The sequence below is a fragment of the Micromonospora sp. CPCC 205561 genome (assembly GCF_036906775.1).
Lineage (GTDB): Bacteria > Actinomycetota > Actinomycetes > Mycobacteriales > Micromonosporaceae > Micromonospora.
Genome location: NZ_JBAKHV010000016.1, coordinates 56,546 through 97,494, shown reverse-complemented (window position 1 = coordinate 97,494; position 40,949 = coordinate 56,546). Strand labels below are relative to the sequence as shown.

General features: G+C 74.2%; 34 protein-coding genes (1 of these 34 cut by a window edge). 21 read left to right on the top strand and 13 right to left on the bottom strand.

Annotated features, from left to right (window positions below; genetic code table 11):
* On the bottom strand, positions 1 to 1,214 hold a 1,214-nt coding region (locus V6V16_RS11705; protein ID WP_334562007.1), incomplete at its 3' end, for a hypothetical protein.
* Positions 1,215 to 1,512: 298 nt separating this feature from the next.
* Here V6V16_RS11705 and uvrB point away from each other — a divergent pair.
* Together uvrB and V6V16_RS11695 are read left to right on the top strand one after the other, a co-directional pair.
* Complete coding sequence (uvrB, locus tag V6V16_RS11700; RefSeq protein WP_334562006.1) at positions 1,513 to 3,621, top strand: excinuclease ABC subunit UvrB; 2,109 nt, start codon at positions 1,513 to 1,515, stop codon at positions 3,619 to 3,621.
* Positions 3,622 to 3,762: 141 nt separating this feature from the next.
* Entirely contained in the window at positions 3,763 to 4,623 is an 861-nt protein-coding gene (locus tag V6V16_RS11695; protein ID WP_334562005.1) for a helix-turn-helix domain-containing protein, read from the top strand.
* Positions 4,624 to 4,764: 141 nt separating this feature from the next.
* Here V6V16_RS11695 and V6V16_RS11690 read toward each other — a convergent pair whose 3' ends face one another.
* The gene (locus V6V16_RS11690; protein ID WP_334562004.1) at positions 4,765 to 5,058 is read right to left on the bottom strand and encodes an antibiotic biosynthesis monooxygenase family protein; all 294 of its coding nucleotides are present in this window, start codon (positions 5,056 to 5,058) and stop codon (positions 4,765 to 4,767) included.
* 100 nt (positions 5,059 to 5,158) lie between these two features.
* Between V6V16_RS11690 and pnuC the strand changes: the two genes are divergently transcribed.
* The 3 genes from pnuC to V6V16_RS11675 all read left to right on the top strand — a co-directional run bounded on the left by pnuC (position 5,159) and on the right by V6V16_RS11675 (position 8,358).
* Positions 5,159 to 5,812, top strand: a complete 654-nt coding sequence (gene pnuC, locus V6V16_RS11685) for a nicotinamide riboside transporter PnuC (protein WP_334562003.1) — start codon at positions 5,159 to 5,161, stop codon at positions 5,810 to 5,812.
* Positions 5,809 to 6,957 (top strand): AAA family ATPase, encoded by a 1,149-nt coding sequence (locus tag V6V16_RS11680; protein ID WP_334562002.1) that lies wholly within the window; start codon positions 5,809 to 5,811, stop codon positions 6,955 to 6,957. Before pnuC ends, V6V16_RS11680 begins: the two co-directional genes overlap by 4 nt.
* Positions 6,958 to 7,356: 399 nt before the next feature.
* On the top strand, positions 7,357 to 8,358 hold the full coding sequence (locus V6V16_RS11675) for a TerC family protein (protein ID WP_334562001.1): 1,002 nt from the start codon (positions 7,357 to 7,359) through the stop codon (positions 8,356 to 8,358).
* Between the two features lie 65 nt (positions 8,359 to 8,423).
* Here V6V16_RS11675 and V6V16_RS11670 read toward each other — a convergent pair whose 3' ends face one another.
* Positions 8,424 to 9,365, bottom strand: coding sequence for a C40 family peptidase (locus V6V16_RS11670; RefSeq protein WP_334562000.1), 942 nt, complete (start codon positions 9,363 to 9,365; stop codon positions 8,424 to 8,426).
* Between the two features lie 40 nt (positions 9,366 to 9,405).
* Positions 9,406 to 10,503, bottom strand: a complete 1,098-nt coding sequence (locus tag V6V16_RS11665; protein WP_334561999.1) for a mandelate racemase/muconate lactonizing enzyme family protein — start codon at positions 10,501 to 10,503, stop codon at positions 9,406 to 9,408.
* 123 nt (positions 10,504 to 10,626) lie between these two features.
* On the opposite strand from V6V16_RS11665, the gene V6V16_RS11660 reads away from it, so the two are divergent.
* Positions 10,627 to 11,424: a tyrosine-protein phosphatase gene (locus tag V6V16_RS11660; RefSeq protein ID WP_334561998.1), complete on the top strand. Its 798-nt coding sequence runs from the start codon at positions 10,627 to 10,629 to the stop codon at positions 11,422 to 11,424.
* 40 nt (positions 11,425 to 11,464) lie between these two features.
* On the opposite strand, the gene V6V16_RS11655 is transcribed toward V6V16_RS11660, so the two are convergent.
* On the bottom strand, positions 11,465 to 12,322 hold the full coding sequence (locus V6V16_RS11655; protein WP_334561997.1) for a serine hydrolase: 858 nt from the start codon (positions 12,320 to 12,322) through the stop codon (positions 11,465 to 11,467).
* Between the two features lie 65 nt (positions 12,323 to 12,387).
* Here V6V16_RS11655 and V6V16_RS11650 point away from each other — a divergent pair, with 65 nt between their 5' ends.
* Positions 12,388 to 13,053, top strand: coding sequence for a class I SAM-dependent methyltransferase (locus tag V6V16_RS11650; protein ID WP_334561996.1), 666 nt, complete (start codon positions 12,388 to 12,390; stop codon positions 13,051 to 13,053).
* 79 nt (positions 13,054 to 13,132) lie between these two features.
* Here V6V16_RS11650 and typA read toward each other — a convergent pair whose 3' ends face one another.
* Positions 13,133 to 15,001 carry a translational GTPase TypA gene (gene typA / locus V6V16_RS11645; protein WP_334561995.1) on the bottom strand — a complete coding sequence of 623 codons (1,869 nt, stop codon included), beginning with the start codon at positions 14,999 to 15,001 and terminating at the stop codon, positions 13,133 to 13,135.
* Positions 15,002 to 15,136: 135 nt separating this feature from the next.
* Between typA and V6V16_RS11640 the strand changes: the two genes are divergently transcribed.
* Positions 15,137 to 16,582, top strand: coding sequence for a DedA family protein (locus tag V6V16_RS11640; RefSeq protein ID WP_334561994.1), 1,446 nt, complete (start codon positions 15,137 to 15,139; stop codon positions 16,580 to 16,582).
* Here the strand turns inward: V6V16_RS11640 and V6V16_RS11635 are convergent.
* Positions 16,569 to 18,704, bottom strand: a complete 2,136-nt coding sequence (locus V6V16_RS11635; protein WP_334561993.1) for an MMPL family transporter — start codon at positions 18,702 to 18,704, stop codon at positions 16,569 to 16,571. The genes V6V16_RS11640 and V6V16_RS11635 overlap by 14 nt on opposite strands.
* 168 nt (positions 18,705 to 18,872) lie before the next feature.
* On the opposite strand from V6V16_RS11635, the gene V6V16_RS11630 reads away from it, so the two are divergent.
* From V6V16_RS11630 to V6V16_RS11610, 5 genes are all read left to right on the top strand, one after another.
* A complete protein-coding gene (locus V6V16_RS11630; RefSeq protein WP_334561992.1) occupies positions 18,873 to 19,388 on the top strand; it encodes a MarR family winged helix-turn-helix transcriptional regulator in 516 nt (171 codons plus the stop codon).
* A 4-nt stretch (positions 19,389 to 19,392) separates the two neighbouring features.
* Entirely contained in the window at positions 19,393 to 21,102 is a 1,710-nt protein-coding gene (locus V6V16_RS11625) for a CocE/NonD family hydrolase (RefSeq protein WP_334561991.1), read from the top strand.
* Between the two features lie 157 nt (positions 21,103 to 21,259).
* Positions 21,260 to 22,126: a hypothetical protein gene (locus V6V16_RS11620; protein ID WP_334561990.1), complete on the top strand. Its 867-nt coding sequence runs from the start codon at positions 21,260 to 21,262 to the stop codon at positions 22,124 to 22,126.
* A gap of 75 nt (positions 22,127 to 22,201) precedes the next feature.
* Positions 22,202 to 22,777 (top strand): ArsR/SmtB family transcription factor, encoded by a 576-nt coding sequence (locus V6V16_RS11615; protein WP_334561989.1) that lies wholly within the window; start codon positions 22,202 to 22,204, stop codon positions 22,775 to 22,777.
* Positions 22,774 to 24,141: an MFS transporter gene (locus V6V16_RS11610; RefSeq protein WP_334561988.1), complete on the top strand. Its 1,368-nt coding sequence runs from the start codon at positions 22,774 to 22,776 to the stop codon at positions 24,139 to 24,141. Before V6V16_RS11615 ends, V6V16_RS11610 begins: the two co-directional genes overlap by 4 nt.
* A 48-nt stretch (positions 24,142 to 24,189) precedes the next feature.
* Here V6V16_RS11610 and V6V16_RS11605 read toward each other — a convergent pair whose 3' ends face one another.
* On the bottom strand, positions 24,190 to 24,393 hold the full coding sequence (locus V6V16_RS11605; protein ID WP_088961229.1) for a cold-shock protein: 204 nt from the start codon (positions 24,391 to 24,393) through the stop codon (positions 24,190 to 24,192).
* A gap of 173 nt (positions 24,394 to 24,566) precedes the next feature.
* Between V6V16_RS11605 and V6V16_RS11600 the strand changes: the two genes are divergently transcribed.
* Together V6V16_RS11600 and V6V16_RS11595 are read left to right on the top strand one after the other, a co-directional pair.
* Positions 24,567 to 25,262 carry a class I SAM-dependent methyltransferase gene (locus V6V16_RS11600; RefSeq protein WP_334561987.1) on the top strand — a complete coding sequence of 232 codons (696 nt, stop codon included), beginning with the start codon at positions 24,567 to 24,569 and terminating at the stop codon, positions 25,260 to 25,262.
* A gap of 97 nt (positions 25,263 to 25,359) precedes the next feature.
* Positions 25,360 to 25,971, top strand: coding sequence for a DedA family protein (locus tag V6V16_RS11595; protein ID WP_334561986.1), 612 nt, complete (start codon positions 25,360 to 25,362; stop codon positions 25,969 to 25,971).
* A gap of 263 nt (positions 25,972 to 26,234) precedes the next feature.
* On the opposite strand, the gene V6V16_RS11590 is transcribed toward V6V16_RS11595, so the two are convergent.
* Positions 26,235 to 26,888, bottom strand: coding sequence for an MBL fold metallo-hydrolase (locus V6V16_RS11590; protein ID WP_334561985.1), 654 nt, complete (start codon positions 26,886 to 26,888; stop codon positions 26,235 to 26,237).
* A gap of 8 nt (positions 26,889 to 26,896) precedes the next feature.
* On the bottom strand, positions 26,897 to 27,613 hold the full coding sequence (locus tag V6V16_RS11585) for a maleylpyruvate isomerase family mycothiol-dependent enzyme (protein ID WP_334561984.1): 717 nt from the start codon (positions 27,611 to 27,613) through the stop codon (positions 26,897 to 26,899).
* A 170-nt stretch (positions 27,614 to 27,783) separates the two neighbouring features.
* On the opposite strand from V6V16_RS11585, the gene rsgA reads away from it, so the two are divergent.
* The 3 genes from rsgA to V6V16_RS11570 all read left to right on the top strand — a co-directional run bounded on the left by rsgA (position 27,784) and on the right by V6V16_RS11570 (position 32,704).
* Positions 27,784 to 28,836 carry a ribosome small subunit-dependent GTPase A gene (gene rsgA, locus V6V16_RS11580; RefSeq protein ID WP_334561983.1) on the top strand — a complete coding sequence of 351 codons (1,053 nt, stop codon included), beginning with the start codon at positions 27,784 to 27,786 and terminating at the stop codon, positions 28,834 to 28,836.
* A 297-nt stretch (positions 28,837 to 29,133) separates the two neighbouring features.
* Positions 29,134 to 32,073 (top strand): excinuclease ABC subunit UvrA, encoded by a 2,940-nt coding sequence (gene uvrA / locus V6V16_RS11575; RefSeq protein WP_334561982.1) that lies wholly within the window; start codon positions 29,134 to 29,136, stop codon positions 32,071 to 32,073.
* 148 nt (positions 32,074 to 32,221) lie between these two features.
* The gene (locus tag V6V16_RS11570) at positions 32,222 to 32,704 is read left to right on the top strand and encodes a Rieske (2Fe-2S) protein (protein ID WP_334561981.1); all 483 of its coding nucleotides are present in this window, start codon (positions 32,222 to 32,224) and stop codon (positions 32,702 to 32,704) included.
* A gap of 40 nt (positions 32,705 to 32,744) precedes the next feature.
* Here the strand turns inward: V6V16_RS11570 and V6V16_RS11565 are convergent, their stop codons facing one another.
* The gene (locus tag V6V16_RS11565) at positions 32,745 to 34,022 is read right to left on the bottom strand and encodes an MFS transporter (protein WP_334561980.1); all 1,278 of its coding nucleotides are present in this window, start codon (positions 34,020 to 34,022) and stop codon (positions 32,745 to 32,747) included.
* A gap of 153 nt (positions 34,023 to 34,175) precedes the next feature.
* Between V6V16_RS11565 and uvrC the strand changes: the two genes are divergently transcribed.
* The gene (gene uvrC, locus V6V16_RS11560; RefSeq protein WP_334561979.1) at positions 34,176 to 36,155 is read left to right on the top strand and encodes an excinuclease ABC subunit UvrC; all 1,980 of its coding nucleotides are present in this window, start codon (positions 34,176 to 34,178) and stop codon (positions 36,153 to 36,155) included.
* Positions 36,156 to 36,276: 121 nt separating this feature from the next.
* Here uvrC and recQ read toward each other — a convergent pair whose 3' ends face one another.
* On the bottom strand, positions 36,277 to 38,115 hold the full coding sequence (gene recQ / locus V6V16_RS11555; protein ID WP_334561978.1) for a DNA helicase RecQ: 1,839 nt from the start codon (positions 38,113 to 38,115) through the stop codon (positions 36,277 to 36,279).
* Between the two features lie 252 nt (positions 38,116 to 38,367).
* Positions 38,368 to 38,712: a hypothetical protein gene (locus V6V16_RS11550; protein WP_334561977.1), complete on the bottom strand. Its 345-nt coding sequence runs from the start codon at positions 38,710 to 38,712 to the stop codon at positions 38,368 to 38,370.
* Between the two features lie 296 nt (positions 38,713 to 39,008).
* Here V6V16_RS11550 and rapZ point away from each other — a divergent pair, with 296 nt between their 5' ends.
* Together rapZ and V6V16_RS11540 are read left to right on the top strand one after the other, a co-directional pair.
* Positions 39,009 to 39,896, top strand: a complete 888-nt coding sequence (rapZ, locus tag V6V16_RS11545; RefSeq protein WP_442934064.1) for an RNase adapter RapZ — start codon at positions 39,009 to 39,011, stop codon at positions 39,894 to 39,896.
* Positions 39,893 to 40,949: the 5' portion of a gluconeogenesis factor YvcK family protein gene (locus V6V16_RS11540; RefSeq protein ID WP_334561975.1), read on the top strand. Its footprint extends 29 nt past the window's final position; only the first 1,057 of its 1,086 coding nucleotides appear in the window; the start codon lies at positions 39,893 to 39,895; its stop codon lies off the right edge, out of view. The genes rapZ and V6V16_RS11540 overlap by 4 nt, the downstream gene beginning before the upstream one ends.

Genomic DNA, 40,949 nt, shown 5'->3' with positions numbered 1-40,949 from the left:
GTCGCGTCGAGCATCGGCCCCAGCTCGCCGGCCCGCCCCGGGTCGGCCCGCCAGCCCCTGGCGGGCGGCGGCAGCGGCGGCGCTCCGGGCGCCTCCACCCCGCCGGGGGCCGTCGCGGCCGGCGCCTGCGCGAGGGACACCCGGGTGCCGTCGATCCGCACCAGCGTCCGGCGCTCCGGCCCGCCGAGGCCGGCGACGGCAAGGTACGCGGTCCGTCCGCTCCAGCTCACCCAGCCGGTCGCGCGCAGCTGCGTGCCGGTGGAGACGGGCGCGGTCAGCGTCACGGCGGCGCCACGGGCGCGCAGGCGGGCGGGCAACCGGTCGAGCCGGGCCCGCTCGGCTGCGGTCAGCGCACGGGGCTGTCCGGGGCGGCCGCCGAGGGCGTCGACGGGGCGCAGCGTGGGCCGGTCGCTCCGGTTCAGCTGCACGGTCACCGGGCCGACGCCGGGCAGCTCGGTCTCCAGCCGGTGCAGCCGGGCGTCGTGGCCCAGCCAGTAGCGCGGCTGCTCGCCCGCGTTCCTGGACGCGGCCGGGGCCGAGGGCGGTGCCGGCGCGCCGGCGGCGGGCGGCGGCACCCGGAGGATGTCGACCGGCACCGCCCCCACCGTGCCGCCGCCCATCCGGCGGGCGGTGTCGGCCGGCGGCTCCGGACGGTCCGTGGCGAGGCCGAAGAGCAGGTCGAGTACGGCGGCCAGCGCGCGCCCGTCGGGCGGGTCGTGCAGCCGCCAGCGGTCGGCCGGCGGTACCAGCGGCGGCGGCGCGGGGGTCGGCACCGCCGTCGGGTCGGGGCGCAGCAGGGCCACCGCCGGGGTGGCCTGGAGCAGTCCGCGCTCGGCACCGGCGCCGGGCCCGCCGACGTCGAGGTAGACGAGCGAGCGCGACCAGTCGACCCAGCCGACCAGGTCGGTACGCGCGCCGCCGGTGCCCGCCGTCACGCGTACCCCGGCCCGCAGGTCGCGGTAGTTGGTGACCCGCATCGCGGCGAGCCGCTCCCGCTCGTCGCCGGTCAGCGCCCGGGGCGGCTCCGGCCCCGGCGAGGTCCAGCTCGGCAGCCCCACCACCAGCGCGACGGCGCTGAGCACGGCCACGGCCGTGAGCGCCAGCAGGAGTTTGCGCCGGCGGCCGGCCGGCGCCGGGACGTCCCCGGTGTGGGCGTCGTCGTGCGGCGGGCGGGTCGGGCCGGGACGCGTGGCCCGGGCGGCGGAGGTCTCCACGGGAGGTTGAACGGGACTCGCCCCCGTGGGGTGACGTGCAGGGGCGCTCGCGGCGGCCGGTCAGCGCGTCTCGCGCGACCACGTCGGGTGCGCACGCCGGGCAACCGGGTGCTGCGACCCCTGTGCCGGGGGCGGGCCGGCCCTGTCGGCCTGGCCACCTGCCCGGTCGGCCGCCGCGAGCGGCCTACACCGAGAGGGTAGTCCGGTGACATCGGCCACACAATGGGATATCGAAGGCGATCGCAGCAGGGGGCGATGTCGCCGCGCGGTGTCGGACCTGCGGCGTACGGTTGGTGTCATGGCGCTCGACATTCCCCGGCTCGACGGTCGCTTCCAGGTCATCAGCGAGTTCCAGCCGGCCGGCGACCAGCCGGCGGCCATCGACGACCTTGAGCGGCGGGTCCGACGCGGCGACCGCAACACCGTGCTGCTCGGCGCGACCGGCACCGGCAAGAGCGCCACCACCGCGTGGCTGGTCGAGCGGTTGCAGCGGCCGACGCTGGTGCTGGCGCCCAACAAGACGCTCTGCGCGCAGCTGGCCAAGGAGTTCAGCGAGCTGCTGCCGCACAACGCGGTCGAATACTTCGTCTCCTACTACGACTACTACCAGCCCGAGGCCTACATCCCGCAGACCGACACCTACATCGAGAAGGACTCCTCGATCAACGAGGAGGTCGAGCGGCTGCGGCACTCGGCGACCATGTCGCTGCTCACCCGCCGCGACGTGGTGGTGGTGGCGACCGTCTCGGCGATCTACGGCCTGGGCACCCCGGAGGAGTACCTCGACCGCGCCGTGCGGGTCGCGGTGGGGCAGGAGCTGGACCGCGACCAGTTGCTGCGCCGGCTGGTCGACATCCAGTACACGCGCAACGACATGGCCTTCAACCGGGGCACGTTCCGGGTCCGCGGTGACACGCTGGAGATCATCCCGGCCTACGAGGAACTGGCCGTCCGGATCGAGCTCTTCGGCGACGAGGTGGAGAAGCTCTACTACCTCAACCCGCTCACCGGCGACGTGGTCCGCGAGGTCGACGGGCTGGTGATCTTCCCGGCCACGCACTACGCCGCCGGCCCGGAGCGGATGGAGCGGGCGATCCGCGACATCGAGACCGAGCTGGCCGAGCGGCTGGCCGAGCTGGAGCGGCAGGGCAAGCTGCTGGAGGCGCAGCGGCTGCGGATGCGCACCACCTACGACATCGAGATGATGCGCCAGGTGGGGTTCTGCTCCGGCATCGAGAACTACTCCATGCACATGGACGGGCGGCTGCCGGGCAGCCCGCCGCACTGCCTGCTCGACTACTTCCCCGACGACTTCCTGACCGTTGTCGACGAGTCACACGTGACCATCCCGCAGATCGGCGGCATGTACGAGGGCGACGCGTCCCGCAAGCGGATGCTGATCGACCACGGCTTCCGGCTGCCCAGCGCCGCCGACAACCGGCCGCTGCGCTTCGACGAGTTCCTGGAGCGGGTCGGCCAGATGGTCTTCCTCTCCGCCACGCCCGGCCCCTGGGAGCTGGAGCAGGCCCAGGGCGAGTTCGTCGAGCAGGTGATCCGCCCCACCGGCCTGATCGACCCGGAGGTCGTCATCAAGCCCACCAAGGGGCAGATCGACGACCTGATGCACGAGATCAAGCTGCGCACCGAGCGCGACGAGCGGGTGCTGGTCACCACGCTGACCAAGAAGATGGCCGAGGACCTCTCCGACTACCTCCTGGAGAACGGCATCCGGGTGCGCTACCTGCACTCGGAGGTCGACACCCTGCGCCGGGTGGAGCTGCTGCGCGAGCTGCGCAAGGGCGACTACGACGTGCTGGTCGGCATCAACCTGCTCCGGGAGGGCCTGGACCTGCCCGAGGTGTCGCTGGTCGCCATCCTCGACGCCGACAAGGAGGGCTTCCTGCGTAGCGGCCGGTCGCTGATCCAGACCATCGGGCGGGCGGCGCGCAACGTTTCCGGCCAGGTGCACATGTACGCCGACAAGATCACCCCGTCGATGGCGGCGGCGATCGAGGAGACCGACCGCCGGCGGGCCAAGCAGATCGCGCACAACGAGGCGCACGGGATCAGCCCCGAGCCGCTGCGCAAGAAGATCCATGACATTCTCGACGACATCTACCGCGAGGCGGAGGACACCGAGAACAGCCGGGTCGGCGGCGCGGTGCGGCAGCTCTCCCGGGGCAAGGCGCCGGTGAAGGAGACCCGCAGCCGCAGCCGCGTCGAGGGTGCCGGGCCCGCGCGGGAGGGGATGGCCCGCGCCGAGCTCGCCCAGCTCATCCAGGAACTCAACGACCAGATGCTGGCCGCGGCCCGGGAGTTGCAGTTCGAGTTGGCCGCCCGGATCCGCGACGAGGTCTCCGTGCTCAAGAAGGAGCTGCGGGGGATGGAGGCCGCGGGCGTGAAGTGATCCGGGGCGTCCCGGCGCCCGCGCGGGGCCGGTCCCGCGCGGCGCGGGCGGGCGGCGACGGATACCGGTGATTGCGGTACGCGAGCACGGTATTGCGCTGGGTGATCGTCCTGCGTACTCTCCCTCCGTGGGGAGGCTGGGATGCCGTTGCCAACGAGTCCGGTCATTCGTCGCGCGCGGCTGGGCGCCGAGCTGCGCCAACTGCGACGGCGGGAGGCGCTGACGCTGGAACAGGTCTGCGACCGGCTGGGTTGGGCCTCCACCTCGAAGCTGTCCCGCATCGAGCTGGGGCAGAGCCGCCCCGACCTGGCCGACGTGCTCGACCTGCTCGACGTCTACGGGGTCCCAGCGGCCCACCGCGACGCGCTCATCGTGATCGCCCGCGACGCCGCCACCAGCCGGGGCTGGTGGAAGGCGCTGGGGGAGATGGGGGAGCGGCAGCGCACCTACGCCGAGCTGGAGGCGGGGGCGGCCAGCATCGTCGACTGGCAACCCGCCGTCGTGCCGGGGCTGCTCCAGACGCCCGCGTACGCGCGGCTGCGGATCGCCGCCGGCCGGCTGCTCGAACCGGCCCTCGACGTGGAGGCCGACGTGCGCGCCCGGGCGCTGCGGCACGAGGTGCTGCGGCGCGACGATCCGCCCCGCTACACGGCGCTGCTCGCCGAGGCGGCCTGCGAGGCCGGCGACACCCCGCCGCAGGTGTGGCGGGAGCAGCTGCGGCACCTGGTCGACCTGGCCGGCCTGCCGCACGTGACGATCCGGTTGCTGCCCCGGGGCGCCGTCCCGAGCGGCGGGGTGCACCCGTTCACGCCCTACTCCTGCTATTCGTTCCCCGATCCGGCCGACCCGCGCACCGTGATGCTGGAGGCGCTCACCACCGACGTGCGCCTGGCGACGGCGATCGACGTCGACCGGTACGAGCGGCTCACCGGCTGGCTGCTGGACGCCGCCCTCGGCCCGGAGGAGACGGTCGCGGCGCTGAGCCGGCTCGCCGCCGACTGAGCCCGGCCCACCGGTGCTGCCGGCGCTCCGGGAGCGGCGGAGCGGACGTCGCCGCGCGGCAACCGGGCCCGGCGCCCCCGAGACCGTCGGGACCGGCGGCCGACGCGTGCACGGCGCACCCTAGGGCAGGGGTACGACAGCTCAGGCCGGCACGTCCACGAAGTGCTCGACAAGCGGCGGGCCGGCGAAGTGCGGGCCGATCAGCGCCCGCCACCGCGCGAAGCGCTCGGTGCCGCGGAAGTTGTCGTTGTGCGCCTCGACGGAGTCCCACTCGACCAGCAGCACGAACCGGCTCGGGGACTCGACGCCCCGGGTCATCCGCACCGACCGGCAGCCGGGCGTCCCGGCGAGCACCGGATGCCCCTCGGCGTACGCGGCGGCGAACTCGTCCTCGTGTCCCGGCAGTACGTCGATGAGCGCGACCTCAAGCACCATCCCGGCAGCCTTTCACGCCGCCGCGCGGGCCGGGCGCCGCGGGGGCCTGTTCCCGCGGGTCGGGCCGATCTAGGGTGGGCGCGCGGAAAGGGGAGAGCCGATGATCGAGTGGCTCACCGGCACGGCGTTCACCGTGGCGGGCACGGGCACCACCTGGGCCGAGCTGCTCGGCTTCGTCACCGGGGTGCTCAACGTGTGGCTCGTCGCCCGGCAGCGGATCGCCAACTGGCCGGTCGGCATCGCCAACGTGCTGCTGCTGATGCTGCTGTTCTGGACGGCCGGCCTCTACGCCGACGCCGGTCTCCAGCTCGTCTACGTCGGCCTGGGCCTGTACGGGTGGTGGGCCTGGCTGTACGGCGGCGAGCGGCGCACCCGGCTCAACGTCGGCCGGACGGGCCGCCGGGAGTGGTGGGCGCTGGCGGCGGCGGGCGTGGTGCTGACCGGCGGGCTCTGGGCGCTGCTGGACGGGGCCACGGACTCCACCGTGCCCCTGCCGGACGCGCTGACGACCGCGCTGTCGCTGCTGGCCACGTACGGGCAGACCCGCAAGCGGGTGGAGAGCTGGTGGCTGTGGATCGCCGTCGACCTGATCTACATTCCGCTCTACGCCTACAAGGGTCTGTACCTCACCGCGGCCCTCTACGTGATCTTCCTCGGGCTCTGCGTGCTCGGGCTGCGCGAGTGGCGGGCGGACCTGCGGCGCGGCGGCGCCCCGACCCCGGTGCCGCCCGGCCCGGCCCCGGCGGCGCTGTGAGCGCCGGTCGGGCGCCGGCCGGCGGGTGCCCGGCGTCGGGTGCCGAGGCCGGGCCGTCCCGGTCGGCGCCGGAGTTCCGGCACGGCATGGTGGTGGGCAAGTTCTATCCGCCGCACGCGGGGCACCACGCGCTGGTCCGGGCCGCCGCGGCACGCTGCGCGGCGGTCACCGTGGTGGTGGCGCCGTCGCGCCGGGAGTCGATCCCCCTCGCGCTACGGCTGGAGTGGCTGCGCGAGGCGCACACGGACACCCCGTGGGTGCGCTTCGTCGGCCGCCACGACGACCATCCGGTGGACTACGCCGACCCGGCGGTCTGGGATCTGCACTGCGCGGTGTTCCGCGAGGCGTTGGGCGGGGCGCCGGTGGACGCCGTCTTCTCCTCGGAGCCGTACGGCGAGGAGCTGGCCCGGCGCTTCGGGGCGGTGTCGGTCTGCGTGGACCCGGGGCGGCGCGGCGTCCCGGTGTCGGGTACGGCGGTGCGCGCGGACCCGGCGGGGCACTGGGACCTGCTCAGCCCGCCGGTGCGGGCCTGGTTCGTCCGGCGGGTGGTGGTAGTGGGCGCGGAGTCGACCGGCACCACCACGATGGCCGCCGCCCTCGCCGCGCACTACGGCACCCGCTGGGTCCCCGAGTACGGCCGGGAGCTGACCGCGCGGAAGCTGGCCCGGCTGCGCGAGCGGGACGCCGCGGCCACCGTCTCCGACGTGGCCTGGGACCGCGACGACTTCGCCGAGGTGGTCCGGGAGCAGCAGGCGGCGGAGGACGCCGCGGCGAGGTCCTCCGGCCCGCTGCTCTTCTGCGACACGGACGCGCGGGCCACCGCCGTCTGGGAGGAGCGGTACCTGGGGTCGACGTCGGCGCGGGTCCGTGCGGCGGCCCGGCGGCCCGCGCTGTACCTGCTGACCGACCACGTCGGGGTGCCCTTCGACGACGACGGGCTGCGCGACGGGGAGCACCTGCGGGCGTGGATGACCGGGCGGTTCCGGGCGGAGCTGGCCGGCTGCGGGGTGCCGGTGGTGGAGCTCGCCGGCCCGCACCGGCGCCGGCTCGCCCGGGCGGTGGCCGCCTGCGACGCGCTGCTCGCGGCCGGCTGGCCGCTGGCCGCGCCGCTGGTCCCCGTCGTCCAGGAGCACCTAGCCTCCTAGGATGCCGTACGGGCGGTGCGCCCGGCCACGGACGGTGCCGCCCACTGCGGCCCCACCGGGCGCGCCGACACCGGCAGACGCGCCCGCCGTGCCGGCGGCGGAGACCGAGGAACGCCGATGCGACGGGTGGGAAAGGACACTCACGACCCGGGGTGCGGGCGGTGGCGGCGGTGGGCGAGAATGGCGGACGAGGAGGGGAGTATTCCCCCGCGACGGAGTCGTCAGCACGGTCGAGCGCAGATCCTGGGCGCGCGACCCGGCCCCGTGGGTCGCCGCCCCTTCGGGGTCGGCGACGGAAGAGACCTCCGTCAGTCACCAGAGTCAGTTGTCATCGGCACACCGCGTCCACCGAGGGCGTACGGTGTGCCGGTCGTTGCGTGTCTGCCGGAGGAATGAACCTTGGACGTGTCCGGACTGGTCTGGGCGGGGACGCTCGTCGCCCTCACCGGGATCCTGCTCGTGGATCTGCTGATCGTCGGTCGGCGGCCGCACGAGCCCAGTGTGCGTGAGTCGAGCCTCTGGGTCGGGTTCTACGTCGCCCTGGCCCTGATCTTCGGTGCCGGCCTCTGGCTGGCCTCCGGCGCCAGCGCGGCCGGGCAGTTCTACACCGGCTGGCTCACCGAGTACAGCCTCTCGGTCGACAACCTCTTCGTCTTCGTGATCATCATGGCCCGGTTCGGGGTGCCCCGGCAGTACCAGCAGAAGGTGCTGCTGGTCGGCATCGTGCTTGCGCTGGTCATGCGGGGCGGTTTCATCGCGGCCGGCGCGGCGTTGATCTCGCAGTTCTCCTTCGTCTTCTACATCTTCGGCGCGTTCCTGATCTACACCGCGATCAACCTGGCCCGCCAGGGCGAGCCGGACGCGGACGACTTCTCCGAGAACGCGCTGATCCGGTGGAGCCGAAAGGCGCTGCCGATCTCCCGGGAGTACGACGGCGCCCGGCTGACGACCCACACCGTCAAGGGCAAGCGGATGTTCACGCCGATGCTGATCGTGATGATCGCCATCGGCACCACCGACCTGATCTTCGCGCTCGACTCGATCCCGGCGATCTTCGGCATCACGCAGGAGCCGTACCTGGTCTTCACCGCCAACGTCTTCGCGCTGATGGGGCTGCGGCAGCTCTACTTCCTGCTCGGCGGCCTGCTGAACCGCCTGATCTACCTCAGCTACGGCCTGGCCGTGGTGCTCGGCTTCATCGGCGTCAAGCTCGTGCTGGAGGCCCTGGCCGACAACAACCTGCCGTTCATCAACGGCGGCGAGCACGTCTCCTGGGCCCCGCACATCCCGATCTGGCTCTCGCTGACCGTCATCCTCGGCACCCTGGCCGTGGCCACCGCGGCCAGCCTGATCAAGTCCTCCCGGGACCGGCGCCGGGTGCTGACCGACGTCGGTCACTGAGGCGTACGCGACACGACGAGAGAGGGCGCTCCCGACCGGGAGCGCCCTCTCTCGTCGTGGGTGGGTCAGACCCGGTGCGCGCCGACCAGGGTGGCGGTGCGCTCGTCGGGCAGTCGCTCCTCCAGCACCCGGCGCCGCACGTAGCAGGCGTGCAGCATCCGACGGTCGTCGCCGGGGCGCGGGTCGGCGGTGACGATGCCGATGTGGTGGATCCGGCGCCCGGGCCGGGCGAAGAAGTAGAGGTCGCCGGGGCGCTCCGCGCCCAGTGGCACGGGCGTCGTCGCCGTCGCCTGGTCGCTGGCGTCACGCGGCAGCAGCACGCCGAGCCGACGCCAGGCCAGGTGGACCAGGCCGGAGCAGTCGATGCCGTACGCCGACACCCCGCCCCAGATGTAGACGACGTCGAGCAGCCGCTGGGCGACGGCCAGCACCTCGCCGGCCGACGGGGGCGTCTCCGGCACCGGCACCGCGTCGCGGCCGGGCAGCCAGAGCGGGTCGGCGTGGCCGGGCGCGTGGACCGGCTGCCAGCCGTCGGTGGCCGGGCCGGCCGGGGTCAGCCGGGTGCCGAGGACGACGCCGGGGAGCACCTCGGCGCCGCCCGGCGCGTCGCGCAGCGCGGTGACGGTGGCGTCCACCACCAGCGGGGCGGCGGTGGTCTCGGTGGTGTCGGCGGCCGGCACGAGCTGCTCGGCGGGGAGCCAGCCGGGGTAGCCGCGCGGGTGCAGCAGGGGGGCGCGCTGTTCGAGTGCCACCACGTGCGCCCAGCCGTCCGGTCGCAGCTCGGTGACGAGCACCCGCTCACCGAGCAGCAGCTGACTCAGCACGCAGTCGCCGACCTGCTGGTCGGTGTCCATCCCCGAGATCCAGGCGGCGATGTCGGTACGCCCGGCGAGGGCGGGACGGTCGACGGGCCGTACGGCCTCGGGTGAGGTCCAGAGGGTCGCGACGGCGACCCGGACCACGGCCTCCTGGCCCGGTTGCAGCTCCACGCCCACCTCCCAGTTCACGCCGTCCGTCCCGGCACCCTATGAAAGTTTTCGTCAACCATCAACCACGCGCCTGCATCTTTGCTTCAGTCACGGAGGTCACGCCGAGTCCCGGCGCGTCGGGCAGCACGACGCTCGCCCCGTCGTAGCGCAGGCCGCCGCGCACCGGCGACCAGGCCAGCCACCAGGCGGCGTCCAGGTCGGCGACGGCGGTGGTGCCGTGGGCGGCGGCCAGGCTGGCGGCGGCGCCGATGCCGACCTGGCTCTCCATCATCGACCCGACGACGGTGCCCAGGCCGTGCGCGGCGGCCAGGTCGAGCAGGGTGCGGGCGGGGTACAGGCCGCCGCACTTGGCGAGCTTGACGTTGACCATGTCGGCGGCCCGGCGGCGGATCACCTCGACCAGGTCGCGCGCGCCGAAGACCGACTCGTCGGCGAGGATCGGCACGTCGACCCGGTCGCTGACCCAGGCCAGCCCGTCCAGGTCCCAGCGGGCGACGGGCTGCTCCACCAGCTCCACGTCCAGCCCGGCGTCCTCGACGCCGCGGATGACGCGGACGGCCTCGCGGGGAGTCCACCCCTGGTTGGCGTCGAGCCGGATGCGCACCCCGTCGCCGACGGCGGAGCGCACGGCCCGGACCCGGGCCAGGTCGCCGGCGGCGTCGGTGCCCACCTTCAGCTTGAGCACGCCGAAGCCCTCCGCCTGCCGCTGCCGGGCCGCCGCCGCCAGGTCCACCGCGTCGCCCGCCGCGAGCGTGACGTCCGTGGCCACGCGCAGGGCGGTGCCCCCGAGCAGCCGCACCAGCGGTACGCCGAGCCGCCGCGCCGCCAGGTCGTGCAGCGCGACGTCGACGGCTGCCTTGGCCGCCTCGTTGCCGACCACGACCCGCTGCACCTGGTTGCAGCGTGCCACCAGGTCGTCGGCGTCGCGGCCCACGACGGCCGGGCCGATCAGTTCGCGTACGCACGCCTCGGAGCCGGCGACGGAGGCCCCCGTCACCTGCCACACCTGCGGCGCCTCGCCGTAGCCGGACCGGCCGTCGGCGTCCACCAGCTCCACCACCAGGGTCTCCACGGTGGTGGTGCGGCGTAGCGCCGTGACGAACGGGGTGTGTAAGGGGGCGGAGAGCCGGTGGGTGCGTACCGCGGCGATCGTCATGTGCGGCACCCTATACGGACAGCGGCGAGTGCAGGGGAGGCCGGCAATGAGGCGGCGGAGCGACCGGATCATCGGGTGCCGGGCGGTGCGGCGCGCCGGCACGGAGCGCAGTGGAGTGTGGGCATGAGCGAGCGGGACTGGGAACTGGTGGGCGCGCCCAACGCGCGGGAGCTCGGCGGCCTGGTCGGCCTCGACGGCCGGCGGGTGCGCCCGGGGGTGCTGATCCGCACCCCGGCGCTGGGCCGGCTGACCGACGAGGACCTGCCGGTGCTGGCCAAGCTGGGTCCGGCCTGTGTGGTCGACCTGCGGGACCGGTCGGAGATGACGCTCGGCCCGCCGGACCGGCTGCCCCCGGGGACGCGGGTGGTGCACCTGCCGGTGCACGACGCCGAGCACCCGGTGTTCACGTACGTCTCGGCGGTGCTGCTGGGGCACGACCCGGGGGTGTACGCGGCCCTGGCGGAGCAGGGCACGCCGGCGGCGATGGCAGCGATCTACCGGTGGTTCGTCACGGGGGAGTCGGCGCGGGCGAGCTTCAGCGCGGCCGTACGGCTGGCGGCCGAGGCGGAGAACCTGCCGTTGGTCTACCACTGCACGGCGGGGAAGGACCGCACCGGTTGGTTGACGGTGTTGCTGCTCAGCGCGCTCGGCGTGGACGAGGCCGCGATCCGGGAGGACTACCTGGCGAACAACCGGCTCTCCGAGAGCCTGCGGGAGGTGCTGCTGGAGGCGATGCGGCGCCGGCAGCCGGCGTTGGACGTGGCGGCGGTGCGCCCGGTGCTGGAGGTGCGCGAGGAGTACCTGGACGCGGCGTACGCGGAGGTGCGCCGGGTGCACGGGTCGTTCGGGGCGTACCTGCGCGACGGGCTCGGCGTGACCGACGAGGTGCTGGCGGCGCTGCGGACCAACCTGCTGGAGTGACGGGCCGGGCACCGGCGCGTGCCGGGCGGCGCCGGCGGGTTCACAGGTCCCGCCGGGCCGCCCAGGCAGCGGCGGAGACCCGCGCGATCAACCGGCAGGCGTCGTCCTCCTCCTCGCCCGTGGGGCCGCCGTCGGCGAGGTCGGTGGTGGTGCAGACGACGATCGAGTACGGCGGCGCGTCGTCGGGGAAGACCACCCCGGCGCCGTGCCGTACGCCCCGCACCCAGCCGTTCTTGTGCGCGATGCGGGTGCCCTCGGGCAGCCCGGCGGCGAGGTCCTCGCGGTGCTCCTGGGCGCACAGCACGTCCAGCATGGCGGCGCAGCCGGCCGGCGAGGCGAGCGGGCCGGGGGTGCCCGCGCCGTGGGCCAGGGCACCGAGCAGGGCGGCCAGGTCGGCGGCGGTGACGAGGTTGGTGACGCCCGCCTCGCGGGCGGCGAAGTCCTCGATGCCCCGGCCGGTGACGCTGTGCCGGGCGCCGGCGAGGTCCCACACCCGCGCCACCGCCGGCAGCCCGACGTGGCCCATGACGAGGTTGGTGGCGAGGTTGCTGGAGCGGACGATCATCCGGTGGGCGAGCCAGCGAAGCGGCGCGTCGCCGCCGACGCGTTCCCAGACCGCCTCGTCGTTGTCGTAGTGCCGGGCGCAGGAGAACCGGGGGGCGCCGGGCAGCGCCGAGTCGAACTCGTTGCCCACCGGCACCGGGGCGTCGAGGTCGAGGGTGCCGGCCTCGGCGGCGCGGTGCAGCGCGACGAGCACCGCGGCCTTCATGGTGCTGGCCGCGTAGTGGGTCGCGTCGGCGTGCCGGGTCCAGGTGGGGGCCGCGCCGACCCGCCCCACGTACGCCGACACGGTGCCGGGCACCCCGTCCAGATGGGCGTCGAGCTCGTCCCAGGTCATGCGGCTGACCGTAGCGGATCGTCGACGGGGCGGCGGGCCGGGGCGATCGGTCGTACCGTGCGGGGATGACGGTTGCCGCCTACGACGCGCACGCCGACTGGTACGAGGCGTTCGCCACCGACACGTCCAGCGACTACATGACGCGGGTCCGCGCTCGGCTTGGCGACCTGCTCGGGCCGGGCCCCGGCCGCTGCCTCGACCTGTGCTGCGGCACCGGGCTCCAGGCGGCGGAGCTGCGCCGGCTGGGCTGGGACCCGGTCGGGGTCGACCTGTCCGCCGGGCAGCTGCGGCACGCCCGCCCGCGCCTGCCGGCGGCCCGTGCCGACGCGGTGGCGCTGCCGGTGGCCGACGCCTCGGTGCCGGCGGTGGCGTGCGTGCTGGCGCACACCGACGTGCCCGACTACGCGGCGGTGATCGCCGAGGCCGCGCGAGTGCTCGCGCCGGGCGGGCGGTTCGTCCACGTCGGAGTGCACCCGTGCTTCACCGGGGCGTTCGCCGACCGCTCCGACCCGCGGCGGATCGTGATCGACGGCGGCTACGCCGAGCGGGAGCGCAGCTTCCGGGCCTGGACGCCGCACGGGGTGCGGGTGCGCGTCGGCGCCTGGCACGTGCCGCTGGCCGACCTGCTCAACGCGGTCACCGACGCCGGCCTGACCCTGGTCCGCACGGCCGAGGCCGGCTCCGGCCCGGTGCCCGACCTGTTCGCCTTCCTCGCCGTCCGCCCCGCCTGACCGCTGTCGCGGGGCCGGAACAGGCGGAGCCCGGACCGTGCGGTGCGGTCCGGGCTCCGGGGGCGGCTGCGGTCGTACGTCAGCCGGCGTGCTTGCGGCGGGCGGCGGCCCGGCCACGGATGGTCTGGTCGAGCACCACCTTGCGGATCCGGATCGCGGCCGGGGTGACCTCGACGCACTCGTCCTCGCGGCAGAACTCGAGGGCCTGCTCCAGCGACAGCTTGCGCGGCGGGATCAGCTTCTCGGTCTCGTCGGAGGTCGACGCGCGCATGTTGGTGAGCTTCTTCTCCTTGGTGATGTTGACGTCCATGTCGTCGGAGCGGGAGTTCTCCCCGACGATCATGCCCTCGTACACCTCGGTGGTCGGCTCGACGAAGAGCTGGCCGCGCTCCTGAAGGTTGATCATCGCGAACGACGTGACCGCGCCGGCCCGGTCCGCGACGAGGGAACCGTTGTTGCGGGTGCGCAGCTCGCCGAACCACGGCTCGTACGACTCGAAGACGTGGTGCAGGATGCCGGTGCCCCGGGTGTCGGTGAGGAACTCGGTACGGAAGCCGATCAGGCCCCGGGCCGGGACCAGCCACTCCATCCGGATCCAGCCGGTGCCGTGGTTGACCAGCTGCTCCATCCGGCCCTTGCGGGTCGCCAGTAGCTGGGTGATCGCGCCGAGGTACTCCTCCGGGGCGTCGATGGTGAGCCGCTCGACCGGCTCGCAGGTCTTGCCGTCGATCTCCTTGGTGACGACCTGCGGCTTGCCGACGGTCAGCTCGAAGGACTCGCGGCGCATCTGCTCGACGAGGATGGCCAGCGCCAGCTCGCCACGGCCCTGCACCTCCCACGCGTCGGGGCGCTCGGTGGGCAGCACCCGCAACGACACGTTGCCCACCAGCTCCTTGTCGAGCCGGTCCTTGACCATCCGGGCGGTGACCTTGGCGCCCTTGACCCGGCCGACCAGCGGCGAGGTGTTGGTGCCGATGGTCATCGAGATGGCCGGCTCGTCGACGGTGATCAGCGGCAGGGGGCGCGGGTCCTCCGCGTCGGCCAGGGTCTCACCGATCATGATCTCGGGGATGCCGGCGACGGCGATGATGTCGCCCGGCCCGGCCGAGTCGGCCGGCTTGCGCTCCAGGCCCTCGGTCATCAGCAGCTCGGAGATGCGTACCCGCTGGGTGTTGCCGTCGGTGCGGCACCAGGCCACGGTCTGGCCCTTGCTGATGGTGCCCTGCCGGACCCGGCACAGCGCCAGCCGGCCGAGGAACGGGGAGGCGTCGAGGTTGGTGACGTGCGCCTGAAGGGGCGCGCCCTCCTCGTACGCGGGCGGCGGGATGGTGTCGAGCAGGGTCCGGAACAGCGGTTCGAGGCTGTTGCTGTCGTCGGGGACCGCGCCGTCGGCGGGCTGGGTCAGCGAGGCGATGCCGTCGCGGGCGCAGGCGTAGACGATCGGGAAGTCGATCTGTTCCTCGTCGGCGTCCAGGTCGAGGAAGAGCTCGTAGGTGTCGTCCACGACCTCCTTGATCCGGGCGTCGGGGCGGTCCACCTTGTTGATCACCAGGATGATCGGCATCCGCGCCTTGAGCGCCTTGCGGAGCACGAACCGGGTCTGCGGCAGCGGGCCCTCGCTGGCGTCGACCAGCAGCACCACGCCGTCGACCATGGTCAGGCCGCGCTCCACCTCGCCACCGAAGTCGGCGTGGCCGGGGGTGTCGATGATGTTGATGGTCACCGGGTCGGAGCCGTCGGCCGGCAGGTACCGCACGCCGGTGTTCTTGGCCAGGATGGTGATGCCCTTTTCCCGTTCGAGGTCCATCGAGTCCATGACCCGTTCGGTTACCTCGCCGCGGGCGCCGTAGGCGCCGGCCTGCCGCAACATGGCGTCGACCAGGGTCGTCTTGCCGTGGTCGACGTGGGCGATGATGGCGACGTTGCGGAGGTCGGTGCGAAGCTGCATACCCTCCATACTCCTGTCTGCGGTTGCCGGGGCACGCGTCGGGGTCTCCCCGCGAATGACCCGGATCTCTGCCGAAACTGATGTTCCGACCGTTTCAGCGCCTGGCATGCTGACCCCCGTGGGAATGGGGGCCCGATGCACGACCTGCTGACCTCGCTGCAGGGTCTGCCGCCCCTGCTGATCTATGTGATCGCCGCGATGATCGTCGCGGGGGAGACCGCTGTGATCTTCGGTCTGCTGGTGCCGGGCGAGGCGACCCTGTTGCTGGTCGGCTTCCTAGCGTACGCGGGGACGCTGCGGCTCGTGCCGGCGCTGCTGGTGATGATCCTTGCAGCAGTGATCGGCGACACACTGGCGTACCGGGCGGGCCGGCGGTACGGGCCGCGGCTGCGCGCCGGTCGGCTGGGCACCCGGGTGGGGCACGCGCGGTGGAGCAGGGCCGACGCGATGCTCGGCCGGCTGGGCGGGCGCGGGGTGTTCACCGCCCGCTGGGTGGCCTTCGCCCGCACCCTGGTGCCCCGGCTGGCCGGGGCGGGCGGGATGCCGTACCGGCGGTTCGCGCCGTGGAACCTGGCCGGGGTGGTGAGCTGGGTGGGTGGCTCGGTGCTCGTCGGCTACCTCGCCGGCGAGTCGTACCGGACGGTCTCCCGGCTCCTCGGGCGGGCCACCGGGGCGGTGCTGGTGCTGGTGGCGGCGCTGGTCGCGGTGGTGCTGGCGGGGCGCTGGCTGGGCCGCAACCCCGATCCGGTGCGCGCGCTGGCGTCGCGGGCCGCCGGGCTGCCGCCGGTGCGCTGGCTCACCGGCCGGTACGGGGTGCTGTTCTTCCTGCTCACCATGCACGTCGGGCCGGCGTGGACGCTGCTGATCAACCTGGTCGCCGGCCTGCTGCTGCTCTTCGCGGCCGGCTTCGCCATCGCCTGGGTGCTCGCCGCGGTGGTCCGGCACAGCGGGCTGGCGGTGCTCGACGGCGCGATCGCCGACTGGTTCGCCGACCGGCGTACGCCCGGGGCGGTCGAGGTCACGCTCGCGGTGGTCTCGGCGCTGCGCGGGTCGGCGCTGATCGTGCTGGTGGCCGTCGTGGCCGCGGTGCTCGCCTGGCGCAACCGGCCCTGGCGGGCGGACCTGCTCAGCGTGGTCGGCACGGTCGGGGCGTTCCTGCCGCTGGTGGTGCTCGCCGTCGTGGTCGACCTGGCCGGGCCGACGGCGGGCGGCCGGCACGCCGCGCTCTTCCCGACGCAGAACGCCGTGGTGGCGGCCAGCCTCTGCACGCTGGCCTGGCTCTCGTCGCGGGGGACGCGCTGGCCGGTGGCGGTGGCCGCGTGGACCACGGCGGCGGCCGGGGTGGTCGGCATCGTCGGCGCCCGGCTCTACCTGGGGCTGAGCACCGCCAGCGGCAGCGCCACGGCGGTGCTGCTCGGGGTCGCCTGGACGGTGCTGTTCGTGGTCGCCTGGGCCACCCGCGACAAGGCATCGGGCAAGGGGGCCGCCGCCGACGGGCCGGTGGCGGCCGCCGCCGACGGGAACGGGGCCGCGAGCACACCGGCACGGCCCCGTTCCCGCGGACCGGTCAGTCCCGGCTGACCACCGGTTCGCGTCCCGCCGCGTCGTCGCCCCCGCCGGCGGCGGGCTCCCGCGCGATCCGGCCCGGCCACCAGAACCGGTCGCCGAGGGTGAACGCGAGCGCCGGCACCAGCACCGTCCGGACGAGCAGGGTGTCCAGCAGCACACCGATGCAGACGATGATCCCGATCTGGGTGAGCAGGATCAGCGGCAGCACGCCGAGGACGGCGAAGACCGCGGCGAGCAGGATGCCGGCGCTGGTGATGACGCCGCCGGTGACCCGCAGGGCGGAGAGCATCCCGTCCCGCGTGCCGGCGCGGCGCGCGTCCTCGCGGGCCCGGGTCACGAGGAAGATGTTGTAGTCCACGCCGAGCGCCACCAGGAACACGAAGGCGAGCAGCAGCACGCCGCTGTCGAGCGCCGGCATGTCGAGCACGTGGTCGAAGAGCAGCCACGACGCGCCGATGCTGGCGAAGAACGACGCGATCACGGTGAGCACCAGCAGCACCGGGGCCACCAGGCCGCGCAGCAGCAGCACCAGGACGGCGGCGACGAGCAGCAGGATGATCGGCAGGATCAGCCGCAGGTCCCTGCCGTTGGCCTCGTTCTCGTCGTAGGTGGCCGCGACCTCGCCGCCCACCACCGCGCCGTCGAAGGCGGGGGCACCCTGCACCGCCGGTGGGGCGGAGCCGGGAACCGTCACGACCGCGTCCCGCAGGGCCTCGACGGCCCGGTTCGCCGCGGTGGTGCCCGGCTCCGCCTCCAGTACGACGTCGACCTGGGCGACCCGCTCGCCCGCCTCGCCCGGCCGCGCGGACGCGACGCCCGGCACGGCCGCGGCGGCCTCGGTGACGGCCCGCACCGCCGAGGGCGTGGTCAGCACGGCGACCGGCTGGGTGGTGCCGGCGGGGAAGGACCGCGCGAGGGTCTCCGCGCCGGCGACCGCCTCCGGCTTGACCCGGAACTGCTCGGTCTCCGACAGGCCCGTGCGGATGCCGAGGCCGCCGAGCGCGAGCCCGGCGAGCAGCAGCGTCGCGAGCAGCGCGACCGGCACGGGACGACGCTCGACGGCGGCGCCCAGGCGGCCCCAGAGCCGGCCCTCGCGGACCGCCCCGCCGACCCGGGGCACGAACGGCCAGAACAGGCCGCGACCGAGGATCACCAGCGCCGCCGGGAGGACGAACAGCGCCGACAACATGGCGAGGACGACGCCCGTCGCGCAGGCGACCGCGAGGGCGCGGTTGAGTTCCTGCTCGGACAGCAGCAGGGTCAGCACGCCGAGGACGACGGTGCCGCCGCTGGCGAGGATCGGCTCGGCGGTGCGGCGCAGCGCGGCGCGCATCGCCACGAACCGGTCCTCCTCGCGGCGCAGCTCCTCGCGGTAGCGGGCGATGAGCAGCAGCGCGTAGTCGGTGGCGGCGCCGAAGACGAGGACGCTGGCGATGCCGGTGACGGCGCCGCCGGGCAGGTTGATGCCGAACGCGGGGACGACCGTGTCGAGGGCACGCAGCGTGAGCTGCTCCGTCGCGGCGACCACGACGAGCGGCACGATCCACAGGAACGGGCTGCGGTAGGTGACGAGCAGCAGCAGCGCCACGACGGCGGCGGTGACCGCGAGCAGCGTGGTGTCGGCGCCGTCGAAGACCTTGGTCAGGTCGGTGGCGAAGGCGGCCCCGCCGGTCACCTCCGCGGAGAGCGCGGCCGGCACGTCGTCCAGGGAGGCGCGCAGCTCGTCGACGCGGCCCGCCACCTCGTCCTGGCCGCCGGCGGTGGAGAGGGGCACGGCGACGAGCGCGACGGTGCCGTCGGGGGAGACCTGCGGCGGGCTGACCCGGCCGCCGACGGCGAACCGGCCCAGCTCGCCGGCGCGGCCGGTGAGCTCCGCGCGGTCGGCCTCGGTGAGCGGGCCGCCGTCGTCGCGGCTCACCACGATGATGGCGGGCTGGACGTCGCGGGAGGGCAGCTGGTCCTGGAGGCGCTCGACCTGGGTCGACTGCCACTCCGCGGAGAGGCCCGTCGACGACACCGGTGCCGGGTTGTCGGGCTTGGGCAGGCCGAAGACGGCCGCGCCGAAGACGATCGCGGCGACCACGGTGAGCCACGCGGCGAGCCGCCCGCCCGCCACACGGGTGAACACTGACATTCGGTTGCCCTCACGGTCTCTCGGCGGTTCCAACTGGGCGTGCGAGAGAACCTCGACCGATGAATTTGCCGGAGGCCGAGTATCTCGATAAACGAGATTATCGACTGCTGAGCTATGCTGCAACCGGAACGGACGACGGGAGACGCGACCCACGTGACAGGCCACGGCATGTACCGACCGCGCGACACGCACCGCCAGCGGCTGGTCGCCGAGATCTCGGCCGAGCTGCGGCGCTACTCGGTCGACGCCCAGCACATCGGGCACGCCTTCGCCGGCCTGCACGGGCTCAACGCCACCGACCTGCAGGCGTTGATCGCGGTGATGGACGCCGAGCTGTTCGGCCAGCCGATCACCCCCGGGCGCCTCGGCGAGCAGCTCAACCTCTCCTCCGGCTCGGTCACCGCCCTCGTCGACCGGCTGGAGCGCGGCGGACACATCCGCCGCGACCGCGACACCGCCGACCGGCGCAAGGTCTTCCTGCGCTACGCCGAGCGGGGCGCCGCCCTGGCCAAGGACTTCTTCCAGCCCCTGGGCCGACGCACCGACCAGGTCATGTCGGGCTTCACCGACGAGGAACTGGAGGTGGTGCACCGCTTCATGGCCGCGATGACCACCTCGATGGGGGAGCACCGGGACGCGGTGCGCGCCGCCCGCGACGACCCGGCCCGGCGGGCGAGCGGCTGACGTCGTGCTGGACCGGCTGGCCACCCGCCTCGCCACCGCCGTGCTGCGGTTGCCGCCGCCGCGCACCCGCCGGGTCACCCTCACCCGGGGCGTCCCGGTGCGGGTCCGCGACGGCGTGTCCCTGCGTACCGACCACTACGCGCCGGACCTGCCCGGGGCGCCCACCGTGCTGATCCGCACCCCGTACGGGCGGGGCGGACCGATGCGGCTGCTCGGCCTGCTCGCCGCCGGACGCGGCTTCCACGTGGTGATCCAGTCCTGCCGCGGCACGTTCGGCTCGGGCGGCACGTTCGACCCGCTGGCGCACGAGCGCGAGGACGGCCTGGACACCCTCGACTGGCTGCGCCGCCAGCCCTGGTGGTCCGGCCGGTTCGGCATGTTCGGCGCCAGCTACCAGGGCTTCGTGCAGTGGGCCGTCGCCTCCGACGCGGGGCAGGAGCTGCGGGCGATGGTCGCGGTGGCGACCGCCTCGGGCACCCGCGACTCGACGTACGCGGGGGAGTCGTTCGCCCTGGACACCGTGCTGACCTGGGCCGAGCTGCTCCAGGCGCAGACCGTGCCCTGGCTGGCCCGGCAGTGGGAGCTCAAGCGGGGCCAACCCCGGCTGCTGGCGGCGCTGGCCCACCTGCCGCTGGCCGAGGCGGACCGGGTGGCCACCGGCGTCACGGTCCCGTTCTTCCAGGAGTGGCTGCGCCACCACACCCCCGACGCCGACTACTGGCGCACCCGGGTCTTCGGTGACCGGATCGCCGAGGTGCGTGCGCCGGTGGTGATGGTGAGCGGCTGGTACGACATCTTCCTCCCGGCCCAGCTGCGAGACTTCGCGGCGCTGCGCGCGGCCGGCGCCCACCCCCGGCTGATCATCGGCCCCTGGACCCACGGCAGCCCGGGGCTCCTCGTCGCCGCCCTGCGCGACGGGCTGGACCATCTCGCCGAGCACCTCGCCGGCGACCCGCCCCAGCCACACCGGCGGGGGCGGGGGCCGGCCCCGGCCGGTGCCCGCTCCGGGTCGCCGGTACGGGTGCACGTCGGCGGCGCCGGCGGCGGCTGGCGGGACCTGCCGGACTGGCCGCCCCCGTCGGCGCCGACGCCCTGGCACCTGCACCCCGCCGGCGGCCTGGGCACCGACCCGCCGGTCCCGTCGGCGCCGGACCGGTGCCACTACGACCCGGCCGATCCGACGCCCTCGCTCGGCGGCCCCCTGCTCGTCGCCCAGCGGGCCGGGCCGGTCGACAACCGTCCGGTCGAGGCCCGGCCCGACGTGCTCACCTTCACCAGCTCCCCGCTCGACGCGCCCGTCGAGGTGGTCGGCCCGGTACGCGCCGAGATCCACCTGCGCAGCGAACTGCCCCACCTGGACGTCTTCGTGCGACTGTGCGACGTGGACCCGCGCGGGCGGTCCTGGAACGTCTGCGACGGGCTGGTCCGGGTCACGCCCGAACGGTTTCCCGCCGACGCGGCGGGCGTGGTGCGGGTGCCCGTGGAGCTCTGGCCCACCGCGCACCGGTTCGCGCCGGGGCGCCGGCTGCGGGTACAGCTCTCCGGTGGCGCGCACCCGCGCTACGCGCGCAACCCCGGCACCGGAGAGCCGCTCGGCACCGCGATCACGCTCCGTGCGGGGTGGCGGGAGATCCTGCACGAACCGCGGTATCCGTCCGCAGTGCTGCTGCCGATCATGTCGCATGTGGCGCAGCTTCCGTCAGACCAAAAATAACCGCGCTGAGCTGGCCATTCATGTTTTTGCATGGTTATGGTTGGGTCAATGCCCGACGTTGTGCACCACTCGGTCGGGCCCGCGCGTAAACCCGTACGCCGCCTACGCGGTGTCACTGCTGTGCCCGGCCCCCTGACCATCCACAAAGGGGAGCCCCATGACGAGGGCACCGGAAAACCTGCTGACCGTCCGCCGTCTGCTACTCGATCACCTGAACGTCGACCCCCACACCTCCCGCGGCCAGGACCTCGAACCCGCGGAGGTCGGCATCGTGGGTGACCCCGCCCACCGGGGCGGCTACCACTGCGGCTCGGACCGCGTGGTGACCCGGGACTACTCGGTCGTCGAGTCGCCCCGGGACACCGCCGGCCTCACCCTCGACGCGGCCGCGCTCGACGTCGGCCTCTTCGAGGTCAGCGCCGGCGGTCGTACGCACAACCTGCACAGCTTCTCCACCTGGTGCGTGGCGCAGTGCGTCGCCGGCACCTCGGACAGCCGCGACATCCGGGAGATCATCTACTCCCCGGACGGCAGGGTCGTCCGGCGGTGGGACCGCCTGAACAAGCGGACCAGTGGGGACAACTCCCACCTGTGGCACACCCACTTCAGCTTCTTCCGCGACTCGACCAAGGCGAACCGGGACCAGACCCCCCTGTTCCGCCGCTACCTGACCACCATCGGACTCCTGGAGGACGACATGAGCGCCGAAGCAGAGAGCAAGATCAACAGCATGTACACCGGCATGTTCTTCGGCGGGTCGAGCATGGGACGCAGCGTCGACCCGGACGCCGGCGGCCCCGCCCCGGCCAGCAACAGCCTGGTGGCGAAGCTGGACTATGCGATGCAGCGCCTGGACGTGCTGACCGCCCAGCTCAGAATCCTGTCCGTCAAGGAACCCGCCGACGAGCAGGCGATCGTGACGGGGGTCCTCGCCTCGCTCACCCCCGAGAAGATCGCCGCGGCGATCCCGACCACCATGGCCCGGCAGGTCGCCGACGAACTCGGTCGGCGCCTGGCGGCCTGACCCCGACCAGGTCGACAACGATGATTGTGCAATAACCGTTGCGCAATCATCGTTGTCGGCGTCATCCTGGGCGGCATGACGAACCCCGACGTGCGCCAGGTGACCGACTCCCGGGTGCTCGCCGCGCTGTCCCATCCACTGCGCCGCCGGTTGATGGACGTGCTCAAGGTGTACGGACCGTCGACCGTCGGCCTGCTCGCCGAGCGGACCGGCCAGGCGCCGGCCAACGTCAGCCACCACGTCAAGGTGCTGGCCGGCGCCGAACTGGTCGAGCAGGCGCCCGAGCTGGCCCGGGACCGGCGGGAGCGGTGGTGGCGCCTGGTCAGTCGCGGCGTGCGCTGGTCCCAGTCGGACTTCGACGACGACCCCGCCGCCCGCGCCGTCGCCGACGCCGCCACCTCGCTCAACCTCGACCGGCACGTCGCCCTCGCCCGGGCCTGGCACGCCACCGACGAGGCCAGCCAGGCGGCCTGGCCGCGGGGCCCCTTCTCCACCGACCGCTGGCTGCACCTGACCGACGCCGAACTCGCCCAGCTGGCCGGCGAGTTGCACGAGCTGCTCGCCCGGTGGGGCGACCGGGACGTGCCCGACGACGGGCGGAAACGCGAGCCGGTCTTCCTGTTCGCCTACGGGATCCCGGCCGCGCCGTGACGCCGCCCGCCCGCGCCACACCACCGACCCGTAGCGCCGACCCCACGGCGCCCGCACCGGCCGCCGCGCGCGGCCCGGCCGTCGACCCCGGGTCACCCTCCTGCGGTCGGCCCACGGCGACGCCCCGGGGCGGGCTGCTGCGGCACCGGGACTTCCGACTGCTCTGGGCCGCCCAGACCTCCAGCGCCGTCGGCAGCAACGTCACCGCCGTGGCGCTGCCCCTGGTCGCGGTGACCGTGCTCGACGCCAGCACCTTCGGCGTCGCCGTGCTCACCGCCGCCGCCTGGCTGCCGTGGCTGCTCGTCGGCCTGCCCGCCGGCGCCTGGGTGGACCGGCTGCCGCGCCGACCCCTGATGATCGCCTGCGACGTGGCCTGCGCGCTGCTGTTCCTCAGCGTCCCCGCCGCCGCCGCGTTCGGCGTGCTGACCGTGACCCAGCTGCTGGTGGTGGCGTTCGGCGCCGGCCTGGCCCGGGTCTTCTTCGAGACCGCCGACCAGGTCTACCTGCCCGTGCTGCTGCGCCCGGAGCAGGTGCCGGAGGGCAACGCCAAGCTCCAGGCCACCCAGACCGCGAGCTACGTGCTCGGCCCCGGAGTGGCGGGCGTGGTCGCCCAGGCCGCCGGCGCCGTCACCGCGCTGCTGCTCGACGCGCTGAGCTTCCTGTTCTCCGCCGCGTGCCTGCTGCGCATCCGCACCGTCGAGCGACGGCCCGGGCGCGCCGGGCGCTCCCGATCGCTGCGGCGGGAGATGGCGGAGGGAATCCGGTTCGTGGCCCGCGACCCGTACCTGCGGGTGCTCACCGCCTTCGGGGCGGCCAGCAACGTCGGGCTGATCGGATACCAGGCCGTCCTGGTGGTCTTCCTCGTCCGGGAGGCGCGACTCGCGCCGGCCCCGGTGGGCGCGTTGGTCGCCGCGATGAGTCTCGGCGGCATCGTCGGCGCGCTGCTGGCCACCACGCTCGGCCGTCGCCTCGGCACCGCACGGGCCATGCTCCTGGCGGCGGCCCTCACCGGACCGCCGGCGCTGCTGATCCCGCTCGCCGGGCCCGGTGGCCGACTCGCCCTGCCCGCGATCGGCGGGATGCTGGTCAGTCTCGGGGTGGCCGTCGGGAACGTGCTCAAGGGCAGCTTCCGGCAGACCTACACTCCGCACCACCTGCTGGGCCGGGTCACGGTGAGCATGCAGATGCTCAACTACGGGACGATCCCGCTGGCGGCGGTGCTGGCCGGGGCCGTCGGTGCGGCCCACGGGGCCGGCACGGCGACAGCGGTGATGACGGGCTGGTTGGCCCTCACCCCGGCGATTCTGCTGATCGGGCCGCTACGGCGACGACGGGACATGCCCGTCGCGCCGAAGCTGCCGTGAGCGCGCTGCGGCGGCGGCCGGTCACCGGCCGCCGCCACCGGCACGGATCTACAGCGGGCGGACGTTGTCCGCCTGCGGACCCTTCTGACCCTGGGTCACCTCGAACTCGACCTTCTGGCCCTCGTTCAGCTCCCGGTAACCGCTCGACGCGATGGCCGAGTAGTGGACGAACACGTCCGGCCCTCCGCCATCCTGCTCGATGAAGCCGAAGCCCTTTTCCGAGTTGAACCACTTAACCGTGCCGGTTGCCATGCATCTCTCCCTGTTCCAAAGCGGGTGACCCGCGGTCTTCGACCGATGATCGCCCGGTGCTACCCCGAGAGTAACTGGCCGAACCCGGATTCGCTGGCCGAAGTGCCGCAGGGGGCGAGTTGAACTCTCGGCTCCGGTGTGCGAAAGCGGCGCGCGGTTCCGTTCCCTGGGGCATGCTTGCGCCGGTGAGAGGTGCCACAGCCGACGCGCTGACCGAACTGGAGCGGGAGATCGACGCTCCGGGCGGCGGGCTGGACCGGCTCCGGCTGGTGGCGATCCCGTTCGTCCCCGAGGTCCGGCTGCACCTGGCCGAGGACGCCATCGTCTGGTGGGCCCGGATGGAGGCGTACGCCGGGCACGCCCTGCCCCCGCCGTACTGGGCCTCGGTCTGGGCCGGCGGCCAGGCCCTCGCCCGGCACCTGCTGGACCACCCCGAACTCGTGGCCGGCCGCCGGGTGCTCGACCTCGCCGCCGGGTCCGGCCTGGTGGCGATCGCCGCGGCACTCGCGGGGGCCGAGCGGGTGGTCGCCAACGACATCGACCCGTACGCGGTCGCCGCGGCCACCGTCAACGCCCGGGCCAACGGGGTGACGATCGCCTCCACCGGCGGCGACCTGCTGGACTCCGACCTCGACGGGGTGGACCTGCTGGTGGCCGGGGACGTCCTCTACGACCCGGCGATGGCGGCACGGGTGCTGCCCTTCCTGCGACGCGCCGCCGCGGCGGGTGCCGACGTGCTGGTCGGCGACCCGGGGCGGGGACACCTGCCGCCGGACGTGCTGGCGGCTGTGGCGAGCTATCCCGTGCCGACCACGGAGCCCTCCGTCGACTCGTCGGTGCGCCGGGTGCAGGTGCTGCGCCCCCGGTGAGCAGGGCTCTCAGGGTCGACCCCGAGCCGGATACCAGGGGGTGGTGGGGGAACTGACCCGATGCCCCGGGTGGCCGCGCGGCCATAGCGTACGGGGCATGGCGGATTGGCTGGTCCAGGTCGGAGAACTCCCCACCTCCCTGCTCATGGGGGTGCTCGGGGTGGTGATGCTCTTCGACGCCGTACCGCTGCTCGGGGTCTTCGTCCCCGGCGACGTGGCGATCCTGGCCGCCACGGGGGCCGGCGGCCCGACGAGCGGAGCCGCCACCTTCGCCGCCGTGGTGGCCGGCTGCCTCGCCGGCTGGTCGCTGAGCTTCCTCGCCGGCCGCCGGTACGGCGACCGGCTGCGACGCAGCCGCTTCGGCGACTGGGTCGGCGAGGCGCGCTGGGCGGCGGCGGAGGGCATCCTGCGGCGCGGGGGCGGCCGGATGGTGCTGGTGGCGCCGTTCCTGCCGGTGTTCAACGCGCTGCTGCCGCTGGCGGCGGGCGGGCTGCGGATGTCGTACCCGCGTTTCCTCGGCTGCGCGACGGCCGGCGCGGCGGCCTGGGCCGGTCTCTACCTGGCGCTGGGCGCGGCCTCGCGGTCGCTGGCCGGGCTGCTGCCGGGGGAGTCCAGCCCGATGCTGGTCACCATGGGGGTGGGCCTGGTGCTGGCGGGCGCGGTGGCGATGGGCACGCGGCGCCGCCTGCGCGCGGTCACGGGGGCCTGACCGGCATCGGAGCGGGGGGACGGGGCCCGGGGGGGAGTCGACGGGGGAGCGGGGCCGGGCGCGGATCGCGCCCGGCCCCGCTGACGTTCGCCGGCCGCAGTCGCGCCACTGGCGCAGCGCGGGCGAAGATCTTGTGCGGCGCGATCCGGCGTGCCCGACCACATCGTCGGGAGCGCCCTGCGACACCTGGTTCCTGCGCACCCGGACAGAAACGCGGCGGCCCGGGGCCAGCGAGCCCCGGGCCGCGTCGGGACGGCGGTCGACTACCAGCCGCGCGCCCGCCACTGAGGCAGCGACGGCCGCTCCGCGCCGAGCGTCGAGTCCTTGCCGTGCCCGGGGTAGAACCAGGTCTCGTCGGGCAGCCGCTCGAAGAGCTGCCGCTCAACGTCGTCGATGAGTACGGCGAACCGCTCCGGGTCCTTGTCGGTGTTGCCGACCCCGCCCGGGAAGAGGCTGTCGCCGGTGAAGAGGTGCGGCGTGCCGGCCGGGTCCCGGTAGAGCAGGGCGATCGAGCCGGGGGTGTGCCCCCTGACGTGGATGACCTCCAGCGCGCACTCGCCGACCGGCACGGTGTCCCCGTCGGCTACCGTCTCGGCCTCGATCGGCAGCCCGGCCGCGTCGTCGGCGTGCACCAGCGGGCGGGCACCGGTCTTGGCGACCACCTCCTCCAGCGCCACCCAGTGGTCCATGTGCTGGTGGGTGGTGACCACGGTGGCCAGTCCCGCGTCGCCGACCAGTTCGAGCAGCCGGGGGGCCTCGTTGGCGGCGTCGATCAGCACCTGCTCGCCGGTGGCGGCGCAGCGCAGCAGGTAGGCGTTGTTGTCCATGGGGCCGACCGAGATCTTCGTGATGGTGAGCCGGTCGAGCTCGCGTACGGCCGGCGCACCGCCGGGCGTGACGTCTCCGCGGTAGGTCATGACGTTGTCTATATCCATTCCGGTGGTTGCGGCAGGGGACCGTCGGGGGTGACGGTCAGCACGGCGCCGGGTTCGCGGCCGATCAGCCAGGCGGCGAGTTCGGGGGCGGCGCCGGCGATCGTGGGCGCGGCGGTCGGGTCGCCGAGGACGAGTTCGTGCCGGCTGCCGTCGAAGCGCAGCACCATCGGCGGCACGTCGGCGCGATGGGCGAGGCCGTCGACCACCTCGTGCAGCAGCCGGTGGCCGAACGCCTCGGACCAGTCGGAGGGCCGGTAGCCGGCGTCGAGGTCCACGTGGTGCACCTCGATCTCGCGCAGCCGGCCCCAGACCAGCATGGCCGCCGGCCAGGGGCCGCGCCGGGTCTGAACCGTGGCCGCCCACGCCTGGACCGGCATCGCCGCGACCGCCTCGGTGAACCGGTCGGCGCAGCGGCGCAGGTCGTCCAGCTGGGCGGCGGGCGGACGGGCGGCGCCGGCCTCGATGTCGGCGTCGCGGGCCGCGGCGGAGGCGTACATCGGGATCGGCTCGCCGGTGCGGGCCGCGGTGAGCAGGTTGACGAGACCGTCGGCGTTGCGGGCCAGGTGGGTCAGGACGTGCCCCCGGGTCCAGCCCGGCAGCAGCGACGCGGCGGCGAGGCCCGCGCCGTCGAAGGTGGCCGCGGTGCGCAGCAGGCGGTCGGTGGCCGCTTCCACCTCGCCCGTCAGCAGGAGCGGGTCCATGGTCACCCACCGACCCTATCCGCCGGGCGACCCCGCGTCGCCGGGGAAATCGCTTTCGGCGCGTTGCGGCGCGTCCTACCGTCGGCGTGGAACGCGGCACCGGACGGCAGGGGAGGTGGTGACCATGCCGGTAGCAGCACGCGTGCGTCAACCGCTCCGACACCGATGAGGATGCCATGACCATCGATCTGACCGCCCTCGGCTGGGACGCCGACCGGGCGGCGCACGTACCCCGACGCGACGGCCGCCGCCCGGGCCGGGTGGCCCGGGTGGACCGCGGCGTCTGCACCGTGCTCTGCGCGGACGGCCCGGTCCGCGCCACCCTGGGCGGGGCGGTCCTGGCCGCCGCCGCTCGCGACCTGACCCGGCTGCCCTGCGTGGGCGACTGGGTGCTGCTGGGCACCTGGCCCGACCGCAACGTCACCGTGGAGGCGGTGCTGCCGCGCCGCACGGCCCTCGTCCGGCGGACCGCCGGCAAGGACGCCAGCGGCCAGGTGCTGGCCGCCAACCTCGACGCCGCCGCCGTGGTGGAGCCGGTCCACCCCGAGCCGGACGTGGGCCGCATCGAACGGCTGCTCTCCCTGGCGCACGAGTCCGGCGCCCGGCCGCTGGTCGTGCTCACCAAGGCCGATCTGGCGGCCGACCCCGAGGCCGTCGCGCGCCAGCTCGCCGGCGTCGCCCCCGGGGTGCCGGTGCTGGCGGTCAGCGCCGAGCGCGGCACGGGGCTCGCCCCGCTGCGCGCGGAGGTGACCCCCGGGCGCACGCTCGGCCTGCTCGGGCCCTCCGGCGCCGGCAAGTCGAGCCTGGTCAACGCGCTGGCCGGGGCGACGGTGATGCCCACCCAGGCGATCCGCCGCGTCGACGGCAAGGGCCGGCACACCACCACCTGGCGGGCGTTGCTGCCGGTGCCCGGCGGCGGCGCCGTGCTGGACACCCCCGGGGTACGGGCGGTGGGCCTGCTGGACGGCTCGGTGGGGCTGGACCGGGCGTTCGCCGACATCGCCGAGCTGGCCGGCGGCTGCCGGTACGCCGACTGCGGGCACGACGGGGAGCCCGCCTGCGCGGTGCGGGAGGCGCTGGAGACCGGCGAACTGCCGGCGCGGCGCTGGGAGAGCTGGCGCCGGTTGCAGCGCGAGGTGGCGTACGAGAGTCGGCGGCGGGAGACGCGGCTGGCCGCGGAGCGGCGCGGCGGCTGGCGCTCCGGCCGGCGGCGGGCCGCCCGCCCCTGACGGCGGGCGCGTGCGGGCGGGACCGGCCACCACCGGTCCCGCCCGCACGTCGTCGGTCCGCCCGCACCGCCTCGTCGCCCCCTCGCGCGCACCCGGCCGGGTGTCCGTGGGCGGATGCGCGGGCGGCGGCGGACCGGCTGAGCTGGGGGAACGTGCCGGCGAGGGAAAGTGTCGTACCTCGGGGCTAGAGTTGCCGAGGCGCCTTTGTGTGCGCCCACAACCACTCAGGCAATCGCTCAGACCAGCCTCAGAGCGGACAATTCCTCTTCATCTTCTTCACCCGGGAGTACACGGACAGTGGCCGACCGACTGATCATCCGTGGCGCGCGCGAGCACAATCTGCGTGACGTCAGTCTCGACCTGCCTCGGGACGCCCTGATCGTGTTCACGGGCCTCTCCGGGTCGGGCAAGTCGAGCCTGGCCTTCGACACGATCTTCGCCGAGGGGCAGCGCCGGTACGTCGAGTCGCTCTCGTCGTACGCGCGGCAGTTCCTCGGCCAGATGGACAAGCCGGACGTCGACTTCATCGAGGGCCTGAGCCCGGCGGTCTCCATCGACCAGAAGTCCACCTCGCGCAACCCGCGCTCGACGGTGGGCACGATCACCGAGGTCTACGACTACCTCCGGCTGCTCTTCGCCCGCATCGGTGAGCCGCACTGCCCCGTCTGCGGCGAGCGGATCTCCCGGCAGACCCCGCAGCAGATCGTCGACCGGGTCCTGGCGATGGCCGAGGGCACCAAGTTCATGGTGCTCGCGCCGGTGGTGCGCGGCCGCAAGGGCGAGTACGTCGACCTCTTCGCCGAGCTCCAGGCCAAGGGCTACGCCCGGGCCCGGGTCGACGGCGTGGTGCACCCGCTGACCGAGCCGCCGAAGCTCAAGAAGCAGGAGAAGCACACCATCGAGGTGGTGATCGACCGGCTCACGGTCAAGCCGAGCGCCAAGCAGCGGCTGACCGACTCCGTCGAGGCCGCCCTGGGGCTCTCCAACGGCCTGGTCCTGCTCGACTTCGTCGACCTGCCCGAGGGCGATCCGGAGCGCGAGCGGCGCTACTCCGAGCACCTGGCCTGCCCCAACGACCACCCGCTCGCCATCGAGGACCTGGAGCCCCGGGTCTTCTCGTTCAACGCGCCGTACGGGGCGTGCCCCGAGTGCACCGGCCTGGGCACCAAGAAGGAGGTCGACCCCGAGCTGGTCGTCCCCGACCCGGAGCGCAGCCTGCGCGAGGGCGCCATCCAGCCCTGGTCGACGGGGCACAACCTGGAATACTTCCTGCGCCTGCTGGAGGCGCTCGGCGAGGCGCAGCACTTCGACGTCGACACCCCCTGGCGGGCCCTGCCGTCGCGGGCGCAGAAAACGATCCTGCACGGCTCCGACGACCAGGTGCACGTGCGCTACCGCAACAAGTTCGGCCGCGAGCGTTCCTACTACACCGGCTTCGAGGGCGTGGTGCAGTGGATCGAGCGCCGGCACACCGACACCGAGTCGGAGTGGTCGCGGGAGAAGTACGAGGGCTACATGCGCGACGTGCCCTGCGCGGCCTGCGGCGGAGCCCGGCTCAAGCCCGAGGTGCTCGCGGTCACCCTGGCCGGCAGGAGCATCGCCGAGGTCTGCAACCTCTCCGTCGGCGAGGCCGCCGAGCTGCTCGCCGGCATCGAGCTGACCGACCGGCAGAAGATGATCGCCGAGCGGGTGCTGAAGGAGATCAACGCCCGGCTGAGGTTCCTGCTGGACGTCGGCCTGGACTACCTCTCCCTGGACCGCCCGGCCGGCACCCTCTCCGGCGGCGAGGCACAGCGCATCCGGCTGGCCACCCAGATCGGCTCCGGCCTGGTCGGCGTGCTCTACGTGCTCGACGAGCCGTCGATCGGCCTGCACCAGCGCGACAACCACCGGCTGATCGAGACCCTGGTCCGGTTGCGTGGCCTGGGCAACACGCTGATCGTGGTCGAGCACGACGAGGACACCATCCGCACCGCCGACTGGATCGTCGACATCGGTCCGGGCGCGGGCGAGCACGGCGGCGAGATCGTGCACAGCGGCTCCGTGCCGGCGTTGCTGGAGAACCCGGAGTCGGTCACCGGGGCCTACCTGTCGGGCCGCCGGTCGATCCCCACCCCGCAGGGGCGCCGCCCGCAGACCCCGGGCCGGGAACTGGTGGTGCACGGCGCCCGCGAGCACAACCTGCGCAACCTCACCGTCTCGTTCCCGCTCGGCCAGCTCATCGCCGTGACCGGGGTCAGCGGCTCCGGCAAGTCCACGCTCGTCAACGACATCCTCTACGCGGTGCTCGCCAACCAGATCAACGGCGCCCGGCTGGTTCCCGGCCGGCACACCCGGGTCTCCGGTCTGGAGAACGTCGACAAGGTGGTCGGCGTGGACCAGTCGCCGATCGGCCGCACGCCGCGGTCCAACCCGGCCACCTACACCGGGGTCTGGGACCACGTCCGCAAGCTCTTCGCCGAGACCACCGAGGCCAAGGTCCGGGGGTACGGCCCCGGCCGGTTCTCCTTCAACGTCAAGGGCGGTCGCTGCGAGGCGTGCTCCGGCGACGGCACGATCAAGATCGAGATGAACTTCCTGCCGGACGTCTACGTCCCGTGCGAGGTCTGCAAGGGCGCCCGCTACAACCGGGAGACCCTCGAGGTGCACTACAAGGGCAGGACCGTCTCGGACGTGCTGGAGATGCCGATCGAGGAGGCGGCCGAGTTCTTCTCGGCCATCCCGGCCATCCACCGCCACCTCAAGACGCTCGTCGACGTCGGCCTCGGCTACGTCCGCCTCGGCCAGCCCGCGCCGACCCTCTCCGGCGGCGAGGCCCAGCGGGTCAAGCTCGCCTCGGAGCTGCAGAAGCGCTCCACCGGCCGCACGGTCTACGTCCTCGACGAGCCGACCACGGGTCTGCACTTCGAGGACATCCGCAAGCTGCTGATGGTGCTGGAGGGGCTCGTCGACAAGGGCAACACGGTGATCACGATCGAGCACAACCTCGACGTGATCAAATCGGCGGACTGGCTGATCGACATGGGTCCCGAGGGCGGTCACCGGGGCGGCACGGTGCTCGCCACCGGCACCCCGGAGGAGGTCGCGGAGGTTGCCGAGAGCCACACCGGGCAGTTCCTGCGGCAGGTGCTCAAGCTCGGCGGCGAGGCCAAGGGCGCGGTGGCGGCCACCACCCGGGCGGCCAAGGCCAACGGCGCGAAGCCCCGCGCCCGCAAGGTCCCGGCCGGGGCCCGCTGACACACGGCGGATCTTCGGGGCGGGCCGCGCGGCCCGCCCCGGCGACCCGCGGTCGCCGGTCGGGTGAACCGTCGGGCACAGTGTTCCGTGTATCCGGGTACGGCCGCGGATCAGGACCGGGCGGCGGCAGCCGAGAGAGAGGCGAGGCATGAGTGACGATCAGGAGCTGACCGGACCGGTGGCGCGAACGCGACGCGCGCTCCTCACGGGCGCGGGAGCGGTCGGCGCGGCGGTGGTCCTGGCCGCCTGCGGCAGCGACGACTCCGGCGACGGCGCGGCCCCGACCAGCGGCGGCCCGGCGGTGCCCAGCACCGGCGACGCGGGCGGCGGCGACCGCGAGGGCGCCCAGTCGCTGGCCCGGACCGCCGACATCCCGGTCGGCGGAGGGGCCGTCTTCGCCGCGCAGGGCGTGGTGATCACCCAGCCCACCGCCGGCGAGTTCAAGGCGTTCGACCCGATCTGCACCCATCAGGGCTGCCCCGTGTCGAACGTCGACGGCGGCACCATCAACTGCACCTGCCACTTCAGCAAGTTCTCCATCGAGGACGGCTCCGTGAAGGGCGGTCCGGCCAAGAAGCCGCTCGCCCCCAAGAACATCAAGGTCACCGGGGACCGGATCTCACTGGCCTGACCCCGTCGGCCGGCGGGCCCGCCCGGGCCGCCGGCCGTGGTCACCCCGTCGGGGCGGGCACGTCGGGCGCGGACCGTGGACGCGTCGGCGCCGCCTGCCGCAGGGCGGCCGGCGGCAGCGCCCGCTCCAGCAGCAGGACACCGACGCCGCCGACGGCGTTGAGCAGCGCCAGGACCAGCCAGGGCGCGGCGGTGTCGACCTCGTACAGGGTGCCGAAGAAGGCCGGCGCGACCATCGAGGCGAGGGCGAAGGAGTACTGGAAGGCCGCCAGGTAGCGGCCCCGGGTCGCGTCCGGCGCGACGGCCGCCGCCAGCGCGGCGGACGCCGGCGCGTGCACCAGCTCCGCGACGGTGAACAGCAGCGTGGTCGCCGTCAGCAGCGCCACCACCACGCCGATGCTCCCCGGGCCGACGGTGGCCATGGCGAGCCCCCAGGCCGTCCAGAGCAGCGCCGCCAGCGCGATCACCCGGGTGCGGCGGTGGCGCGGCAGCCGGGTGCCCACGGGCGCGGAGAGCAGGGCGACGAGGAACGCGTTGCCGGCCAGGACGGCGGAGGTCAGCCAGGCCGGGCCCCGCGCGTCCGTGAGCATCACCGTGGGCAGCGCCAGGCCGAGCATCATGCTGGTCAGCGCGAAGACGGTGTTGAGGCCGACGAGGGCGAGGAACGGCCGGTCGCGCAGCAGCGCGCCGTACCCCCCGTGCCCCGGACCGGCCGGGCGTGCGGCGGGCGGCGGGGTCCGCACGCGCGCGGCGATGAGCACCGCGGCGAGGGCGAAGCAGCCCGCCGCCGCGTACGCCACCGCCCGGTAGGTGCCCGCCCGCCCGTCGGCCACCACCACCCCCGTCGCCAGGCCGCCCACCGCCAGCCCGGCCGTACGGGCGCCGTTGCTGATCGCGTACCAGGTGTCCCGGGTCCAGGCGCCGGGGCTGCCGTCCGCGTGGTCGGCGAGGGCCGTGAAGACGGTGGACCAGAAGAACCGCACGCCGACGGCGACCAGCGCCGCCGCGGCGAAGACGCCGACCGGCCCCCGCACCCAGGCGTACGCCAGGTAGCCGGCCGCCTGGAGCACCTGGGAGGCGACGACCACCGGCAGGGCGCCCACCCGGTCCGCCAGCGCCCCCGCCCAGAGCGGCACCGGGAGGGTCAGCACGGTCGCGGCGCTGAGCAGCACCCCGAGCAGCGCCAGCGGCACGTCGGTCAGCCGCAGGAAGTAGACCAGCGACAGGGGCAGGAACAGCCCGTTGCCGACCGAGTCCACGGTGAGCGCCGCCACGAGGACGGCGCCCCCTCGGCTGTGCTCCGCGCGCTCCGCGCCCATGTCCCCGTGCCCCTCGCCTCGGTCCGCCAGGGGCGGATGCTAGCCGGGAGCCCTCCCGGCGGCACCGGAATAACACCGGCGGGGTCCGCGTGCGGGCGGGGCGGCGGCCGCGGCGTGCCGGGGCTGTCGGAGGCGCGGACTAGGCTTGCTGCCGTGGCTGACCCCTCGACCTACCGCCCCGCACCCGGCACCATCCCGGAGGCACCGGGGGTCTACCGCTTCCGCGACGGCACCGGCCGGGTGATCTACGTCGGCAAGGCGAAGAACCTGCGCAGCCGGCTCAACTCCTACTTCGCCGACCTGTGGGGCCTGCACCAGCGCACCCAGCAGATGGTCACCACCGCCGAGTCGGTGGACTGGGTCACGGTCGGCACCGAGGTCGAGGCGCTCCAGCTCGAATATACCTGGATCAAGCAGTACGACCCGCGCTTCAACGTCCGCTACCGCGACGACAAGTCCTACCCCTACCTCGCCGTCACCCTCGACGAGGAGTTCCCCCGGCTGCAGGTGATGCGGGGCGCCAAGCGCAAGGGCGTGCGCTACTTCGGTCCCTACTCGCACGCCTGGGCGATCCGCGAGACGCTCGACCTGCTGCTGCGGGTCTTCCCGGCGCGCACCTGCTCGGCCGGGGTGTTCAAGCGGGCCGGCCAGGTCGGGCGCCCCTGCCTGCTGGGCTACATCGGCAAGTGCTCGGCCCCCTGCGTCGGCAGCGTCACCGCCGAGGGGCACCGGGAGATCGTCGACGGCTTCTGCGAGTTCATGGCCGGCCGCACGGACTCCATGGTCCGCAGGCTCGAACGGGAGATGACCGAGGCCAGCGAGCAGTTGGAGTTCGAGCGGGCGGCCCGGCTGCGCGACGACGTGGCCGCGCTGCGCCGGGCGATGGAGAAGCAGACCGTCGTGCTCGGCGACGGCACCGACGCCGACGTGGTCGCGTTCGCCGACGATCCGCTCGAAGCGGCCGTGCAGGTCTTCCACGTCCGCGACGGGCGGGTGCGCGGTCAGCGCGGCTGGGTGGTGGAGAAGACCGAGGAGCTGAGCACCGGCGACCTGGTGCACCACTTCTGCACCCAGGTCTACGGCGGCGAGCAGGGCGAGGCCGACGTGCCCCGCGAGCTGCTCGTGCCGGCGCTGCCCGCCGACGCCGACGCGCTGGCCGACTGGCTCAGCAGCCACCGGGGCAGCCGGGTGAGCCTGCGCGTGCCGCAGCGCGGCGACAAGCGGTCCCTGCTGGAGACGGTCGAGCGCAATGCCAAGGACGCCCTCGCCCGGCACCGGCTGCGCCGGGCCGGCGACCTGACCACCCGCGGCAAGGCGCTCGACGAGATCGGGGAGGCGCTCGACATGCGCACCTCGCCGCTGCGCATCGAGTGTTTCGACATCTCCCAGATGCAGGGCACCGACGTGGTCGCCAGCATGGTCGTCTTCGAGGACGGGCTGCCGCGCAAGAGCGAATACCGGCGCTTCATCATCCGTGGCGCCACCGACGACCTCTCCGCGATGTCGGAGGTGCTGCGCCGCCGCTTCGCCCGCTATCTCGACGCCCGCGCCGAGACCGGCGAGGCGGGCGTCGAGCCGGCCGACGACCCGGCCGTCCCGGCCGGAGCGGCCGGCGCCGACGAGCCGGGGATCGGCGCCCTGATCGACCCGACGACCGGGCGGCCGCGCAGGTTCGCGTACCCGCCGCAGCTGGTGGTGGTCGACGGCGGTGCGCCGCAGGTCGCGGCGGCGGCCCAGGCCCTGGCGGAGCTGGGCATCGACGACGTGGCGCTCTGCGGCCTGGCCAAGCGGCTGGAGGAGGTCTGGTTGCCCGACGACGAGTTCCCGGTCATCCTGCCGCGCACCTCGGAGGGGCTCTACCTGCTGCAACGGGTGCGCGACGAGGCGCACCGCTTCGCCATCGCCTTCCACCGGCAGCGGCGCTCCAAGCGGATGACCGAGTCGGCGCTGGACCGGGTGCCCGGCCTGGGCGAGGTGCGGCGCAAGGCGCTGCTGCGGCACTTCGGCTCGCTCAAGCGGCTCTCCGCCGCCACTGTGGAGGAGATCACCGAGGTGCCCGGCGTGGGGCGGCGCACCGCCGAGGCCATCCTGGCCGCGCTCGGCGGCGAGGCGAAGGCCCCGGCGGCGGACTGACCGCGCCACCCCCGGCCCCCGTGCGCCGAGGGCCGGCCGGATGGCTCCGCCGGGCACCCCACCGGCCGCGTGGCTTCGCCGGGCGCCCACCAACCCGGCCGGGTGGCTCCGCCGCCGGCGGTCACTCCGCCAGCACGGCCAGGATCTGCTCGCCGTACTTGGCCAGCTTGTTCTCGCCGACGCCGCCGACCCGGGAGAGTTCGGCCAGCGACGTGGGCGCGTCGGTGGCGATCTGCCGCAGCGTGGCGTCGTGGAAGATCACGTACGCCGGGACGCCCTGCTCCTTCGCGGTCGCGGCCCGCCAGGCGCGCAGCCGTTCGAAGACCCCGGCCGCCGCCGGCGAGAGTTCGGCGACGACGGTGGCCGCCCCGCGTGGCTTGGCCGACCGGGACGAGGCGACCTTCTCCGGCTCACGGCGCATCGTCACCGTGCGGCGGCGGCCCAGCACGTCGGCGCTGGCCTCGGTGAGGGCCAGCGTGCCGTAGTCGCCCTCCACCGCCAGCAGCCCCTCGGCCAGCAGCTGCCGCACCACGCCGCGCCACTCGGCCTCGCGCAGCTCGGTGCCGATGCCGAAGACGGTCAGCGAGTCGTGGCCGTACTGGCTGATCTTGTCGGTGGTGCGGCCGAGCAGGATGTCGACGCAGTGCCCGGCGCCGAAGCGCTGGTTGCGTTCCCGGTCGAGGCGGAAGACCGTGGAGAGCAGCTTCTGCGCCGCGACGGTGCCGTCCCAGGACTCGGGCGGCTCCAGGCAGGTGTCGCAGTTGCCGCAGGCGGCGGTGCCCCGTTCGCCGAAGTATTCGAGCAGCTGACCGCGGCGGCAGCGGACCGTCTCGCAGAGAGCGAGCATCGCGTCGAGGTGGGCGGCGAGGTTGCGCCGGTGGGCGAGGTCCCCGTCGGAGGTCTCGATCATCTTGCGCTGCTGCACCACGTCCTGGAGCCCGTACGCCAGCCAGGCCGTCGACGGCAGCCCGTCGCGCCCGGCGCGGCCGGTCTCCTGGTAGTAGCCCTCGACCGACTTGGGCAGGTCGAGGTGGGCGACGAAGCGGACGTCGGGCTTGTCGATGCCCATGCCGAACGCGATGGTCGCCACCATCACCAGCCCGTCCTCGCGCAGGAACCGCTGTTGGTTGCGCGCCCGGGTGCCCGAGTCGAGGCCGGCGTGGTAGGGCAGCGCGGCGACGCCGTTGGCGGTGAGGAACTCCGCCGTCTTCTCCACCGAGGCGCGCGACAGGCAGTAGACGATGCCGGCGTCGCCGGCGTGCTCGTCGCGCAGCAGGCTCAGCAGCTGCTTGCGGGGCTCGCGCTTGGGCACGATCCGGTACTGGATGTTGGGGCGGTCGAAGCTGGCCACGAAGTGCCGGGCGTCGGTGAGCTTGAGCCGGGTGGCGATCTCGGTGCGGGTCGCGCTGGTCGCGGTGGCGGTGAGCGCGATCCGCGGCACGTCGGGCCAGCGCTCGTGCAGCATCGACAGGGCGAGGTAGTCGGGGCGGAAGTCGTGCCCCCACTGCGACACGCAGTGCGCCTCGTCGATGGCGAACAGGGCGATCCGCCCCCGGTCGAGCAGCTGCTGCACCCCCCGGGTGCCCAGCGCCTCGGGCGCGAGGTAGAGCAGGTCGAGCTCGCCGCCGACGAAGGCCCGCTCCACCGCGCGGCGGGCGTCGAGATCCTGGGTCGAGTTGAGGAAGCCGGCCCGGACACCGACCGCCGTCAGCGCGTCGACCTGGTCCTGCATCAGCGCGATCAGCGGGGAGAGCACCACCGCCACGCCGTCGCGGACCAGCGCCGGGATCTGGTAGCACAGCGACTTGCCGCCACCGGTGGGCATCAGGACCAGCGCGTCGCCGCCGGCCACCACGTGGTCGATCACTTCCTGCTGGAAGCCGCGGAAGGCGTCGTAGCCGAAGACCCGGCGCAGCACCTCCAGGGCGGCGGAGGAGCGCAGGTCGGTGGGGGAAGGCATCCGGGGATTCTACGAGGCAGCGGTGACACGGATTGTCACCCGCGCCGCCCCGTACCCGTCGACGCCGGATGGGCCGGGTGCGGTGTGTCGCGGCGGCGCGGTCCGTGGGCCGGTCCCCGGCGGCGTCGCGCGTCGACCCTCGGCCCGTGGCGGGGGGCGACCAGGACGTCGGCGTACGGGTGGCGGGCGTGCGCCGGCGGCGGGGCCGGGGCCGCGGGACCGGGGCGGTCCGGCCCGGCGGCCCCGGGTCGCTCAGCCGGGCCCGGCGGAGTTCCTCGCCAGTCCGCGCGGCGGGGCCTTCATGCCGACCACGATGTCGACGATCTCGATGTAGCGGGCCTTGCTGCCCATCCGGAAGGCCGTGGCCGCCGCGTTGATCTCCTCCAGGGTGTCCGCCTCGACCATGGTCACCTGGTCGTAGCGGCCGTTGACCCCGGTGCAGACCACGTGGGTGAGCTGCTTGGCGAAGCGCGCCAGGTCGCGGGCGTGCTCGGCGGAGACCTCGTGGATGCCCTCCCGGCCCAGGGCGAAGTACTCCGGGTTGATCTTCATGAACAGGAAGCCGACGTATTTGTTCTTCTCCGCCAGATCGTGCATCGCACCTCCCTGAAACCGGCCGCCACCTGCGGCTACAGCCCGAAGCGTATGGACGGTCACTGATCGTCATCAAGGTGTCGCGCTGTCGGTAGGGCGACTCTCGCGACGTGGCTGCGACCCGTCCCGTCCGAGGGCCGCCGCCGGCCGCGGCGACTCGGCGCGGGACGCACCGGCAACGCGCGGGCGGTGCGGGATAGAGTCGCTGATTGACCACGCGGCCGGGGCTGCCGGCGGCGGCGCGGCTTGGGGGGTAGTGGGTGAGCGAGGCACGTACGGGCGAGGAACGGGGCGCGACGGTGACCGGACAGCCGGCCCCGACGGAGTCCGACACCACCCTCGTGGTGGTCACCGGCCTCTCCGGCGGCGGCCGCAGCACCGTGGCCCGGGCGCTGGAGAACGTCGGCTTCTACGTGGTGGACAACCTGCCCCAGGCGCTGATGCTCGACATGGCCGAGCTGGCGTTCAAGGCGGGTGGCGCCGCCCGGCGCACGGCCATGGTGCTGGACGTCCGGTCGCGGGCGTTCTCCACCGACCTGGCCGGGGCGATCCGGGAGCTGAAGGAGCGCGGCTTCTCGCCCCGGGTGGTCTTCGTCGACGCCGACGACGAGGTGCTCATCCGGCGCTTCGAGAGCGTCCGGCGCTCCCACCCGTTGCAGGGCGACGGGCGCCTCGCCGACGGCATCGCGGTCGAGCGCGGCCTGCTGGAGGAGGCCCGCGACCAGGCCGACGTGATCATCGACACCAGCCACCTGAACGTCAACCAGCTCCGCCGCCGCATCGAGGAGCTCTTCGGCGCCGAGGACGCCCGCCGCCTGCGGGTCACCGTGCTCTCCTTCGGCTTCAAGTACGGCCTGCCGCCGGACGCCGACTTCGTGTTGGACGCCCGGTTCCTGCCCAACCCGTACTGGGTGCCCGAGTTGCGGGAGCACACCGGCCGGGAGGAGGCCGTCAGCTCGTACGTGCTGGGTCAGGAGGGCGCGGACGCCTTCGTCGGGTCGTACGCCGACCTGGTCAACGCCACCACCGTCGGCTTCGAGCGGGAGGGCAAGCGCTACCTGACCGTGGCGGTCGGCTGCACCGGCGGCAAGCACCGCAGCGTGGCGATCGCCGAGGAGCTGGCGGGGCGGCTGCGCCACTCCGGCCTGGCGGCCAACGCGCAGCACCGCGACCTGGGGCGCGAATGACGGCGACGCGGGTGGTCGCCTTCGGCGGTGGGCACGGCCTCTCCGCCTCGCTGCGCGCCCTGCGCCGCTGCGCGCCCGAGCTGGACCTGGACATCACGGCGGTGGTCACCGTCGGCGACGACGGCGGCTCCAGCGGCCGGCTGCGGGCCGAGCGGGGCGGCCTGCCCCCGGGTGACCTGCGGCAGGCGCTGGTCGCGCTGGCCGGCGACCACCCGGCCACCCGGCGCAGCGCGGGGCTCTTCCAGCACCGCTTCGCCGAGGTGCCGGTGCCGCGCGTCGCCGACCCGACTTCGGCCGGAGGCGGCGGGTCGGACGGGCCTCTTCCGCGCGTCTCGGGCAGGGCCGTTCCCGCTCCGGCCGCAGTCGGCGGCGGGCGGCCGGGTGCCGACGGCGACGGGCTGGCCGGGCACGCGGTGGGCAACCTGGTGCTCTGCGGGCTGATGGAGCTGCTCGGGGACCCGGTGGCCGCCCTGGAGCACGCCGGCGCGATGCTCGGCGCGGTGGGCCGGGTGCTGCCGATGTCGTGCGAGCCGGTGGGGATCGAGGCGCGGGTGCGCGGCGTCGACCCGCGCCGCCCGGACGAGGTGCGCACGGTCAGCGGCCAGCACCAGGTCGCCGTGACGACCGGCCGGGTGGAGTCGCTGCGGCTCACCCCGGTCGCGCCGGACGCCTGCCCGCAGGCGGTCGCCGCGATCGGCGCGGCCGACTGGCTGATCTTCGGCCCGGGCAGCTGGTACACCAGCGTGCTGCCCCACCTGCTGGTGCCGCAGCTGGCCGCCGCGATCGTCGCCAGCCCGGCCCGGCGGCTGGTCACCCTGAACCTCGCCGCGGAGAAGGAGACCCTCGGGCTCTCCCTGGCCGACCACCTGGCCGCGCTGCGCTGGTACCTGCCGCAGCTGAAGGTGGACCGGGTGGTCGCCGATTCCAAGGTGGTGGGTGACCCCGAACCGGTCGCCCGTGCGGCAGAATCGCTGGGTGCCCGCCTGGTCCTCGCTCCCGTCGCGGTCACCGACGGCACTCCCCGTCATGATCCGGCCGCCCTGGGCGCCGCAC

Coding starts and splice junctions, on each gene's coding strand:
- typA (WP_334561995.1), bottom strand. CDS start 15,001: ATGCAGCTTCGCACCGACCTCCGCAACGTCGCCATCATCGCCCACGTC.
- V6V16_RS11570 (WP_334561981.1), top strand. CDS start 32,222: ATGAGTGACGATCAGGAGCTGACCGGACCGGTGGCGCGAACGCGACGC.
- V6V16_RS11605 (WP_088961229.1), bottom strand. CDS start 24,393: ATGGCAACCGGCACGGTTAAGTGGTTCAACTCGGAAAAGGGCTTCGGC.
- V6V16_RS11650 (WP_334561996.1), top strand. CDS start 12,388: ATGACGGTTGCCGCCTACGACGCGCACGCCGACTGGTACGAGGCGTTC.
- rsgA (WP_334561983.1), top strand. CDS start 27,784: ATGACCATCGATCTGACCGCCCTCGGCTGGGACGCCGACCGGGCGGCG.
- V6V16_RS11620 (WP_334561990.1), top strand. CDS start 21,260: ATGACGAGGGCACCGGAAAACCTGCTGACCGTCCGCCGTCTGCTACTC.
- V6V16_RS11655 (WP_334561997.1), bottom strand. CDS start 12,322: ATGACCTGGGACGAGCTCGACGCCCATCTGGACGGGGTGCCCGGCACC.
- V6V16_RS11635 (WP_334561993.1), bottom strand. CDS start 18,704: ATGTCAGTGTTCACCCGTGTGGCGGGCGGGCGGCTCGCCGCGTGGCTC.
- V6V16_RS11550 (WP_334561977.1), bottom strand. CDS start 38,712: ATGCACGATCTGGCGGAGAAGAACAAATACGTCGGCTTCCTGTTCATG.
- V6V16_RS11640 (WP_334561994.1), top strand. CDS start 15,137: ATGCACGACCTGCTGACCTCGCTGCAGGGTCTGCCGCCCCTGCTGATC.
- pnuC (WP_334562003.1), top strand. CDS start 5,159: ATGATCGAGTGGCTCACCGGCACGGCGTTCACCGTGGCGGGCACGGGC.
- uvrB (WP_334562006.1), top strand. CDS start 1,513: ATGGCGCTCGACATTCCCCGGCTCGACGGTCGCTTCCAGGTCATCAGC.
- V6V16_RS11590 (WP_334561985.1), bottom strand. CDS start 26,888: ATGACCTACCGCGGAGACGTCACGCCCGGCGGTGCGCCGGCCGTACGC.
- recQ (WP_334561978.1), bottom strand. CDS start 38,115: ATGCCTTCCCCCACCGACCTGCGCTCCTCCGCCGCCCTGGAGGTGCTG.
- V6V16_RS11615 (WP_334561989.1), top strand. CDS start 22,202: ATGACGAACCCCGACGTGCGCCAGGTGACCGACTCCCGGGTGCTCGCC.
- V6V16_RS11595 (WP_334561986.1), top strand. CDS start 25,360: ATGGCGGATTGGCTGGTCCAGGTCGGAGAACTCCCCACCTCCCTGCTC.
- V6V16_RS11690 (WP_334562004.1), bottom strand. CDS start 5,058: ATGGTGCTTGAGGTCGCGCTCATCGACGTACTGCCGGGACACGAGGAC.
- V6V16_RS11600 (WP_334561987.1), top strand. CDS start 24,567: ATGCTTGCGCCGGTGAGAGGTGCCACAGCCGACGCGCTGACCGAACTG.
- V6V16_RS11695 (WP_334562005.1), top strand. CDS start 3,763: ATGCCGTTGCCAACGAGTCCGGTCATTCGTCGCGCGCGGCTGGGCGCC.
- V6V16_RS11660 (WP_334561998.1), top strand. CDS start 10,627: ATGAGCGAGCGGGACTGGGAACTGGTGGGCGCGCCCAACGCGCGGGAG.
- V6V16_RS11630 (WP_334561992.1), top strand. CDS start 18,873: ATGTACCGACCGCGCGACACGCACCGCCAGCGGCTGGTCGCCGAGATC.
- V6V16_RS11665 (WP_334561999.1), bottom strand. CDS start 10,503: ATGACGATCGCCGCGGTACGCACCCACCGGCTCTCCGCCCCCTTACAC.
- V6V16_RS11565 (WP_334561980.1), bottom strand. CDS start 34,022: ATGGGCGCGGAGCGCGCGGAGCACAGCCGAGGGGGCGCCGTCCTCGTG.